General features: G+C 37.6%; 60 protein-coding genes, 2 tRNA genes and 1 pseudogene (1 of these 63 running past the window's edge). 48 read left to right on the top strand and 15 right to left on the bottom strand.

Annotated features, from left to right (window positions below; genetic code table 11):
- Positions 1 to 38, top strand: the 3' portion of a protein-coding gene (gene asnS / locus BM350_RS05660; RefSeq protein WP_090916453.1) for an asparagine--tRNA ligase. It extends 1354 nt beyond the left edge of the window; only the last 38 of its 1392 coding nucleotides appear in the window; its start codon lies off the left edge, out of view; it ends in the stop codon at positions 36 to 38.
- A 99-nt stretch (positions 39 to 137) separates the two neighbouring features.
- Positions 138 to 641, top strand: a complete 504-nt coding sequence (locus BM350_RS05655) for a hypothetical protein (RefSeq protein WP_090916455.1) — start codon at positions 138 to 140, stop codon at positions 639 to 641.
- A gap of 266 nt (positions 642 to 907) precedes the next feature.
- Here the strand turns inward: BM350_RS05655 and rnhC are convergent, their stop codons facing one another.
- The gene (rnhC, locus tag BM350_RS05650; RefSeq protein ID WP_139207682.1) at positions 908 to 1846 is read right to left on the bottom strand and encodes a ribonuclease HIII; all 939 of its coding nucleotides are present in this window, start codon (positions 1844 to 1846) and stop codon (positions 908 to 910) included.
- 124 nt (positions 1847 to 1970) lie between these two features.
- Here rnhC and zapA point away from each other — a divergent pair, with 124 nt between their 5' ends.
- The 6 genes from zapA to BM350_RS05615 all read left to right on the top strand — a co-directional run bounded on the left by zapA (position 1971) and on the right by BM350_RS05615 (position 9641).
- Positions 1971 to 2240, top strand: a complete 270-nt coding sequence (gene zapA / locus BM350_RS05645) for a cell division protein ZapA (RefSeq protein ID WP_139207680.1) — start codon at positions 1971 to 1973, stop codon at positions 2238 to 2240.
- A gap of 1 nt (position 2241) precedes the next feature.
- Positions 2242 to 2781: a CvpA family protein gene (locus BM350_RS05640; protein ID WP_090916461.1), complete on the top strand. Its 540-nt coding sequence runs from the start codon at positions 2242 to 2244 to the stop codon at positions 2779 to 2781.
- Positions 2782 to 2835: 54 nt separating this feature from the next.
- Complete coding sequence (gene polX, locus BM350_RS05635) at positions 2836 to 4554, top strand: DNA polymerase/3'-5' exonuclease PolX (RefSeq protein ID WP_090916463.1); 1719 nt, start codon at positions 2836 to 2838, stop codon at positions 4552 to 4554.
- Between the two features lie 20 nt (positions 4555 to 4574).
- On the top strand, positions 4575 to 6935 hold the full coding sequence (locus BM350_RS05630; protein ID WP_090916465.1) for an endonuclease MutS2: 2361 nt from the start codon (positions 4575 to 4577) through the stop codon (positions 6933 to 6935).
- A 231-nt stretch (positions 6936 to 7166) separates the two neighbouring features.
- Positions 7167 to 8243 (top strand): nitric oxide synthase oxygenase, encoded by a 1077-nt coding sequence (locus tag BM350_RS05620; protein ID WP_090916469.1) that lies wholly within the window; start codon positions 7167 to 7169, stop codon positions 8241 to 8243.
- A 201-nt stretch (positions 8244 to 8444) separates the two neighbouring features.
- Entirely contained in the window at positions 8445 to 9641 is a 1197-nt protein-coding gene (locus BM350_RS05615; RefSeq protein ID WP_090916470.1) for a class I SAM-dependent rRNA methyltransferase, read from the top strand.
- A gap of 182 nt (positions 9642 to 9823) precedes the next feature.
- Here the strand turns inward: BM350_RS05615 and BM350_RS05610 are convergent, their stop codons facing one another.
- Together BM350_RS05610 and BM350_RS26800 are read right to left on the bottom strand one after the other, a co-directional pair.
- On the bottom strand, positions 9824 to 10015 hold the full coding sequence (locus BM350_RS05610) for a YwbE family protein (RefSeq protein ID WP_020060052.1): 192 nt from the start codon (positions 10013 to 10015) through the stop codon (positions 9824 to 9826).
- A complete protein-coding gene (locus tag BM350_RS26800; RefSeq protein ID WP_090916472.1) occupies positions 10016 to 10189 on the bottom strand; it encodes a hypothetical protein in 174 nt (57 codons plus the stop codon).
- 297 nt (positions 10190 to 10486) lie between these two features.
- Between BM350_RS26800 and BM350_RS05600 the strand changes: the two genes are divergently transcribed.
- The 6 genes from BM350_RS05600 (at position 10487) to BM350_RS26795 (ending at position 14933) form a co-directional block, all read left to right on the top strand.
- On the top strand, positions 10487 to 11182 hold the full coding sequence (locus tag BM350_RS05600) for a response regulator transcription factor (protein ID WP_090916474.1): 696 nt from the start codon (positions 10487 to 10489) through the stop codon (positions 11180 to 11182).
- 1 nt (position 11183) lies between these two features.
- A complete protein-coding gene (locus BM350_RS05595) occupies positions 11184 to 12119 on the top strand; it encodes a HAMP domain-containing histidine kinase (protein WP_090916476.1) in 936 nt (311 codons plus the stop codon).
- A 124-nt stretch (positions 12120 to 12243) separates the two neighbouring features.
- Positions 12244 to 13167: an ABC transporter ATP-binding protein gene (locus BM350_RS05590; RefSeq protein ID WP_090916478.1), complete on the top strand. Its 924-nt coding sequence runs from the start codon at positions 12244 to 12246 to the stop codon at positions 13165 to 13167.
- Positions 13160 to 13840, top strand: a complete 681-nt coding sequence (locus BM350_RS05585; RefSeq protein WP_090916480.1) for an ABC transporter permease — start codon at positions 13160 to 13162, stop codon at positions 13838 to 13840. The genes BM350_RS05590 and BM350_RS05585 overlap by 8 nt, the downstream gene beginning before the upstream one ends.
- A gap of 26 nt (positions 13841 to 13866) precedes the next feature.
- Positions 13867 to 14559, top strand: a complete 693-nt coding sequence (locus BM350_RS05580) for an ABC transporter permease (protein ID WP_090916482.1) — start codon at positions 13867 to 13869, stop codon at positions 14557 to 14559.
- A 215-nt stretch (positions 14560 to 14774) separates the two neighbouring features.
- Positions 14775 to 14933: a hypothetical protein gene (locus BM350_RS26795; RefSeq protein ID WP_090916484.1), complete on the top strand. Its 159-nt coding sequence runs from the start codon at positions 14775 to 14777 to the stop codon at positions 14931 to 14933.
- A gap of 117 nt (positions 14934 to 15050) precedes the next feature.
- Here the strand turns inward: BM350_RS26795 and BM350_RS05570 are convergent, their stop codons facing one another.
- On the bottom strand, positions 15051 to 15509 hold the full coding sequence (locus BM350_RS05570; RefSeq protein ID WP_090916485.1) for an NUDIX hydrolase: 459 nt from the start codon (positions 15507 to 15509) through the stop codon (positions 15051 to 15053).
- 134 nt (positions 15510 to 15643) lie between these two features.
- Complete coding sequence (locus tag BM350_RS05565; RefSeq protein ID WP_090916487.1) at positions 15644 to 16147, bottom strand: DinB family protein; 504 nt, start codon at positions 16145 to 16147, stop codon at positions 15644 to 15646.
- Between the two features lie 364 nt (positions 16148 to 16511).
- Here BM350_RS05565 and BM350_RS27420 point away from each other — a divergent pair, with 364 nt between their 5' ends.
- The 16 genes from BM350_RS27420 (at position 16512) to uvrC (ending at position 33259) form a co-directional block, all read left to right on the top strand.
- Positions 16512 to 16754: a hypothetical protein gene (locus tag BM350_RS27420; RefSeq protein ID WP_244547936.1), complete on the top strand. Its 243-nt coding sequence runs from the start codon at positions 16512 to 16514 to the stop codon at positions 16752 to 16754.
- Between the two features lie 474 nt (positions 16755 to 17228).
- Positions 17229 to 18914, top strand: a complete 1686-nt coding sequence (locus BM350_RS05555; protein ID WP_090916489.1) for a long-chain-fatty-acid--CoA ligase — start codon at positions 17229 to 17231, stop codon at positions 18912 to 18914.
- Positions 18915 to 18977: 63 nt separating this feature from the next.
- Positions 18978 to 19610, top strand: coding sequence for a TetR/AcrR family transcriptional regulator (locus BM350_RS05550; protein ID WP_090916491.1), 633 nt, complete (start codon positions 18978 to 18980; stop codon positions 19608 to 19610).
- 16 nt (positions 19611 to 19626) lie between these two features.
- Positions 19627 to 20400: an enoyl-CoA hydratase gene (locus BM350_RS05545; RefSeq protein ID WP_090916493.1), complete on the top strand. Its 774-nt coding sequence runs from the start codon at positions 19627 to 19629 to the stop codon at positions 20398 to 20400.
- Between the two features lie 78 nt (positions 20401 to 20478).
- The gene (gene etfB / locus BM350_RS05540) at positions 20479 to 21252 is read left to right on the top strand and encodes an electron transfer flavoprotein subunit beta (RefSeq protein WP_090916495.1); all 774 of its coding nucleotides are present in this window, start codon (positions 20479 to 20481) and stop codon (positions 21250 to 21252) included.
- Between the two features lie 31 nt (positions 21253 to 21283).
- The gene (locus BM350_RS05535) at positions 21284 to 22261 is read left to right on the top strand and encodes an electron transfer flavoprotein subunit alpha/FixB family protein (RefSeq protein ID WP_090916497.1); all 978 of its coding nucleotides are present in this window, start codon (positions 21284 to 21286) and stop codon (positions 22259 to 22261) included.
- Between the two features lie 210 nt (positions 22262 to 22471).
- Positions 22472 to 22786: a thioredoxin gene (gene trxA / locus BM350_RS05530; protein WP_090916499.1), complete on the top strand. Its 315-nt coding sequence runs from the start codon at positions 22472 to 22474 to the stop codon at positions 22784 to 22786.
- 168 nt (positions 22787 to 22954) lie between these two features.
- Complete coding sequence (locus BM350_RS05525; RefSeq protein ID WP_090916501.1) at positions 22955 to 24127, top strand: hypothetical protein; 1173 nt, start codon at positions 22955 to 22957, stop codon at positions 24125 to 24127.
- An 86-nt stretch (positions 24128 to 24213) separates the two neighbouring features.
- Complete coding sequence (locus BM350_RS05520) at positions 24214 to 25161, top strand: SDR family NAD(P)-dependent oxidoreductase (protein WP_090916503.1); 948 nt, start codon at positions 24214 to 24216, stop codon at positions 25159 to 25161.
- Positions 25162 to 25177: 16 nt separating this feature from the next.
- Complete coding sequence (locus BM350_RS05515; protein ID WP_090916524.1) at positions 25178 to 26056, top strand: lysylphosphatidylglycerol synthase transmembrane domain-containing protein; 879 nt, start codon at positions 25178 to 25180, stop codon at positions 26054 to 26056.
- Positions 26044 to 27516 (top strand): alkaline phosphatase family protein, encoded by a 1473-nt coding sequence (locus BM350_RS05510; protein WP_139207681.1) that lies wholly within the window; start codon positions 26044 to 26046, stop codon positions 27514 to 27516. Before BM350_RS05515 ends, BM350_RS05510 begins: the two co-directional genes overlap by 13 nt.
- On the top strand, positions 27516 to 28262 hold the full coding sequence (locus BM350_RS05505; RefSeq protein ID WP_090916505.1) for a glycosyltransferase family 2 protein: 747 nt from the start codon (positions 27516 to 27518) through the stop codon (positions 28260 to 28262). The genes BM350_RS05510 and BM350_RS05505 overlap by 1 nt, the downstream gene beginning before the upstream one ends.
- 63 nt (positions 28263 to 28325) lie before the next feature.
- On the top strand, positions 28326 to 29081 hold the full coding sequence (locus BM350_RS05500) for a hypothetical protein (RefSeq protein WP_090916507.1): 756 nt from the start codon (positions 28326 to 28328) through the stop codon (positions 29079 to 29081).
- An 18-nt stretch (positions 29082 to 29099) separates the two neighbouring features.
- Positions 29100 to 30005 (top strand): FTR1 family iron permease, encoded by a 906-nt coding sequence (locus BM350_RS05495; RefSeq protein WP_090916510.1) that lies wholly within the window; start codon positions 29100 to 29102, stop codon positions 30003 to 30005.
- Positions 30006 to 30052: 47 nt separating this feature from the next.
- The gene (locus tag BM350_RS05490) at positions 30053 to 31462 is read left to right on the top strand and encodes a glycosyltransferase family 39 protein (protein WP_090916526.1); all 1410 of its coding nucleotides are present in this window, start codon (positions 30053 to 30055) and stop codon (positions 31460 to 31462) included.
- A 15-nt stretch (positions 31463 to 31477) separates the two neighbouring features.
- Positions 31478 to 33259, top strand: a complete 1782-nt coding sequence (gene uvrC / locus BM350_RS05485; protein WP_090916512.1) for an excinuclease ABC subunit UvrC — start codon at positions 31478 to 31480, stop codon at positions 33257 to 33259.
- Between the two features lie 471 nt (positions 33260 to 33730).
- Here the strand turns inward: uvrC and BM350_RS05480 are convergent, their stop codons facing one another.
- Positions 33731 to 34180 carry a YslB family protein gene (locus BM350_RS05480; protein WP_090919643.1) on the bottom strand — a complete coding sequence of 150 codons (450 nt, stop codon included), beginning with the start codon at positions 34178 to 34180 and terminating at the stop codon, positions 33731 to 33733.
- Between the two features lie 301 nt (positions 34181 to 34481).
- On the opposite strand from BM350_RS05480, the gene BM350_RS05475 reads away from it, so the two are divergent.
- The 4 genes from BM350_RS05475 (at position 34482) to BM350_RS05460 (ending at position 38552) form a co-directional block, all read left to right on the top strand.
- A complete protein-coding gene (locus tag BM350_RS05475) occupies positions 34482 to 35108 on the top strand; it encodes a succinate dehydrogenase cytochrome b558 subunit (protein WP_090919640.1) in 627 nt (208 codons plus the stop codon).
- Positions 35109 to 35121: 13 nt separating this feature from the next.
- Positions 35122 to 36915 (top strand): succinate dehydrogenase flavoprotein subunit, encoded by a 1794-nt coding sequence (gene sdhA / locus BM350_RS05470; protein WP_090919637.1) that lies wholly within the window; start codon positions 35122 to 35124, stop codon positions 36913 to 36915.
- Positions 36908 to 37669 carry a succinate dehydrogenase iron-sulfur subunit gene (gene sdhB / locus BM350_RS05465; protein WP_090919635.1) on the top strand — a complete coding sequence of 254 codons (762 nt, stop codon included), beginning with the start codon at positions 36908 to 36910 and terminating at the stop codon, positions 37667 to 37669. The genes sdhA and sdhB overlap by 8 nt, the downstream gene beginning before the upstream one ends.
- Before the next feature lie 436 nt (positions 37670 to 38105).
- Entirely contained in the window at positions 38106 to 38552 is a 447-nt protein-coding gene (locus tag BM350_RS05460; RefSeq protein ID WP_090919632.1) for an acyl-CoA thioesterase, read from the top strand.
- 25 nt (positions 38553 to 38577) lie between these two features.
- On the opposite strand, the gene BM350_RS05455 is transcribed toward BM350_RS05460, so the two are convergent.
- Entirely contained in the window at positions 38578 to 39351 is a 774-nt protein-coding gene (locus BM350_RS05455) for a M15 family metallopeptidase (RefSeq protein WP_090919644.1), read from the bottom strand.
- A gap of 289 nt (positions 39352 to 39640) precedes the next feature.
- Here BM350_RS05455 and BM350_RS05450 point away from each other — a divergent pair, with 289 nt between their 5' ends.
- Positions 39641 to 39826, top strand: a complete 186-nt coding sequence (locus tag BM350_RS05450; protein ID WP_139207766.1) for a hypothetical protein — start codon at positions 39641 to 39643, stop codon at positions 39824 to 39826.
- A gap of 34 nt (positions 39827 to 39860) precedes the next feature.
- Here BM350_RS05450 and BM350_RS05445 read toward each other — a convergent pair whose 3' ends face one another.
- Positions 39861 to 40697, bottom strand: a complete 837-nt coding sequence (locus BM350_RS05445) for a 5'-nucleotidase, lipoprotein e(P4) family (RefSeq protein ID WP_090919626.1) — start codon at positions 40695 to 40697, stop codon at positions 39861 to 39863.
- A 209-nt stretch (positions 40698 to 40906) separates the two neighbouring features.
- On the opposite strand from BM350_RS05445, the gene BM350_RS05440 reads away from it, so the two are divergent.
- From BM350_RS05440 to BM350_RS05430, 3 genes are all read left to right on the top strand, one after another.
- Complete coding sequence (locus tag BM350_RS05440; protein WP_090919623.1) at positions 40907 to 41791, top strand: ABC transporter ATP-binding protein; 885 nt, start codon at positions 40907 to 40909, stop codon at positions 41789 to 41791.
- 2 nt (positions 41792 to 41793) lie between these two features.
- Entirely contained in the window at positions 41794 to 43020 is a 1227-nt protein-coding gene (locus BM350_RS05435) for an ABC transporter permease (RefSeq protein ID WP_090919618.1), read from the top strand.
- A 307-nt stretch (positions 43021 to 43327) separates the two neighbouring features.
- Positions 43328 to 43759 carry an Rrf2 family transcriptional regulator gene (locus BM350_RS05430; protein WP_090919615.1) on the top strand — a complete coding sequence of 144 codons (432 nt, stop codon included), beginning with the start codon at positions 43328 to 43330 and terminating at the stop codon, positions 43757 to 43759.
- 42 nt (positions 43760 to 43801) lie between these two features.
- Here BM350_RS05430 and BM350_RS05425 read toward each other — a convergent pair whose 3' ends face one another.
- Together BM350_RS05425 and BM350_RS05420 are read right to left on the bottom strand one after the other, a co-directional pair.
- On the bottom strand, positions 43802 to 44437 hold the full coding sequence (locus BM350_RS05425) for an NAD(P)-dependent oxidoreductase (RefSeq protein WP_090919612.1): 636 nt from the start codon (positions 44435 to 44437) through the stop codon (positions 43802 to 43804).
- A 184-nt stretch (positions 44438 to 44621) separates the two neighbouring features.
- The gene (locus tag BM350_RS05420) at positions 44622 to 44813 is read right to left on the bottom strand and encodes a PspC domain-containing protein (protein WP_090919609.1); all 192 of its coding nucleotides are present in this window, start codon (positions 44811 to 44813) and stop codon (positions 44622 to 44624) included.
- 346 nt (positions 44814 to 45159) lie between these two features.
- Here BM350_RS05420 and gerE point away from each other — a divergent pair, with 346 nt between their 5' ends.
- A complete protein-coding gene (gene gerE / locus BM350_RS05415) occupies positions 45160 to 45384 on the top strand; it encodes a spore germination transcription factor GerE (protein ID WP_020060005.1) in 225 nt (74 codons plus the stop codon).
- Positions 45385 to 45509: 125 nt separating this feature from the next.
- Complete coding sequence (gene racE, locus BM350_RS05410) at positions 45510 to 46364, top strand: glutamate racemase (protein WP_090919606.1); 855 nt, start codon at positions 45510 to 45512, stop codon at positions 46362 to 46364.
- A 611-nt stretch (positions 46365 to 46975) separates the two neighbouring features.
- On the opposite strand, the gene BM350_RS05405 is transcribed toward racE, so the two are convergent.
- The 5 genes from BM350_RS05405 to nirB are packed head-to-tail and all read right to left on the bottom strand — an operon-like array spanning position 46976 to position 52344.
- Positions 46976 to 47425, bottom strand: a complete 450-nt coding sequence (locus BM350_RS05405; protein WP_090919603.1) for a precorrin-2 dehydrogenase — start codon at positions 47423 to 47425, stop codon at positions 46976 to 46978.
- Complete coding sequence (locus BM350_RS05400; protein ID WP_090919600.1) at positions 47418 to 48128, bottom strand: sirohydrochlorin chelatase; 711 nt, start codon at positions 48126 to 48128, stop codon at positions 47418 to 47420. The genes BM350_RS05405 and BM350_RS05400 overlap by 8 nt, the downstream gene beginning before the upstream one ends.
- Complete coding sequence (locus tag BM350_RS05395; protein ID WP_090919598.1) at positions 48125 to 49549, bottom strand: uroporphyrin-III C-methyltransferase; 1425 nt, start codon at positions 49547 to 49549, stop codon at positions 48125 to 48127. Before BM350_RS05395 ends, BM350_RS05400 begins: the two co-directional genes overlap by 4 nt.
- A gap of 59 nt (positions 49550 to 49608) precedes the next feature.
- Positions 49609 to 49926 (bottom strand): nitrite reductase small subunit NirD, encoded by a 318-nt coding sequence (gene nirD, locus BM350_RS05390; RefSeq protein WP_090919595.1) that lies wholly within the window; start codon positions 49924 to 49926, stop codon positions 49609 to 49611.
- Between the two features lie 12 nt (positions 49927 to 49938).
- Positions 49939 to 52344: a nitrite reductase large subunit NirB gene (gene nirB / locus BM350_RS05385; protein ID WP_090919592.1), complete on the bottom strand. Its 2406-nt coding sequence runs from the start codon at positions 52342 to 52344 to the stop codon at positions 49939 to 49941.
- Between the two features lie 606 nt (positions 52345 to 52950).
- On the opposite strand from nirB, the gene BM350_RS05380 reads away from it, so the two are divergent.
- From BM350_RS05380 to BM350_RS26785, 8 genes and pseudogenes are all read left to right on the top strand, one after another.
- Positions 52951 to 53991: a GerMN domain-containing protein gene (locus BM350_RS05380; protein ID WP_090919589.1), complete on the top strand. Its 1041-nt coding sequence runs from the start codon at positions 52951 to 52953 to the stop codon at positions 53989 to 53991.
- Positions 53992 to 54126: 135 nt separating this feature from the next.
- Positions 54127 to 54864 (top strand): ribonuclease PH, encoded by a 738-nt coding sequence (gene rph / locus BM350_RS05375; RefSeq protein ID WP_090919586.1) that lies wholly within the window; start codon positions 54127 to 54129, stop codon positions 54862 to 54864.
- A gap of 11 nt (positions 54865 to 54875) precedes the next feature.
- Positions 54876 to 55487 (top strand): XTP/dITP diphosphatase, encoded by a 612-nt coding sequence (locus BM350_RS05370; protein ID WP_139207764.1) that lies wholly within the window; start codon positions 54876 to 54878, stop codon positions 55485 to 55487.
- A gap of 166 nt (positions 55488 to 55653) precedes the next feature.
- On the top strand, positions 55654 to 56160 hold the full coding sequence (locus BM350_RS05365; protein ID WP_090919580.1) for a metallophosphoesterase: 507 nt from the start codon (positions 55654 to 55656) through the stop codon (positions 56158 to 56160).
- A 101-nt stretch (positions 56161 to 56261) separates the two neighbouring features.
- Positions 56262 to 56335 (top strand) — tRNA-Gly (locus BM350_RS05360).
- A gap of 1 nt (position 56336) precedes the next feature.
- Positions 56337 to 56410 (top strand) — tRNA-Arg (locus tag BM350_RS05355).
- A gap of 187 nt (positions 56411 to 56597) precedes the next feature.
- A complete protein-coding gene (locus BM350_RS26790; RefSeq protein ID WP_170857617.1) occupies positions 56598 to 56768 on the top strand; it encodes a hypothetical protein in 171 nt (56 codons plus the stop codon).
- A 378-nt stretch (positions 56769 to 57146) separates the two neighbouring features.
- Positions 57147 to 57671 (top strand): annotated as a pseudogene (locus BM350_RS26785) (hypothetical protein); the annotation flags it as partial.

Raw genomic sequence — 57671 nt, 5'->3', positions numbered from 1 at the left:
TTCCATTCCCAAGAACACCAGGCTCTGCGGAGTTTTAAGATTGGAAAAAAGGTATATCAACAGCAATTAAGCTGTTTGATATACCTTTTTATTTTTCTTTTGAGCAGGGAGAGATGCGGGATAAGGAGAAACATTATGTGGAAGAGAAAGGAGCTGAATTTGTGAAAAAAAGAATGGTATGTTTCTTAGCGATCATGCTAATCAGTTTAAGTGCATGTGGAAAGGAAAAAGAGAAACAAGAAAAAGTAGTTCCAACAACATCACAAGAGGCAGCGGTTGTTACGTTTCAAGGAAAAGAGATAAAAGAAATTCAGCTAACATCTACAAAAACAAAAGGTACGAAAGTATTGAAAAAAGCAAAAGATATGAAACAGCTTGTATCTGCGCTGGAGCAGGTTGGGTTGGCGGGAAATGGCGATGAGCCTAAAACATTATCACTAGATGAAGCAGCTAAATCCGCTATTCATTACAATATGTCTATTGATTATGGTGATGGATCAATTGGGAAATACTTTGTTTGGGTAGAAGATGACGGAGAAATTGTAATTGGGCATAAGGATACTCCAGAGAAAGAACGTGTTGAGTTTTATGATTTAAAAGAAGCCTCAAAAAAAGTTGCAGAGACGTTTAAAATAGAGTAGTAAAAACAAAGGAGCTGACACTAAAAAGTCCACTTTTTAGTCAGCTCCTTTCACTTTTTGGTATGCTCCAGTTCAGTGGCCCGAATACTCGTATGTTGAATATTGTCGGAATGTCTTTATATTCTGTCGAAGCGCCAATATATTGCAAATAACGGTTGATATATCGGTGGACACGGAAAAAAGGATTGACTTCAAAAGGCACATAGGTGCCTTTTGGGTCAGCTCCTTGTTTAGTCTATACGTATCCTGTCCATACTGAAAAATAACTATTTCTTCAACAATCGAAACGCTTTTTCCGTGTTTGCAAAATGTAATTTCACAAACTCAGGTAATCTTTCTTTCCCAAGCCTTTGAATCAATTTTGCCGCCGCAATATCGACTTGTTTCCCGGCACCTTTCGGAAGTGACATGCCCGCTTTTTTGCTTAGTTCATCAAATTGTTTTACGAATGAATAACGGGCTAGAATGGAAGCTGCTGCAACGGCGATATGTACGCTTTCGCCTTTTGTAGCGAAATAGACATTTTCACGCTCTACGTTTTTTTGTTTGGCTAAATATTTATAATATGTAGCCGGCTGTGTGAACTGATCAATTAAGATGCCTTCTGGTTTCGTTGGTGCTATCTTAGCCAATAAGTTTGTAATGGCTTTATTATGAAGCATTGCTTTTAGTTGTCCTTGATTGTAGCCTTTGTCAAACATTTCGTTATATTTTTCGTTATGCAGAACAAGAGAGCTGTAAGGGACAACCGCCAGTAGTTGTTTTGCAATTTCGCAAATTTGTGTATCGTTTAAGTTTTTTGAGTCCTTGACGCCTAGTTCTTTTAATAATGGAATTTGCGTCGCATCGACGTATACGGCAACAACTGTCATCGGTCCAAAATAGTCTCCTGTTCCAACTTCATCTGAACCGAGAATAGACATTGTACTGATGGAAGCTGGCGGTGCATAAGAATGGTCATTTACATTTTTCTTTTCAGAAGTTTTCGGGGGTGTGGCATTTGCTTGCCACTGACTCGCTTCTTCTGTCGCACGTCCACCTTGAAACATAACTTTTCCTGATTTATAGGCTGTAATTGTGCAAGATGGAACCTTTGCCATGAAGACACCGCCTTGAGGAACTTTTGGCTGCACTACTTGTGCGTAATGTGTTTTCATGTCCACTATAACTGCAGAACTTACTTGAATGACAATAGAATTTGACAAAATGGTTACTCCTTTTTCATTATTTATATTTTTATCATATCGAATAGTTGTTTCTGTTTCCATATGATGTTTTTTCATGGTATGATAATCTTTAGGATTCTGTACGGGATTGGAGGACAGTAAGTTGTCACAACAAAATGGAAATCGAAGTCGAATTAATGTAGAAATTTACGGTCAACAATATTCAGTTGTTGGCGATGAAAGTACAAGTCATATACGCATTGTCGCAGCGATTGTGGATGATAAAATGCGCGAACTGAATGCTAAGAATCCTTCGCTTGACACAAACCGATTGGCGGTGTTGACAGCAGTCAATGTCGTACATGATTATATAAAATTAAAAGAAGAAAATGAAAAATTGAAAGAAAGAATGAGACAAAAAGGACTGGAATAACATGGTTGATATTATAATTATTTTATTGCTTGTTATGGGGTGTCTTCTTGGTTTAAGAAGAGGACTGGTATTGCAGATTGTAAAGTTAGTAAGCTTTATTATTGCCTATCTTGTAGCATATTGGTATTGCAAAGATTTAGCACCTGCATTGCAAAAAATTATTCCATACCCATTTAAGCAAGAAGTAAATGTGCCGAATTGGCTCAATGCAAATAGTATGGAAACAGTTTTCTACCAAGCCATTGCGTTTATCGCATTATTTATTATTACAAAAATCGCACTAACATTACTTGGACATCTTTTAAACATGTTTACAGAAATCCCTGTTGTAAGACAGGTTAACGCATTAGGTGGAGCGATTTTAGGGTTTTTAGAAGTGTATATTATATTGTTTGTATTAATTGTGATCGGTACGGTACTTCCAGTTGAGCAAGTACAAACGTCGCTTAATACATCAACAATAAGCAAAGTAATTGTAAATGATACACCGATTCTTTCTGAAAAAGTTAAGGAATTATGGCAAACAGGCAGCAAGGTATAACTTCTCTTCTTTAGAAAGAGAAGTTTTTTTCTATGATGGGAAGGCGGGAGAAGAATGAAAGTAAATAAAAAACAAGTGATTAAGCTACTTGAGACGATTGCACTTTTCATGGAACTAAAAGGTGAAAATCCTTTTAAAATATCAGCATTTCGTAAAGCGGCAGCAGCGTTAGAAAATGATGATCGCAGCCTTTCAGAAATTGAAGATTTTATGAAAATACAAGGAATCGGAAAAGGAACTGCAGCCGTTATTGCAGAATATATTGAAGTTGGAACATCAGAAGTGCTTACAGAGCTTGAAAAAGAAGTACCGAGCAGCTTATTGCCGCTTTTAAAATTACCAGGTCTGGGTGGTAAAAAAGTCGCAAAGTTATATAAAGAACTTGGCGTTGTAGATATAGAAACATTAAAGAAGGCTTGCGAGGAAAATCAAGTTCAAGCACTTGCTGGATTCGGTAAGAAAACGGAAGAGAAAATATTAGAAGCAATCGCTCAAGTTGGTTCTCGTCCAGAACGACTTCCGGTAGCAATGGTGATTCCTATTGCCGGGGAAATAGAGCGGAAATTGTCGAATGTACCAGAAATTATTCGTTATTCTCGTGCGGGCAGTTTGCGCCGCGTTCGTGAAACAGTGAAAGATTTGGATTTTATTATTGCAACAACAGAACCAGAAAAGGTGCGTGAGCATTTACTACAGTTTGATAATATGATTGAAGTTATCGCAAGCGGAGATACAAAGGTTTCCGTGCGCCTTCAGTATGAGTATGATATTTCTATTGATTTCCGTCTTGTGAAGCCGGAAGAATTTATTACTACTTTGCATCACTTCACCGGCTCAAAAGATCATAATGTAAGAATGCGCCAAATTGCAAAAGATAAGGGCGAGAAAATTAGTGAATACGGCGTTGAAAACTTAGAAACGGGAGAAGTGCAGACTTTCGAAACAGAAGAAGCGTTTTTTGCACACTTTGGACTGCCATTCATCCCGCCAGAGGTGCGTGAAGATGGAAAAGAGATTGATCTAATTGAGCAGTATCCGAATTTAATTCAGTTCTCTCATATTCAAGGTGATTTACATATGCATACAACGTGGAGTGATGGTGCTTTTTCTATTGAAGAAATGGTACAAGCGTGTCGTGCTCGCGGTTATAAATATATGGCGATTACTGATCATTCTCAGTACTTAAAAGTAGCGAATGGGTTAACGAAAGAGCGCCTTCGTGAACAAGGAAAAGAAATTGAACGTATGAATGACAAGTATCCAGATATCACCATTTTACGTGGTATTGAAATGGACATTTTACCAGATGCGACGCTTGATTTTGATGATGACGTATTAGCAGAGCTTGATTATGTCATCGGTGCCATTCATTCTAGTTTCTCACAAGATCGCGAAACGATTATGAAACGTCTTCGCACCGCAATTGAGAATCATCATGTGACAATGATTGCGCATCCAACAGGCCGCTTAATTGGTCGCCGCGAAGGCTATGATGTCGATACAGATTTATTAATCGAGCTTGCGAAAGAAACAAATACTGTACTTGAGTTAAATGCAAATCCAAATCGTTTAGACTTAAGTGCGAAGCTGTTAAAGCAAGCGCAAGATGCGGGTGTGAAAATCGCCATTAATACAGATGCTCATACGCTTGAAATGTTAGAGGATATGGAAATTGGCACTGCAGCTGCGCGCAAAGGTTGGATTCAAAAAGATACAGTTATTAACACGTGGGATATTGAACGTTTATTAAATTATATTAAGCGTAATAAGTAACACAAGGGGGACGTGCAACTATGTTAGAACGAACGTTGCGTGTATTAGAATATGAAAAAGTAAAAGAACAATTACTTGAACACGTTGCTTCTTCACTTGGACGAGATAAAGTAAAAGGGCTTGTGCCAAGCACAGATTACGAAGAAGTGGTAGAAATGCAGGAAACAACAGATGAGGCTGCGAAAGTCATCCGTTTAAAAGGACATGTGCCGCTCGGTGGGATTTTTGATGTTCGTCCTAATGTAAAGCGTGCGAAAATTGGTAGCATGCTAAGCCCGCATGAACTTTTAGATATTGCAAGTACGATGTATGGCAGCCGCCAGATGAAACGATTTATTGAAGATATGATTGAAAATGGTGTGGAACTACTAATTCTAGATACGTATGTAGCTCGCATTGTATCTTTATATGATTTAGAAAAGAAAATTACAAATTGTATTAGCGACGGCGGAGAAGTAGTTGATAGCGCGAGTGAAAAACTACGTGGCATTCGCCAGCAAATTCGCACAGCGGAAAGTCGCATTCGTGAAAAGCTGGAAAATATGACGCGTTCTTCTAATGCACAGAAGATGTTGTCAGATGCAATTGTAACGATTCGTAACGACCGCTATGTAATTCCAGTTAAACAAGAATACCGCGGTGTATATGGTGGTATCGTTCATGATCAGTCTGCCTCTGGTCAAACGTTATTTATCGAGCCGCAAGTTATTGTAGAACTGAATAACGCACTTCAAGAAGCGCGCGTGAAAGAAAAACAAGAAGTAGAACGTATTTTAATGATGTTGACAGAAGAAGTAGCAGCTGAGGCTGATATCATTTTAGAGAACGTTGATGTTGTGGCAGAGCTTGATTTCATTTTCGCAAAAGCTTTCTATGCAAAACGATTAAAAGCAACAAAACCAATTTTGAATAATGAGCGTTATATGAACTTACGCTTGGCACGTCATCCGCTTATTGATCCGAAAGTTGTTGTGCCAAACGATATTGTGCTTGGAAAAGACTTTACAACAATCGTTATTACTGGGCCGAATACAGGCGGTAAAACCGTTACATTAAAAACGGTAGGGATTTGTATTTTAATGGCGCAATCTGGTCTGCACATTCCTGTTTTAGATGAGTCCGAAATTTGTGTGTTTAAAAATGTGTTTGCCGATATCGGTGATGAACAGTCCATTGAGCAAAGTTTAAGTACATTCTCATCTCACATGGTAAACATTGTTGATATTTTAGAACAAGCTGATTTTGAAAGCTTAGTATTGTTTGATGAATTAGGAGCAGGGACAGATCCGCAAGAAGGGGCTGCACTTGCCATTTCAATTTTAGATGAAGTGTATAATCGCGGCGCACGCGTTGTTGCAACGACGCATTATCCTGAGCTAAAAGCATACGGCTATAATCGTGACCAAGTCATTAATGCAAGTGTTGAGTTTGATGTAAACACATTAAGCCCAACGTATAAATTGTTAATCGGTGTACCAGGGCGAAGCAACGCTTTTGAAATTTCAAAACGTCTTGGGTTATCTGACCGTGTAATTGATCGTGCTCGTGGTCATATTAGTACGGAATCAAATAAAGTAGAAAATATGATAGCTAAGCTTGAAGAAAGCCGAAAGAACGCTGAGCGTGAATGGAATGAAGCAGAAGAGCTTCGTAAGCAATCTGAAAAACTTCATAAAGAACTGCAGCGTCAAATTATTGAATTTAACGAAGAGCGCGATGAAAGATTACTAAAAGCACAAAAAGAAGGCGAAGAAAAAGTCGAATCTGCGAAGAAAGAAGCGGAAGAAATTATTCGTGAACTTCGTCAATTGCGAAAAGCAAAGCTTGCTGATATTAAAGATCATGAGCTAATTGAAGCGAAAAGCCGTTTAGCAGGAGCAGCGCCGGAGCTTGTGAAAAAACAACAAACAAAAGTGAAAAACACAGCACCAAAACAAGTGTTAAGACCAGGCGATGAAGTAAAAGTATTAACGTTCGGTCAAAAAGGTCAGCTTCTGAAAAAAGTAAGTGACAACGAATGGAACGTTCAAATCGGAATTTTGAAGATGAAAGTGAAAGAGTCCGATATGGAATATATTAATACACCAAATCCTGTTGAGAAAAAAGCAGTGACAGCAGTAAAAGGAAGAGACTATCATGTTTCGTTAGAACTGGATCTTCGTGGCGAGCGTTTTGAAGATGCGCTAGCACGTGTGGAAAAATATTTAGATGATGCACAGCTTGCGAGCTATCCACGCGTTTCCATTATTCACGGAAAAGGAACTGGAGCATTGCGTCAAGGTGTACAAGACTACTTGAAAAAACACCGCGGTGTGAAAAGCTTCCGTTATGGTGATATGGGTGAAGGCGGCCTTGGTGTTACAGTTGTAGAACTGAAGTAGGAAACCAAGCAAAGGGGAAACGGCTATGTTTATGGACAAACTTGCAAAAGTATTGTTAGCTTGTTGTGGAACGTTCTTTATTATTGGGGTTATATATTTGATGTTTTTTGCGAAATAAGGGAAAGGACACCGTTTTTGGTGTTCTTTTTCATTGTTTGTTTTCTAGCCATGAGTAGAAGATGTTATGTATAATAGAGAGTGGAATGTTATACAGGAATAGAAGGGGACCGTATGATTACAACGAAAAAGCTGTTAGAGGAAGCAACTAATTTTATTACAGATTGCTACAACGAGCTAGAAAAATCTCATGAAATACAAGATAGATTATCACAAATTGAATCTGAAATACAAATGACAGGAACGTATGAACATACTTTTGAGGAGCTTGTTCACGGGGCGCGAATGGCGTGGAGAAATAGTAATCGCTGCATCGGTCGTCTTTTTTGGAATAAGCTTCATGTATTAGATGCGCGCGATGTAAATGATGCAGAGGGTATATATGAGGCATTGCTTCATCATATTCAATATGCTACAAACGACGGGAAAATCCTACCTACGATTACTATTTTTAAACAATACCGAAATGAGCAAAATCATATTCAAATTTATAATCACCAATTGATTCGTTACGCTGGATATGAAACCGAGAAAGGCATTATCGGGGATTCTCATTCCCTATCATTTTCATCATTTTGTGAAGAACTTGGCTGGAGTGGGAAAGGAACACATTTTGATGTGCTGCCGCTCGTATTTTCAATTGATGGAAATGAACCGGTTTACATGCCAATCCCAGAAGAATATGTAAAAGAAGTGCCTTTAGAACACCCAGAGTATTCATTCTCCTCTTTGGAAGTAAAATGGTATGGTGTTCCAATGATCTCTGATATGCGTTTAGAAATTGGCGGTATCTCCTATACAGCTGCTCCTTTTAACGGCTGGTATATGGGAACAGAGATTGGTGCACGCAATTTAGCTGATCATGATCGTTATAATCTTCTTCCAGCTGTTGCGGGGATGATGGGTTTAGATACATCAAGAAACAGTACACTTTGGAAAGACAAAGCATTAATAGAATTAAATGTAGCAGTTTTACACTCTTTCAAAAAACAAGGAGTAACAATTGTAGATCACCATACAGCAGCGCAGCAGTTTAGTCAATTTGAGAAACAAGAAGCAGCATGCGGCCGTCTCGTAACAGGGAACTGGGTATGGTTAATTCCACCTGTATCCCCTGCAGCAACGCATATTTATCATAAGCCTTATCCAAATCAAATTCATAAACCTAATTTTTTTCATAAAAAAGGGTAAGAGCTTGTTATGTGGATAAAAGAATAACGTGGTATAGTTAGAAGGGACCGTTTATAGGTGATACTAAATAAACGGCCCTATTTTTGTGCTTCTAACATAGAGTGGTTTCATACATAAAAAAAGTTGGGACAAAACTTCTGACTTCGTATAGGGCCTTTCTTAACAGCTAGAAAGCATTGGAATGGAAAGGTAGGATAGGTAATGAAAACAGAAGTTATTTTAAAGGTTAAGACGAAATACGTAAACGAATTAAAAAGTGGCTATCCACTTATTTCAAAAGAAGCAATTATAAATTTACATGATGTGAATGTAGAAGGTACAATCGTAAAACTTGTAGATGACAAAAATAAGTTTATTGGTACAGGATATTATGGAAAGCAAAATAAAGGATATGGCTGGATCCTGACAAGAAAAGAACAAGAACAAATCGACCAAGCTTTCTTTGAAAAGAAGATTAAATCCGCTTTAAGTAAACGTCAAAACTTTTATGAGGATTCAGATACAACAGCATTTCGCTTGTTCAACGGTGAAGGTGATGGAATCGGCGGCTTAATCATTGATTATTATGATGGGTATTACGTGATTAGTTGGTACAGCGAGGGGATTTATCGATTTAGTAAAGAGATTATCCAGTCCTTACAGAATGTGACTACATTTAAAGCAATTTATCAGAAAAAGCGCTTTGATACGAAAGGTCAATATATTGAAGAAGACGATTTCGTAACAGGGGAACGCGGAGAGTTTCCAATTATCGTTAAAGAGAATGGTGTCAACTTTGCGGTATATTTAAACGACGGAGCCATGGTCGGTGTATTTTTAGATCAACGTAATGTTAGAAAGCAAATTCGCGATAAATATGCAAATGGCAAGACAGTCCTGAATATGTTCTCTTACACAGGGGCGTTTTCTGTCTTTGCAGCACTTGGCGGGGCGGCAAAGACGACAAGTGTAGACCTTGCGAACCGCAGCTTAAGTAAAACAATTGAGCAATTTAGTGTAAACAGCGTTGATTACGAAGCGCAAGATATTATCGTAGAAGACGTATTTCACTATTTCAAATATGCAGTAAAAAAAGCGCTGAAGTTTGATATGGTCATTTTAGATCCACCAAGCTTTGCACGTTCAAAAAAATATACATTTAGCGCTGCGAAAGATTATAAAAACTTATTAAAAGAAGCAATTGCCATTACAGAAAATAACGGTATTATTGTAGCTTCAACAAATTGCAGTGCTTTCGGTATGAAAAAGTTTAAAGGCTTCATTGATACAGCGTTTAAAGAAATGAATGGTAAGTATAAAGTATTAGAAGAACATTCACTGCCAGAGGACTTCCGGACGATTTCGCAGTTTCCTGAAGGTGATTATTTAAAGGTAGTGTTCATTAAAAAAATAAAATAAGAAGTCCACGGATATATCGACTGCTACTTTCGATATATCGGCGCTTTTTGCAATATATCGACCGTTTTTCAGAATATATCGGCGATTCGACACAAGATAAAGACCCTTCGACAATATTCGATGCGAAGGGTACTCTAGAGGGAGCTGACAAAAGCCCATTTTCCTATCAGCTCCTTTTCTTATTACACAATGTGCTGTACTCTACCAACTTGTCCGTCTTGTAGACGTACTTTAATGCCATGTGGATGAGAAGGTGAGTTTGTCAAAATGTCTTTCACAATCCCTCTCGTTAATTTCCCCGTACGCTGATCTTGCTTTAGTACAATATCAACTTCGAGACCAGGTGATATATTTGCGCGCTTTTGTCCGTTCATTTATACACCTGTGCGTCTGCGTTGATTGTTCGGTTTCTTCGTTTGCTGATTTTGTAGCTTCTTCGTTGCTTGACTTTGATTTTTCGCATTGGCTCCATTTTCATTTCCTTGCTTTTTCTTCGCAAGTTGCTCACGCATTAAATCAGCTAGGCTTACTTTTTTATTTTCTGACATATGAAATCTCCTTTTATATACAGTGAATTGTAAACATTTATAGTGAACTCCATCATATCATTGTTGAGGGAAGAAATGAAGCTGCACTATAACAATATAAGAAGTTTTAAGAGGATTTTTATATACATCAATTTTAAAAAACGACGTCCCTCTTTTTTTAGATGCTCTCGTCCATCTAAAAAAGAATGATAGGAACATGGTTATATTTATATGTGATTCACTCCGTATATTTTATTTACCAAATTCAACCACCATATTACAATATAATTATAAATTTTCAAGAAAACGGGTGATGGTGTGCAACATAAAATTTTATTAGTAGAAGATGATTTATCTATTCAAGAAATGGTGAATGGGTATTTAACGAAAGAGGGGTTTGTTGTAGCAGTAGCTTCGGATGGAGAGGAAGGGCTTGCTAAATTTTCACAAGATCAGTTTGATTTAGTTATTCTTGATATTATGATGCCTAAAATGGATGGCTTAGAAGTGATGAATATGATTCGGAAAAAGAGTTCTGTTCCGATTTTAATTATGTCCGCAAAAGATACGGATTTGGATAAAGCATTAGGGCTTGGGCTTGGCGCAGATGATTATATTTGTAAGCCGTTTTCTATGATTGAGTTATCTGCACGGGTGAAGGCTGGAATTCGCCGGTCGACTACGTATTCCGCTCCGCAGCAAAAACAAGATGACATGATTGTAGTTGGGAATTTGAAGGTTGATACGGCTAATTTTACTGTCCAGAAAAACAACGAAGCTATTAAACTTACATCGAAAGAGTTTGAGCTTTTAAAGTTATTTGCGACCAATCAAAATCGTGTGTTTACGAAAGCGCAAATTTATAGCTTAATTTGGAATGAAGAATATTACGGTGATGAGAATGTCATTAATGTCCATATGAGAAGATTGCGAGAAAAAATTGAGGACGATCCATCTCAGCCACAGTACATTAAGACATTATGGGGCATCGGTTATAAGCTGGAAGTGCTATAGAATGGTTATATTTTTAACGGCAATTATTTTTCTATTACTTGGTGTGATTTATTTTCAATATCGCACAAGAAAAAATCGAAGTGCGAATTTACGTTATATATATGAAAAACTGCAGATGATTCTAGAAAAGCAAACGAGTGAAAATTTATTAGTTGTTACAGATGATAAAGAATTGAAGTCATTATTAGTGACGATTAATTATTTGTTAGATGAAAAGAAAACAACAATTGCTAAGCATTCAAAACTAGAAATCTCCATGAGAAAGATGCTTTCTAACATTTCACATGATTTAAAGACGCCGCTGACTGTTATTCTTGGCTATGTGGAAATTTTAAATGTAGATGAAACGATAAGTGAAGAAGAGCGGAAGGTATTACTAGAAAAAGTTCATACGAAAACGTTAGAAGTGCTAGATCTTATACATAAATTTTTCGATCTTGCCAAACTAGAATCCGGTGATAAAGATATTGCAATGACGCGGATTTATATGAATGAAATTTGTCAGGAACATATGCTGTCATTTTATGATTTGTTAACAACGCAAGGATTTGACGTTCATATCGATATACCGGAAACACCGATCTATGCGCACGGGAATACAGAAATTATCGGAAGAATTATGAATAACTTAATTTCAAACGCGATTGCCTACGGGGGAGACGGAAAAACATTAGGGATTACACTGCGAAGTGATGATCAATTTGTATACGTGGACATATGGGATAAAGGAAAAGGAATCTCTGAATCTCATATCGATAAAGTATTTGAACGTATGTACACATTAGAAGATTCACGAAATCGGTTGTATCAAGGTAGTGGACTTGGACTTACGATTACGAAGCGGCTTGTAGAAGCATTAGGGGGAGAAATTCATCTGTCTAGTACACCCTATGAGAAAACTGTGTTTACGGTTATGTTAAGAAGAATCAATTTTTAGCTTGTAGAAAGAAAAATTCTACAAGCTTTTTTAACTTAAGAAATTTGTAAGGAATAGGTAAGAAAAAAGAGAACTTCATTTCTTATTATATAAATATAGAGCGGGAGCGAAAGGGGAATGAAAAATGACGTACGTATTGAAAACGAATCAATTAACAAAAGTGTTTCACGGTAAAGAAGTTATTTCTAACGTAAATATGCATGTGAAACAAGGTGAAATATATGGATTTTTAGGACCAAATGGTGCTGGTAAAACAACGATTATGAAAATGATCACAAATTTAATCAAACCGACGAGCGGTGAGATTGAGATTTTCGGTGAGAAATTAACAGATACATCATATGAAGTGTTAAAGCGAATGGGGACAATTATTGAATATCCAATCTTTTATGAAAAACTAACAGCTAGAGAGAATTTGTATTTACACTGCGAATATATGGGGTTCTATGACAAGAAAGCAATTGACCGAGCGTTAGACCTTGTAAATTTACACAATGTTGATGATAAGCAAGTAAAAGATTTTTCACTTGGGATGAAACAGCGACTAGGGATTGCTAGAGCGATTACAACAAAACCAGAGTTGTTAATTTTAGATGAACCAATCAACGGTTTAGATCCAATCGGCATTAAAGAATTACGAGAATTATTTAAAATGCTTTGTAAAGAATATGGAATTACGCTGTTAGTGTCCAGCCACATTTTAGCTGAAATGGAACAAATGGCAGATACAATCGGTGTCATTCAAAATGGAAAGCTAATAAAAGAAGTTTCGATGAAAAGCATTAATGGACAACAAACGGAGTATATTGAAATCACTGTTCAAGATACGAAACGAGCAGCTTATCTGTTAGAAAATAAACTACGTCTGACAAATTATAAAATTATGGGTGAAAATATAATTCGCATTTATGACATGTCAGCAACGCAACAAACTATTTCGAAAACATTGATTATGAATGATATAGCAATTGAGAGTATCAATAAAAAGAATAGTTCATTGGAAGAGTACTTCTTAAATCTTATGAATGGAGAAGGGATCCATGCTTAATTTAATGAGACTCGAACTTATGAAATTTAAACTATGGCCAGTCATGAAAGGATCCTTCATTGCAATTCTTGTCATTTCAGGGGTTATTGCATTAGCCATGCTTGATGGAGAATTTAAAAGTTATGATGAGGTTTTTCGATATATTGATGTTTTTGTAAAAGCAACTTTTATGATATTTGGGGCAAGTTTAATTGCTAAATTTATTATTCAAGAATTTACAGAAAAGACAATGACAGTCATGTTTATGTATCCGATCAATCGGAAAAAAATGATGATTGCAAAATTGTTCATTATTATGATCTTTACATTTCTTTCGATTGTCATTTCTGACATTGTAATCTTTAGTCTCCTTTATGTAGTAAATGTATATTATTCAGTCATAACAGAGCCGTTAACGATGACAATTCTTTTACAAAATGCATCCAAATTATTGATGAACGCGATCGCAGCAACTGGAATTAGCTTAATTCCTTTATATTTTGGCATGAAAAAGTATTCAGTGCGGACAACGATTGTATCTGCGGTTATTATTATGTCCCTACTAACATCGAGCTTAGGGGGCCATTATTCCTTATACGATATTATTTTGATTCCAATTATATTAGCTTGTGTTGGACTAGTGGTTGCATATATGACGGTCAGAAAAATAGAGCAAGTGGATTTGTTTAAGTAAAATAGGTGAACTAGGGGGAGGCCATTATGCTACATCTCACGAAGCTAGAAATGAAAAAGTTTAGAATTGGCTGGTATGTAAAAGGAGCGTTTCTTGCTAACATCATCATTACGGCCGTATTCATTTCCATGAACTATATCCAGGAAGTGGAAAATGATGTAATTATGACGAATGCTGAGGAGGCTTTTTTATTGATAGGGGCAATGGTGCGGGCAACATTTATTGTGTTTGCAGCAGTATTACTTGCGCAATTAGTTATTGAAGAATATAAAAATAAGACAATCATACTTATGTTCTCTTATCCGGTCAAGCGGAAGAAACTCATTGCTAGTAAATTATGTATTGTAGCTATACTCACATGTATAACAATTTTGTTATCTAACATAGTTGTTACAGGTGCTGTCTTTTTTTTACATGGATATTTTTCGTTTATATCATACTCTATCACTTTTACTGACTGGATGAAGCAGACCATTAATATGATTCCATTTGCAATCGCTGCTGCAGGTACAAGTTTAATTCCACTATATTTCGGGATGCGTAAGTATTCTGTTCCTGTCACAATTGTATCATCATTGTTTGTCGTTTCATTTGCTTGTTCTTATAATCCAGGGTTCTCAATGGTCATGACTATTCCCATTCAGTTCGCCCTTGCAGCTGTTGGAATTCTAATTGCCTACTTGGCAATTAGAGACATTGAGAAAGAGGATGCGATTTAGCTTTACAAATAAAAGATATATATACAAGTTAAAAGAGTAATATAAACCCCCTTTGTTTAGAGGAAGATGAGAGCATCTGGCCGCGTGTAGAAGCGGTCAGGGCCCTTTTTTGCCACATGCGAGGTTTAAAACAAAGGAAGAAAGTAAGTTGTGGTCATGCTGTATTTTTCATAGCATCGACTTATATGTCGAAAATCTATTTAGGGGGGATGATTATGGATTTACTTGTACTTAATTTAGTAGGTGGGCTTATAGCGCTTTTAATAGGGGGAGTCTTATATTACAGAAATCCAGAGCAGAAGTTTTATTTACTGTTAATCGTGATAGGGGTACTAGACATAGTTATAGCTGGAATTAGAATGCTTTTAACATAGGTAATGATAACTGGCGGTCACAATTCTAAGAAAAGCGAAATCACCTGAGTTCGATTGAATATCGAACTCAGGTGATTTCGTAACCATATAGGTCTTTTGTCTACTTGATAGGAAAAATTAATTCTTTATTTTCATAAGTTCCAACAAATCATCAAAAACTTCTTGTTGATTTTGCCATAGTTCAGGCAAGTTATCTAAGGGGAAAAATTGTAGCTGTAAGCTTTCTTCGTTATCAGTATGTAATGTTCCTTGAAAATCTCTACAAATATAAACTAACTTCACTAAGGCAACTTGATCACCGTTAGATAGCGTTCTTTCGTATTTCTTTCCAGAATACACATTAAAGAATTCAAGCTTACCTAATTGTAAACCAGTTTCTTCAAACACTTCTCTCCTTGCTGTATCTTCAACTGTCTCGCCAAATTCCATAAATCCGCCAGGCTGTCCCCACTTGCCGTTATCAGACCGTAATTGCAGAAGCACTTCATTCTTTTCATTCAATACAAAACAACCTGCGACCACCATAATTACTTTTTCATGTCCAACCATATTTCGTAAATAACTTATATAATCCATGTGTTTCAGCTCCAATATTCATTTACATCCATTATAAATGATAGCAAAGAAATTTGTTTTGTTCTTGTAGAATGATAAATAAAAATGAGGTTCCTCAAAAAAGAGGAACCTCGTTTTTATTTCGTAAGCAAATATTACATCTTCGGAGCTTCCATTCCAGCTAGAGCCCACTCTTCTTTCGCCGGTCCGTAAATACCAGGAACTTTTAATCCCGCTTGGCGCATGAGGACTGTCATTTGCCCGCGGTGGTGGTTTTGATGATTAATGACAGTCATTAAAAAGATTGAATTTGGCATTGGTTTTCCGAAGAAATCATTTATTTTCGCTAAATCTTGATCTGTCCATTGTGTCTGTAATGCTTTAGTAAATGCTTCATTCATTTGACGATAGCTGTCCGCGATATATTGTGCTGAAGTTGGAACGGGGTAATCTTTCGTTTCTCCTTCGAATTTTAAACCTGTTCTTGATGTTATGACAGGAATAGCTGTCACAATATGCCACGCAATGCGTCCTAACGTCCAGTTATCCGGTGTAATTTCTTGTGTCAGTGATTCATCAGTTAGCATATCTAATACTCTTTGGGTTGAATCTGCTTCGTATTTCCACGCCTTTAAAAAACCTTCTACAGTTTGGAACATAGAAAGACCTCCTATGGTTAGATTCAAATGGTAAATTCGTGAAAGTTTTGTAGTTTCCTTCTAGTATTTAAATTTACGAGAGATTTTTATTAGAGTTACAGAAAGATATATGTATAGAAGGAGTTATATATAAATTAAAAAACGACATAAAAACCCCTTTCTTTTAAGGGGGACGAGAGCAACTGGCCGCATAGAAGCGGTCATGTTGTATTCTGCATAGCAGCGACTTATATGTCGAAAAATTAAAATGGCTTTATATAGTATTTGAAAAAAATTCTATAAAATGCAACCATTTGAATCTCTATATAGTCTAATAGGCGTACAAAAATATATACGTATATAAATCTTTTAAAGGAGCAGCTATATGGAGTTACTCTTAAAGCGAGCGCAAAAGGGTGATGAAGAAGCCTTTATTGAGGCAATTGATATCAAATATGTTCCTCAACAAAAACTGGAATCGTTAAAAATTTCTTCTGCTGAATTGTTGCCAACAGGGATGAATATCACGTTTGAATTTGATTCTGTAGAGGATGTTGAAAAGAGAAAACAAATATTCAAGACAATTGATAGTATTACGTTAGTTGATCATAAAGGAAAAGCACACTAATCAACACGGAAGGGATATTCAAAAGCTTTAAATAATGGGAAGCTCATTAAGGTAAAAACATTTGATATTACTTCTTTTGATGAAGTAGGAGATCTCAAAGTGATTTTGAAAGATGAGAATGGAAAAGATATTGAGATTAATTTGAAGAAAGAATAATTGATAAAGAGAGAAGACTTTTGTTAAGAAAGTCTTCTTTTTTGTTTGTCCTTGTCTTTATTAACAAAAATGAATTCATCACCAATAATTTTGAGTTACATTTTCGTTATTAACGGGAGTTATTACACTTGTATGTTGGAGAATATTTGTAGGGTGGTAATAGGTTTGTAATAGTCTGAATATTATAATTGTAACAAGGCGATCCCTATACTATAATGAAAATAAGCAACATGAATACACATTCATTTATGCTAGAACGGGCGTGCCGTTAAAACGGGGGAGATATGCTTTTAAAAAGTAGAGAAGGGGGAGTTAAAAGTGGAAAAACCATGGCTGCAAAGTTATCCAAAGGAAATTCCGCACACGATTTCCTTTGATATGAAGCCTCTTCATATGTATTTGCAGGAAGCTGCTTCACAATATCCAGAAAAGAAAGCGCTTCATTTTCTAGGGAAAGATATTACGTATGCAGAGTTAGATCGTAAAGTCAGGCAATTTGCTAATTATCTTCGTAAACTTGGGTTGGAAAAAGGGGACCGAGTTGCGATTATGCTGCCAAACTGCCCGCAAGGTGTTATCGGTTATTACGGAACACTATTAGCTGGCGGTGTTGTCGTGCAAACGAATCCGCTTTATACAGAAAGAGAGCTTGAATACCAACTTCATGATTCAGGCGCGAAAATTATTCTTTGCCTCGATATAGTGTTTCCGAAAGTCAGCAATGTTCAGTCCTCAACGAATATTGAGCATGTCATTGTTACACGCATCGCAGATTATTTACCATTTCCGAAAAATTTATTGTATCCATTTGTACAAAAGAAGCAAACGAACCTCGTTGTTCATGTAAAAGAAAGTGAGAATATTCACGTTTGGAAGTCTATTGAACGTGCAGAGGATGCAGCGGTAGATGTGCCGTGTGATCCAGAAGAAGATTTGGCTCTCCTGCAATATACAGGCGGGACGACAGGATTTCCAAAGGGCGTTATGCTTACTCATAAAAATCTCGTGTCCAATACAAGGATGGGAATGCATTGGCTTTATAATTGCAGGGCAGGTGAAGAGGTTCTTCTCGGTGTATTGCCGTTTTTTCATGTATACGGGATGACAGCTGTTATGAATTTATCGATTATGCAAGCATATAAAATGGTTCTTGTTCCGAAATTTGATATTAAAATGGTATTAGAGGCGATTAAAAAACATCGCGTTACATTATTTCCTGGAGCCCCGACTATTTATATTGCGCTATTAAACTATCCTGAGCTTCATAAATATGATGTTTCTTCTATTAGTGCATGTATTAGTGGATCAGCTGCTCTTCCAGTTGAAGTGCAAGAACAGTTTGAAAGTGTGACAGGTGGAAAGCTTGTAGAAGGATACGGTTTAACAGAATCGTCCCCAGTTACACATGGTAATTTTTTATGGACAAAGCGAGTGCCTGGAAGTATTGGTGTGCCGTGGCCAAGTACAGATGCGCGTATTCTGTCACTAGAAACAGGTGAACCGCTGCCGGTAGGTGAGGTTGGCGAAATTGTTGTGAAAGGCCCGCAAGTGATGAAAGGCTACTGGAATAAGCCGGAGGAAACAGCAGCGGTGCTGAAAGATGGATGGCTGTATACAGGTGATGTCGGATATATGGATGAAAACGGCTTCTTTTATGTGAAAGATCGGAAGAAAGATATGATAGTGGCAAGTGGATTTAACGTATATCCGCGTGAAGTAGAAGAAGTATTATATGAGCATGAAAAGGTGCAAGAAGTGATTGTTCTTGGTGTGCCTGATCCGTATCGCGGTGAAACGGTAAAAGCGTTCGTTGTTGTGAAAGATGGTGTAACATGTTCAGAAAAAGAGTTAAATGCGTTTGCTCGCAAATATTTAGCAGCGTATAAGGTGCCGAGAGTATATGAGTTTCGAAAAGAATTACCGAAAACAACTGTTGGTAAGATTTTGCGTCGTGTGCTTGTTGAGGAAGAATTGCAAAAGCAAGGTGATGAGCAAACGGGCTAATGCCCTTTCTTTTTTTGAGTGAATAGCATTGACAATATTTAAAATAGTCAGTATTATTGAAATGTGAATGAATCATCATTCAGTCATCTTCTTGAAGGGGATAGTACTGTGAAAAAGAATCGACCTAAATATAATCAAATTATTGATGCAGCGGTGATTGTCATCGCAGAAAATGGATACCACCAAGCCCAAGTTTCCAAAATAGCAAAACAAGCTGGTGTTGCCGATGGAACGATATATTTATATTTCAAAAATAAAGAAGATATATTAATATCCTTATTTCAGGAGAAGATGGGAGAATTTATCGAAACAATTCGGCAAAAAACAGCAGGAATCGAAAGCGCTGTAGAGAAGTTATTTATGTTGGTAGAAACACACTTCTCTTTACTTTCGCAAAATGATTCTCTTGCTATCGTTACGCAACTAGAACTTCGCCAATCCAACCAAGACTTACGCTTCAAAATTAATGAAGTGCTGAAAGGGTACTTGCAAGTCATTGATGAAATTTTAGAAACTGGCATCAGGCAAGGAGAATTTCGTACGGATTTAAATGTCCGCGTGGCAAGACAAATGATTTTCGGAACAGTAGATGAAGTTGTCACCAACTGGGTAATGAGCGATCATAAATATGATTTGGTCGCAATTTCGAAAACGGTGCATGAGCTATTAGTAGCAGCTTGTGGTTACCGCAATTAATGGGGAGGGAGTACATTTGAATTTCCTATCTGTAACGGTGGAGGATTATATAGCAATTGTAAAGATTAATCATCCGCCAGCAAATGCGATGTCTTCACAAGTTATTAGTGAAGTTGGTGAACTGCTTGATGCAGTGGAAGCGGATGAGAATGTGCGCGTTGTCCTTGTTCATGGGGAAGGCCGCTTTTTCTCAGCAGGAGCGGATATTAAAGAGTTCACTTCTGTTGAAGAAGCAAAAGAGGCAACAAAATTGTCGCAACATGGACAAGTGATATTTGAACGTGTTGAAAAATTTACAAAGCCAATTATTGCGGCGATTCACGGCGCAGCGCTTGGCGGTGGATTAGAATTTGCGATGTCTTGCCATATGCGCTTTGTAAGTGAAACTGCAAAAATCGGTTTGCCAGAGCTAACGCTAGGATTGATCCCAGGATTTGCGGGGACGCAGCGCTTACCGCGTTATGTTGGGAAAGCGAAAGCTTGTGAAATGATGTTAACAAGCGATCCGATTTCAGGTGTGGAAGCAGCTGAGATTGGGCTTGCAAACCGGGCATTCCCTGAAAAAGTATTGTTAGAAGAGGCGCTGAAGGTAGCGAAAAAGATTGCTGGAAAAAGCGCAGCATCTGTCCGTGCTGTATTAGAACTTCTCCAAACAACGAAGTCTTCTCATTATTATGAAGGAGTACAACGTGAGGCGCAGATATTTGGTGAAGTGTTCACAAGCGCAGATGGAAGAGAAGGTGTAGCAGCGTTTTTAGAAAAACGTAAACCTTCTTTTAGTGGCAGGTAGTTCTCTATTTTTTTAATATAAATTAACAGAATATTATAATTAACCAAATTTTCCTTAAAAAACAAGGGGGTAAATAGAATGAACATCTACGTACTCATGAAACGAACATTTGATACAGAAGAAAAAATCACAATTAAAAACGGTGCAATTTACGATGGCGAAGCAGAATTCATCATCAACCCTTACGATGAATATGCGATTGAAGAAGCAATTCAAGTAAGAGATGCACATGGCGGTGAAGTTACAGTCGTTACTGTTGGCGGTGAAGATAGTGAAAAAGAACTTCGTACGGCATTAGCGATGGGCTGTGATAAAGCGGTATTGATCAACATTGAAGATGATGTTGAAAATGGCGATCAATATACAACAGCAAAAGTGCTTGCTGAGTACTTAAAAGAGAAGGATGTTGACTTAATTTTAGCTGGTAACGTAGCGATTGATGGTGCATCTGGACAAGTTGGACCACGTGTAGCGGAAGCGCTGAATATCCCATATGTAACAACAATTACAAAACTTGAAATTGACGGTACAAACGTGAAAATCGAGCGTGATGTAGAAGGGGATACAGAAGTAATTGAAACATCGTTACCTCTTTTAGCAACAGCACAGCAAGGTTTAAATGAACCGCGTTATCCATCGCTTCCAGGTATTATGAAAGCGAAGAAAAAGCCGCTAGAAACTTTAGAACTAGATGACTTAGATTTAGATGAAGATGATGTAGAAGCGAAAACAAAAACGATTGAAATCTATTTACCTCCTAAGAAAGATGCTGGAAAAGTGTTACAAGGCGAACTGCAAGATCAAGTAAAAGAACTTGTATCGTTATTGCATACAGAAGCGAAAGTAGTTTAAAAAATACTAGGATATACAGGAGGGAAAACATATGGCTCGTAAAGTATTAGTAATGGGAGAAGTTCGTGACGGTTCTTTACGTAACGTTTCATTTGAGGCAGTAGCAGCCGCAAAAACAATTGCAGAAGGCGGAGAAGTGGTCGGTCTTTTATTAGGTGAAAGCGTCGCTTCATTTGCACAAGAACTCATTTCTTACGGTGCAGATCGCGTTGTGACAGTTGAAAGCGATAAATTAGCTTCGTATACGTCTGATGGATATGCGCAAGCATTTCTAGCGGTGTATGAAGAAGAAAAACCAGAAGGAATTGTTTTTGGACATACGGCATTAGGAAAGGATTTATCACCAAAACTTGCAGCGAAATTAGAGGCAGGCCTTGTTTCTGACGTGACAGCGTTAGAAGTGGCTGGTGGTAATGTTGTGTTCACACGTCCAATTTATTCTGGTAAAGCATTTGAGCAGAAGGTTGTAACAGATGGTGTCTTATTTGCGACAATTCGTCCAAATAACATTGCACCGCTTGAAAAAGATGAAGCGCGTACAGGCGATGTTTCCTCTATGACAGTCGATGTAAAAGATTTACGTACAGTGATTAAAGAAGTTGTCCGTAAAACAGCAGAAGGCGTAGACCTTTCCGAAGCAAAAGTAATTATTGCAGGCGGACGTGGTGTGAAAAGTGAAGATGGTTTCAAGCCGTTAAAAGAATTAGCAGATGTGCTTGGCGGAGCAGTCGGTGCGTCTCGCGGAGCTTGTGATGCAGAGTATTGCGATTATTCACTGCAAATTGGGCAAACAGGTAAAGTTGTAACGCCAGATTTATATATTGCATGTGGTATTTCTGGTGCGATTCAGCATTTAGCTGGTATGTCTAACTCAAAGATTATCGTAGCAATTAACAAAGATCCGGAAGCGAATATTTTTAAAGTAGCTGACTATGGCATCGTTGGTGACTTATTTGAAGTATTACCGCTTCTAACAGAAGAATTTAAAAAGTTAAAAGTACATTCTTAAGTTGCGGATAATGAGTTCCTAGTAAGTAATTACCCCTATATAAATAAGGAAAAGCGAGAGGTCCCCTGCTTCTCGCTTTTTCACTCAGAAGAAAATTCTCTAGTATAAAGGTCGATTTATTTGTTAAAATACTTAACGATACATATTATTCGCCACGTATATAAGATAATGATATACTTTGGTTAGAAAGTTTATAAAGGAGGAAATAATATGGCAATTGTAAACGTAACTGACCAAACTTTCGCAGCTGAAGCAAGCGAAGGTCTTGTATTAGTAGATTTTTGGGCACCTTGGTGCGGCCCTTGTAAAATGATTGCTCCTGTATTAGAAGAAATCGATGCAGAGTTAGGCGATAAAGTAAAGGTAGTAAAAGTAGATGTGGATGAAAACCAAGAAACAGCTCGTAAATTCGAAGTAATGAGCATCCCAGCTCTTTTCGTATTAAAAGACGGTAAAGTGGTTGATCAAGCATTAGGTTACAAGCCGAAAGAAGCGTTAGCTGAATTAGTATCTAAACACTTCTAATTCCCAAAGCCCAGCAGATGATGCTGGGCTTTTTATATTGGTTAAAATTACCTTGTGTAAATAAGACAACGGATACAAAAATGTTGTTGACACTTGTCACCCCTACTTTTATAATCAAGCTATCAATAATGAAAATCACTATCAATGAGTTTTAGGGGGACGTAAGCCATGACGTTAAAATTAAAAGTATTATCTGCAGCAGCGGTAACAACTTTACTTTTTGCAGGTTGTGCGAAAGAGGAAACGAAAAAGTCTGAAGCACAAGAGAAGAAGACAGAACAAACTGCGAAAAAAGAAGAAACAAAACAACAAGAAGCAGATTTTGTACAAGCTTACAAAGATGGAATAGCGGAGCTTGACAAAGCGAAAGACGGCAAAGAGGTTGACTTTGATAAGGTAACAAAGTTATATAAAGAAAAATTACAATCTCTTGTTCAAAAACGTGATGGTGAATTTAGTGAGCAAATTGATCCAACAATTACAGCAGCATTAGAAGCAGGGAAAAAGAAAGAAATGGAACCAATGGTTGTAAGACAACTATTTGATAAATTAATGCAAAAAGAATTCTTCCAATCTATGCGCCATGATTTCAAAGAAATTGATACAAAATGGGGCAGAAAAGATGATGTGAAAAAAGAAATGGAAGAAGCGCTTGCGTTTTATAAAGGTGTAGAAGGTACAGTTGGAAAGCGTGATACGGCATACGGTACACAAATGGCTTCTACGATTAAAGGCGGCTTTGATGAAATGAACGCAGCAATTGATAAAGGCGACAAACTTGCGTTTTCTCTAGGCAAGCAAGTTGTAGATAAAACGTTAATGAAAACATTCTACTTTGCAACGGGCGCTGAGCCGCACGGTTATGCTACAAAAATGGTAGAAGAAGCAAAGAAAGATGAGAAAAAAGCTAAAGTTGAGCAAGCTGAGGGATGGGCATTTTATCAAGCTGTCTATCCATATGTAAAAAAAGCAGCTCCTGAAGAAGCAGAATTTATCTTAAAGCAATTTGATTTAAAAACAGATGTAAAAACAGTTGATGCAAAAGCGGTAAATAAAGCGTTTGTACGTGGATTCGCAAAAGTTGCATTAGGTGAGTATAAAGAGAGCCAAGAAAACTTCGGAAAAGACAAAGGTCCTGTTACAGCATTAGAAGGTGCATTGTTCATTAACATGATTGAAAATGATTTAAAAACGGTGCTTGGCGAGCAGCAAACAGCAGAGTTAACAAAAACAGCACAATCTTATTTAGACGCAGTAAAAGCGAAAAAGAAAGAAGAAGCAGACAAGTTATTGCCGCAAATTGAATCCACGTTAAATAAAGTTGTGGAAACAGCGAAATAAAACCGAAACGTCTATATTCTTTTGAAGAAACCTTGCCTTGACAAGGTTTCTTCTTTTGCATAGGGTGATAGAAGGTGGTGAACGAAATGAAAGTATTAATTACTGGAGGAGCGGGTTTTATCGGAAGTCACCTTGCGTTGAAATTATTAGAGCAAGGTAAACAAGTTGTGCTTCTTGATAATTTTCACTCTTATTATGCGAAGTCTAGAAAACTTTTTCAATTAGAACAAGTCCAAAAAGTTGGGAACGTTCCATTTTATGAATGTGATATTTTACAAAAAGATGATGTGAAAGCTGTGATGCAGCAAGAGAAAATCGATGCGGTGATTCATTTAGCCGGCTTTCCAGGTGTAAGACCATCGCTTGAAATACCAGGTGCTTACATTGATATTAATATAAAAGGGACAAGCAACGTATTAACATGTGCCGGCGAAGAAAATGTGAAGCATGTTATTTTTGCATCGTCTTCTTCTGTATATGGAGAGCAGGCAGGGATGCCGTTGCGAGAGGAAATGGCAAACGGTCGTGTTCTTTCACCGTATGCTGCATCCAAATACGGAGCAGAATCTCTTTGTCATGCGTATCAATATATGTACGGATTTCAAATGAATATTTTACGGTTCTTTACTGTATATGGACCGTGGGGACGTCCGGATATGGCAATTGCAAGCTTCATTCGAAAATTATTAAACGAGGAAGAAATTGTTGTGTACGGAACAGGTACAGGTCGTGATTATACGTATATCGATGATATTACAGAAGGAATCGCTCTTACATTACAATCAAATCATAGTGATGTATATAATCTGGGGTCTAACGCGCCTATTTTAATGACAGAATTACTCGCGCAGTTAGAAACACATTTCCCGTTTATGCGTATAAGGAGAGAAGCGCATAGAAAAGGGGACGTAACATCAACGTGGGCAGATATTTCAAAAGCGCAAGAACAACTTGGATATAGGCCGCGTGTATCTTTTGCAGAAGGGTTGGAACGAACCGTTGCGTGGGCGAAACAATATTCGGATATTGTTTAATATTTGCGGTGTTTTTTTGCTATGTATCTTTTTTCTTTTGTCATGGCGATCGTTTGAAGTATCCTCATTATGGAAACATCTTCAAGATTTATGGAGACAGCCGTACACAATTATGCTTCTCGTTATGATGTACAGCATCGCTTTTTTATTTCGTGCATATGCATGGAAATTATATCTTCATCATCGCATTACGATGAAAGAGGCATTATATGGACTGTTGTATAGTTTATTTATTAATCATGTTTCTCCGCTAAAAGTAGGAGATGCTGTTCGCATTGCGACGATTACAAAAGAGAAGAAAGTAACATTAGGAGAAGCGGCGCAATCTGTCGTTGTACTTCGTATACTAGATCTGTTTATTCTCGGTCTGTTTGGGGCAGCGGGTATGTTACTATTATGGAGAAGTATTTTACTTAATGTTCCTGTTATTCTAACGTGTGTATGTATAGGAAGCGTGATGTTATTTCTCTTATATAAGAAAGTACCTCAATTTGCAGAAAAGCAGTGGAAGCAACTGAAAGAGTCACTATTTACTCTACAAGGCGGAATGATTCTCTTTCTTATTATGCTGAGCTGGATTTGCGAGGCATTTGTAATTTATGAAATCGCTAAGCCTTTATCATTTGTGCAAGCCGTTTGGGTAAATAGCGTGACCATTGCTGGACAAGTGTTTCAACTAACACCAGGCGGAATTGGTACGTATGAGACCGTTATGACATTAGCATTGCAAGCAGTAGGAACCATGCAATCTGATGCCTACCAATGGTCGTTAATGAGTCATGGTTTTAAATTTATATTTTCTTATGGTGTGGGCGTAATATTATTACTATTATATCCGATGGAATTACGCTCATTTTTCAGTCAGAAGGGAGAAAAAATTCGTTGGAAGAAGTAAAGAAAGCGTCAAAATTTGAAAAAGTAGCGGCACGCTGTTGGAACCTACTAAATGAAGGGAAACCATTTACACCGATTTTTGTATTCGGTACATTTTTGTTGTTTTCTATTTCACAGTTTGGACAACCGGGTTTTATTCCTGCCTTTTTTAGTAGTTTTTTATTCATTGTTCCGCTACTCGTTTTATATTATTTGTTTGATTTTCCATTGTTTTTACGAAATTACTTATGGCTACCGTTCGTTGTCTATTTAATCGTCTTTAAAACGGTACACATACCGTTACTATTATTTGCATTAGGATTATATTTTTTCTTTACAATCTTATTTTGGGGAACGTTATATTATCATTTGCGCATTGGAACGTCTTGGCTAAACTTTACACGTTTTTGGAAACTCGTGTTAAAGAACAGTGATTCTACAAGTGGAAATGCCCAGGAGCAAATGCCAAAGTTTTTACTATTGTTATCGCTTTGGTATTATTATTATCTTTTCTTCCAAGAAGGCGGTACGCTAGGTGCAGTAGATTGGAAAACAATTATTATGTTTTATGGTGCTCTTGCACTATATACAATTATCCTGCATCGTAATTTATTTGATTGGCAGCCAAAAGCAATTCCAACTTATACGGAAAATATGCCTGAAAATAAAGAAGCACTGAATGAAAAAGTAGTTGTCATTGTTATTGACGGCATGCGTAAAGATCGTTTTGAAGCAGCGCATACACCGTATTTAGATTCTCTTCGAAAAAAAGGGACGGAGTTTTTAAACATGGAAACGGTGTATCCAGCTCGTACTGTTGTATGTTTCTCCTCTATGTTTACAGGGACGTATTCGTTTGAGCATGGCATTAAATCGAACATGGTTTGGAAACACGGTGTGAACGTAGAAAGTATTTTTGATTCGCTTCGGAAAATAGACAAAACAGGAAAAATGCTAGCCGTTGCGCATTTAGTCGATGCGTTTGGTGAAGATGTAGAAACATTTACAGCTGTGATGAAAAATGATGTTGTGGATGGAAAGATTATGGAGAAGGCGAAACAAATTATGGATGAACAAGACCCAGATCTTTTTATTGTACAACTCATTTCAACAGATCAAACGGGACATAGCCGCGGTGTATTATATGATGAGTATTTACAAAAAATTTATGAAGCAGACCAGCATGTGAAACATTTTATCGAGCATTTAGAGAAAACAGGAAAAGCAGAGAATACGACGTTTATCATTTGTGCTGATCATGGACAGGCAGATGGAATTGGCGGTCATGGCCATTTAGATGAGGGAGAACGTTTTGTGCCATTTTTTATGTACGGTCCCCATATTAAACAAGGTGTGAAAATAGAAGAGAAGAAAAGCCTCGTTTCTATGGCACCGACACTTGCTTATTTATTAGGTGCACCGTATCCATCACATAGCCGTGGTCCTGTGTTAGTGGAAGCGTTAAAGGAGCAGGAAAAGTAATGAAAGTGATTGTATTTATACCAGCCCTAAATGAAGAAGAATCCATTGCGCATGTTATTCGAAAAGTACCGCGTCATTTTCATCCGAGTGTAACAGTAGAAGTTCTTATCATTGATGACGGTTCAACAGACAGAACGGTAGAAGTTGCAAAAGAAGCAGGAGCAGATCATATCGTTTCATTTGCAAAAAATGGCGGTTTAGGTGCAGCTGTTCGAGCAGGCCTCAAGGAGAGCTATCGACTGGGAGCTGATATTAGTGTGATGATTGATGCGGATGATGAATATCCAGCAGATGAAATTCCGAATATATTGCAGCCCATTTTGGAAGGAAAAGCAGATTATACAATGGGATCACGTTTTCGCGGTACCATTAGCGGTATGAAACTGCATAGACGGCTTGGAAACTATTGTTTTACGATGCTGCAATGTATATTGCTACGTAAATGGATTCGTGATGGTCAATCAGGGATGCGTGCTTTTTCACGGCAAGCGATGGAGCACGGGGAAATTGTGCATGATTACAATTATGCACAAGTGATTACACTAAATTTAGTGCGAAAAGGATTTCGAGTTCAGGAAGTACCGATTACGTATAAAGTGCGTGAAACAGGGGAGTCGTTTATTTCGTTTCGTAAGTATATGACGCGCGTTTTTCCCGCAATTTGGAAAGAGATGAGACGCCCGGTAGAGAAAGTTATAATTGATTATGAAGCGCATGTATTAGCAAGAGAAAAGAAATGCTCATAGTGAGTATTTCTTTTCTTGACATTGAAAGTGATAATTATTATCATCTCTTTAGGAGGAACGTTTATGAAAAAAATAATTACTTCATTATTTGTTGGTGTTTTTTTACTATTCTCGATACATACAAGTGCATTTGCTTATTCGTACGGAAATCCGAACGAGGAAAAGGTTGCAGAGGCATATAAGCAAATGGTCGCGAAGTTAGATGAAAATCCGCCAAACTTTACAGAAGCAAAGAAAGCATATGAAAATGTGCAGACAGAAATTGATCAGCACATGGGAAAAGAACCAACTAAAGCAATTATGAACGATTTTGATAAGAAAAATAAAGAAGATCTTATTGCTGATATGCAAAAAATTCTTGCTCTTAATATTAATCGTCGTTTAACAAATGTTGATGAACAATTTAAAGATTATGATACAAGTAAACGTTTATTAGCAAAAGCATTTGCAACATATGAAGCGTTATCACCAGTTGTTGCACAGCATAATAAAGAGTTAGATACAATTTTAAAAGATGAATTTAACAAAGCATTAGAATCACTTGGAAATCCAGGCTTATTTGGAGTAGGACAAAAGGAAGCAAATCAAGATGCTTTCAAAAAAAGTAAAGATGTTATTTTAACAAGTTTACAAAAAGAATTTAAAATTAAAGATTTCAGAGTTGGCCATTTTGATGCGAGCGGAAAAGAAGAAGCTTCAAAAAGCGCAGGCAAAACAGAATGGACAGATTTAAGCAAATTGAAAAACTGGGCTCCACTTGTTGTTATAGTACTTATACTTGTTGGAGTTATTGTATACGCAATGCGAAAACGTAAGTAAGAATGAGGAGGAAGAGCGATGCAATTACAGGCATTTCTTATTACATTTCGTGAAGTATTAGAAGCATTGCTCATTGTTGGGATTATTACTACGTATTTAAAGCGTACGGATAATAAGCAGTTTGTGAAATACGTTTGGTTAGGAGCAGGCCTTGCGGTTGTAGCAAGTTATATTGTTGCTCTTGTCTTCCAAGTTGTGTTTACTGGCTTTGCCGCAATGGGAAGTGAGATGTATTTAAAGATATCGATTATGTTCATTTCCGTTATTTTGCTTACACAAATGGTATTTTGGATGGCAGAACATAGCAAAAATATAAAAGGCACTATGGAAAGTAAAATGAGTCATTATATTACAACTGGAAACGTAATTGGAATGGTCGTACACTCCTTTCTTGTTGTGCTACGAGAAGGCGTTGAAACAGTGTTCTTCTTTGCTGCGATTACAGGCGGAAATATTGAAGCAGCAATGCAAGGGTGGGGAGCAATTACAGGAGTTCTTGTTGCAGTTCTTGTCAGCTACTTTTTCTTTAAAGGAACGATGCGTATTTCACTAAAAGTATTCTTTAGAGTAACGGGAGTATTTATTGTCTTCATTGCAGCGGGACTTCTTGTACAAGGTATTTCCATACTTCAAGATTTAAAAATACTTGGCAGTGTGATGCCGCACGTATACGATATTACGTGGCTGCTTCCAGAGCATCCGATTGACTATGATCATTATTTGCGTGATCACGGTATTGCGCCGCTTCTTTCCGGTGATATCGGTATTTTCTTAAAAGCATTTTTAGGATATTCTTCGATGCCATCACTTGAAGAAATCCTTGCATATATCGGTTATTTTGTTGTCCTTTATATGTTAATTGTTTTTAAAAAACCTGTTAAAAAAAAGAAAACTGAAGTCGAAGCAAATAAATCAGTAAGCTAAAAGTACAAGGAATATTCCTTGTGCTTTTTTTGCAGAAAGGAAATAAGATGAACCGAGTATTACGTATATGGGCAATTATTCTGTTTTCAAGTGCGATTGTTATTCGTTTTTTTTATGCAAGTCCGTTTGCTGCCTCGTGGGATGAAGTAGACTTTTCGCTTGCGCTAAAACAATATGATATATTAGCGATGCAACCTCATTTCCCGGGTTATCCGTTTTTTATTTTAGGGGGAATGATGACGCACCTTTTTATAGAAAGTCCTGTGCAATCGTTAGGGATTTTTAATGCGATTATGGCACTGACTGCGGCTTTTCCAATGTATTGGATGGCACGTCATTATGTAAGTAAACCGAGTGCTCTTATTGTTGTAGCTGCACTGCAAACGAGCGGTTATTTTTCCATTTTAGTAACACAGCCAATGTCAGAGGGAGCAGCATTAGCAGTGCTATGGTGGTATTTGTGGAGTGTAGAGCGTGCATTTCGCACGAATGAATTTCGAGCTCAATTTTGGCCAGTCATTTTCTTCGCGGTATTGATGGGAATACGTGTATCATATGCACCGTTTGGAATCGCGCTTATTGTACTAGTATGGCAGCAGTGGCATGAAGAAAAATGGCGATTTATTATCATATGCTGTACAGCTGTTCTTTCTCAGCTTGTATGGATTGGAGCACTTATTTGGAATATCGGCGGTGTAGAGGGACTATGGAAAATTTCGTTTGGATTTGTAGAAGGTCATTTTACAGAATGGGGCGGTGCTGTTACAGAAACGAGTGAGCCGCTTATATCACGTCTGTTTCGTTTGCTTTCCGAGAATATTGGATTTGCAGGGATAGGTGTCCATTCGTATGTTCTTACAAGTTTCTTTCTTTTCTTTTTGCTTCTATTTGTTTTACAATGGAAGAACATACGTTGCTATCCGAAATTATTAATCGCGCTTGGCATTGTATATTTTGTGTGGAATTTACTTGGACAAAATATTGATAAACCGCGTCACTCTTATCCAATTGTAGCAATAGTACTGTGCGTACTTGCTATTTCATGGTTAAAAAGACATAGCGGAATTTTATTGCTGTTATTTGCAACGTTTCAACTTGTTATTAGTATACCGCTTATGCAAGAACAAAAAGAAGCTGTACCTGCAACGTATCAGTTGGCGTCGTATTTACAAGAAAAACAGCAGCCGTTCATCGTATATACATGGGAAGAGACACGGATTATGGAATATTTGCATGTGCCATATGAACATAAACGCTTTTACACATATGACTATTTTTTACAAGATAAAAAATATCATAAGGATGATACAATATACGTTACGAATCATTTAATTGAAGGGTTTCAAAAACAAGGAATCGATATAAAAGGACAGGTAGAAGAAGTTGCCGTCTTTCGTTCTAACCCGTTATTTGATCCTGTTTATAATAAAATAATTTTATACGAGTGGAAGAAGTAAGAAAGGGGAAGTAGCGTGCACGATCATTTAAAAGAAAAATTAGCAATTTTACCAGATCAGCCTGGTTGTTATTTAATGAAAGACAAACAAGGGATAGTTATTTACGTTGGAAAAGCGAAAGTGTTAAAAAATCGTGTGCGCTCATATTTTACTGGTTCACACGATGGAAAGACACTCCGTCTTGTTGGGGAAATTGTTGATTTTGAATATATTGTCACCTCCTCGAACTTGGAGGCTCTCATTTTAGAGTTAAATTTAATTAAAAAATATGATCCAAAGTATAATATCCAATTAAAAGATGATAAAACATACCCATTTATTAAAATTACAGCTGAAAAAGAGCCGCGTTTGCTTATTACGAGAAATGTAAAAAAGGATAAAGGGAAATATTTTGGTCCATATCCAAATTCACAGTCAGCTCATGAAACGAAAAAGTTGTTAGATCGTATGTATCCGCTTCGGAAATGTACAAATATACCAGATAAAGTTTGTTTGTATTATCATATGGGACAATGTTTAGCGCCTTGTGTACAAGAGGTAACCGATAAACAAAATAAAGAAATTGTCGATGGAATTATAAAGTTTTTAAATGGTGGACATAAAGAAATTCGTTCGGAATTGGAAGCGAAAATGTATGAAGCATCAGAAAAATTAGAGTTTGAACGAGCGAAAGAATTGCGAGATCAAATTGCTCATATGGATGCAATAATGGAAAAGCAGAAGATGATTATGAGTGACTTAGTCGACCGCGATGTGTTTGGTTATGCGGTTGATAAAGGTTGGATGTGCGTGCAAGTATTTTTCGTTCGAAAAGGAAAGTTGATTGAACGGGATGTTTCGATGTTTCCGATTTATGATGATCCGGAAGAAGGATTCCTAACGTTTATCGGACAATTTTATGAACAAAATAATCACTTTAAACCGAAAGAAATTGTTGTACCAAGCAGCATTGATCATGAATTGATTGGAAAGTTTTTAGACGTAGAAGCAACGCAGCCAAAACGAGGCCAGAAAAAGGAACTTGTCGACTTAGCGAGTAAGAATGCTACAATTGCACTGCATGAAAAATTTTATTTAATTGAACGCGACGAAGAACGCTCCATTAAGGCGGTCGAAAAATTAGGAGAACAGCTAGGGATAGAAACGCCGCATAGAATTGAAGCATTTGATAATTCTAACATTCAAGGGACAAATCCGGTTTCCGCGATGATTGTCTTTAACGATGGAAAACCTGCCAAAAAAGAGTACCGTAAATATAAAATTAAAACGGTGCAAGGACCTGATGATTATGAATCGATGCGTGAAGTTGTGCGTCGCCGTTATACACGTGTTTTAAAAGAAAGCTTACCACTTCCAGATTTAATTGTAATTGATGGTGGGAAAGGCCATCTCGCTGCAGTATGTGATGTGTTAGAAAATGAACTCGGTCTTTCTATTCCAACAGCAGGGCTCGTGAAAGATGATAAACATCGCACGTCACATTTAATAATCGGTGAACCGCCGGAACCTGTTTTATTAGAGCGTAACAGCCAGGAGTTTTACTTATTACAGCGTATTCAAGACGAAGTGCACCGCTTTGCGATTACATTTCATCGTCAAATTCATGGGAAATCTGTCATTCAATCGGCATTGGATGATATACCAGGAGTCGGAGAAAAACGGAAGAAAACACTTTTAAAACATTTTGGCTCTCTTAAGAAAATGAAAGAAGCGTCTGTTACAGACATTATAGAAGCTGGAATGCCGCAAAAAATAGCGGAAACCATTCATACGTATTTAACAGGGAAGACATTGTAGGTAGCAATGTCTTCTATTTTTTTTGTTATAATCAAAAAATGTCACAAATAATATAAAGTGACTGTTTATGCATCGGAAAATTAAAACGGATTTATGTAGAGAAAGTAAAACTTTCATTAGCGGGGCGCATGTCCGCAAATAGCGGGATAAAGTGAAACTTCCATCAGTGGAGAGTTTTTTTCATCTCCCACTGATGGTTAGTTGAACTAATCGGGCTTTTACGGGCAGTTATCCCTCACCTATCTTCTTTAGAAAAGCGGAAGCGGCTCGTCCAGAATGTGAGGGGGATGGAGCTTCTGACGTAGAGGTGTATTTTACCTCGTAGGAAGAAGCGAAGCCACCGAACATTCTAGCCACTGGAACTGGACAATACTCTCTCTGAATCTTGAGGTGGGGGTCTTACTGCCCGTTAATGCGGGATAAAAAAAGTCAACTGGACATGGTCGTGTCTAGTTGACTTATGAATGTGCATTATACTTCGACAGGATCTTTTACATCCCATTGCACAAGGAATGTAACAGAGCTAGAGCGCTTTTTCTGTTCTTCGTAAGATTCAGCAATCACACTACGCTGCTTTTGAATTTGCTCGGCAATAAAACCAGCTTCTAATTGGTAAGAAGAATGTCTCTTTTGTTGCTGGCGTTCTTCAATAAGAGCACCTGTTAGTTTAAAGTGCATTTCACGACGTTTATGTTCAATAACCGTTAAGTCACCCCAACCAGCTTTTTCGAAAAATTGGCTTATTTCATCGATTGTTTCTAACGGATATTTTCGTGCTAAGTTTCTGCCAGCCCAATATAAAATGGCATCTAATTCTTTCCCTATTAAGTCAGGGAGTAATTCTTCCCGAAGCAATTCATAGGCAAATGCATGGATTGAAATATTTTGTAAAGATTCGCTCTCGATTTTTTTTGTACTCACAATATTCCCCACTTTCTATACTGCCAATATTATATACCATTTTATATAGATAAACACAGCTATTTCTTTGGAAAAAATCTGATGTAGAGAATGAAAAAAGAATATGAAAATTATATATAGATTATGTATACGTTTTCTTGACGCTTCGACAAAAATAGGAGTAAAATGAATTTGTTATCAAATTATGCTGAAATATTTCGAATAATTTTTTCAGTTTTTCTTATAACAATAGTGGAAAAATGCTATTGTTATAAAGTAATGTAACAAACAGCAGTCAAACATTCGAGGGGGTAATGGGGACATGAAAGGCCGCGAGTATACATTTCGCAAGTGGCACTCGTTAATGGGTGTCATTCCAATTGGCGTCTTTATGACGCAACACTTAGTAATAAACAACTTTGCAACAAGAGGAGCAGAGGCTTTTAATAGTGCTGCTCATGTTATGGAACAGCTTCCATTCCGGTACGCATTGGAGATTTTTGTGATTTTCTTACCATTGCTGTACCATGCTGTATACGGTTTATATATCGCATTTACAGCTAAGAACAATGCAACATCTTACAGCTATTTCCGTAACTGGATGTTCGTTCTGCAACGATTTACTGGTGTGTTTACACTTATATTCCTAGCTTGGCACGTTTGGGAAACTCGCATTCAGGCTGCGCTCGGACAAACAGTAAACTATGATATGATGGCAAATATTTTAGGAAATCCATTTATGTTTGGCTTCTATTTAGTTGGGATTTTATCAGCTATTTTCCACTTTGCAAATGGATTATGGACATTCCTTATTAGCTGGGGTATCACAGTATCACCACGTTCACAGCGTATTTCTACGTATGTAACATTAGCAGTTTTCTTAATATTATCGTACGTAGGAGTGAGCGCATTATTTGCGTTCATTAATCCGAATCTAGCAAACTTGTAAGGAGTGGGAGAGCATGAAAGGGAAACTTATCGTAGTTGGCGGTGGATTAGCCGGCTTAATGGCAACGATTAAAGCAGCGGAAGCAGGCGTGAATGTAGAACTATTCTCTTTAGTACCAGTGAAACGTTCTCACTCTGTATGCGCGCAAGGCGGCATTAACGGTGCTGTAAATACAAAAGGTGAAGGGGATTCTCCATGGATCCACTTTGACGATACAATTTATGGAGGAGATTTCTTAGCGAACCAACCTCCTGTAAAAGCGATGTGCGATGCAGCACCTGGTATTATTCACTTAATGGATCGCATGGGTGTTATGTTTAACCGTACGGAAGAAGGATTACTAGACTTCCGCCGCTTCGGTGGAACGCAGCATCACCGCACAGCATTCGCTGGTGCAACAACAGGACAGCAATTATTATATGCGTTAGATGAGCAAGTACGCCGTCATGAAGTAGCAGGTCTTGTTACGAAATATGAGGGCTGGGATTTCTTACGCGCTGTTGTCGATGACGAAGGTGTATGTCGCGGAATCGTAGCGCAAGATTTACAATCTATGGAGATTAAAAGTTTCCGAGCTGATGCTGTAATTATGGCAACAGGGGGCCCTGGTATCATCTTCGGAAAATCTACAAATTCTATTATTAATACAGGTACAGCAGCATCTGCTGTATATCAACAAGGTGCATATTATGCAAATGGTGAGTTCATTCAAATTCACCCGACTGCAATTCCTGGGGACGATAAGTTACGTCTTATGAGTGAATCTGCACGTGGTGAAGGTGGACGCGTTTGGACGTATAAAGACGGTAAACCATGGTACTTCTTAGAAGAGAAATATCCTGCATACGGAAACCTTGTACCTCGTGATATCGCAACACGTGAAATCTTTGATGTTTGCGTAGAGCAAAAGTTAGGTATTAACGGTGAAAATATGGTATATCTAGATCTTTCTCATAAAGATCCGAAAGAACTAGATATTAAACTTGGTGGAATTATTGAAATCTATGAAAAATTCACAGGTGATGATCCTCGTAAACTACCGATGAAAATCTTCCCGGCTGTTCATTACTCAATGGGCGGACTATGGGTTGACTATAAGCAAATGACAAGTATTCCAGGGTTATTTGCAGCTGGTGAGTGTGATTATTCAATGCATGGTGGTAACCGACTAGGTGCTAACTCATTACTTTCAGCGATTTACGGCGGAATGGTAGCGGGACCAAATGCAATTGAATACATGAAAGGACTTTCAAAATCATCTGATGCTGTTTCATCTGCTGTATATGAGCAAAATGAATTAATTGAAACAGAAAAATTCAATAATATTTTAACGTTAGATGGTAATGAAAATGCATATGTTCTTCATAAAGAGCTTGGAGAATGGATGACAGATAACGTAACAGTAGTTCGTGAAAATAAAAAATTATTAGAAACAGATGCGAAAATCGAAGAGTTAATGGAACGTTATAAACACATTAACATTAACGATACGGCGAAATGGAGTAACCAAGGTGCTTCGTTTACACGTCAACTGGCAAATATGCTTGAATTAGCTCGTGTTATTACAATTGGTGCATATAACCGTAATGAAAGCCGCGGTGCACATTATAAACCAGAATTCCCAGATCGTGATGATGAGAACTTCTTAAAAACAACAATGGCGAAGTTTGAAGGAGAAGGAAAGGCACCAGCATTCCATTACGAAGACGTTGATATTTCATTAATCAAACCACGTAAGCGTGATTATTCTTCAAAACATGAAGTAGCTGCTAAGGGAGAAGAGAAGGGGGATAAGCAACATGTCTGAGAAAACAATCCGCCTTATTATTACAAGACAAGACGGTCCGAACTCACAGGAGTATGATCAAGAATTTGAAATTCCCTATCGCCCAAATATGAATATTATTTCGGCATTAATGGAAATTCGCCGTAACCCTGTTGATGTAAAAGGGAACAAGACAACACCTATTGCTTGGGATATGAACTGTTTAGAAGAGGTGTGCGGAGCATGTTCGATGGTAATCAACGGAAAACCACGTCAATCATGTACAGCACTTATTGATCAACTAGAACAACCAATTCGCTTAAAACCAATGAAAACATTCCCGGTTATTCGTGATTTGCAAGTAGACCGTAGTCGTATGTTTAACGCGTTAAAGCGTGTAAAAGCATGGATTCCAATTGATGGAACGTATGACTTAGGTCCAGGACCGAGGATGCCAGAGAAGAAACGTCAGTGGGCATATGAATTATCAAAATGTATGACTTGTGGTGTATGTTTAGAGTCATGTCCAAACGTAAACAACAAATCTGACTTTATTGGTCCAGCACCACTTTCACAAGCACGTTTATTTAATGCACATCCAACGGGTGAAATGCATAAAGCGGATCGTTTACGTGCAATCATGGGTGATGGGGGACTTGCAAACTGCGGTAACTCACAAAACTGTGTACAATCTTGTCCAAAAGGAATTCCATTAACGACATCGATTGCTGCATTAAACCGTGACACAACGATTCAATCCTTTAAAGATTTTTTTGGTAGTGACAATAACTATTAATCTAGATTGCCTCTTCAGTTTGAAGAGGCAATTTTTATAGTTATATAAATACAAGTTGAGGCGCAACATAAAAAACCTCTTTCTTGTTGGGTGGACGAGAGGGTCTGGCCATGCATAGAAGCGGTCAGGGCCTATTTCTGCCACGAGCGTCGGTAAAACAAAGGGAGAAAGCGAGTGCGTGTCCCTTTGTGTTTTAAAAATGGATTCATAGCTAAGTATAAGTTGAGGCATATCATAAAAAACTTCTTTCTTTTTGGATGGGCGAGAGGATCTGGCTATGCATAGAAGCGGTCAGTTCCTTTTTCTGCCATGAGCGGCGGTAAAACAAAGGGAGGTGCAGGTTCCTTTTTGTTTAGCATAGCAGTGCATTTTGATTTTAAATTTCCGAAAAATCAAATAATATTAAAGGGAGTATATGAGAAGGAGATGGGTGTTTGTGAAGAAGATTCATTATATTGAACATTTTGAAGAGTGGGCAAGTGCATTTTCATTCTACATTCCTGTAAAGGTTCGTTTTTGTGAAACGGATATGTTTGGACATATGAATAACGGTGTTGCGTTTACTTATTTTGAAGAAGCTCGTATTGAATTTTTTAAAGAACTTGGTTTTATGCAAGAGTGGGTGCATGAATCGTCAGAAACGATGATTGTAGTAGCAGATTTACAATGTAATTTTTTAAAACAAGTGTTCTTTGATGAGAACCTAAAAGTGTATGTGAAAGCGGAAAATGTCGGAAATTCATCTTTAGATTTACACTATATGGTGAAGAATGAGGCAGGAGAGATTTGTTTGGTGGGGCGAGGAGCGATGGTACAGGCTTCTAAAAAAACAGGAAAAGGAGTACCTTGGTCGGTGGAATGGAAAGAAAGGTTAGTAGATTAAAAAAATAAGAGAGCGTATCGCTCTCTTATTTTTTGTCTTCCATTGCTTCTTCTAATGTTAGGTGATGCGTATATAAATATGTAGCATGAGGATTGCCGACAAAACGAAGGTGCCATGGCTCAAAAGCATATTCGGTAATGTTTGTTTTATCTTTCGGATAACGGATAATAAATCCAAATTCGTGAGCATGCTCTGCTACCCATTTTCCTTCAGGTGTTTCTCCAAATACAGGTTCCAATTGAAGATTTGCTGAATTAGAGCTAATATCTATAGCAAGTCCTGTTTGATGCTCACTTGTTCCAGGAACGGCACTTAACGAATCAGCAGCTTCTTTTCCTTGACGATCTACGTATGTATTGTGTAATGACTGTTGTCGTTTATAAGAGCGAAATCCAGATACAGCTGAAAGCTCAATTCCTTGTTTTTTTGCTGTTTCAAACATTGTTTCTAAGGCATCTGCTGCCGGCTTACGAAGTAATGTTTTTTCTTTATCTTTCGGAGATAAAAACGGAACATTTGGTTTTGTTAAATCACTTGGTGTATAAGAGTCTGGTAGCTTTCGGTGCTTGTTGACTAACACGAGTAATGAATCTGGATTATTGACAAGGCTATATTGATCATCTGTTTTTTTTGCTGTCGTACTTGCTTTTGGGAACGGTGGAATCTCCTCTTTTGGATGTTCAGCATGCTTTTTTGTTTCAACTGCTTCTGCTTGATTATGTATAAAGGATTTGGAAAGAAAATTTATTAAAGAAATAACAATGAGAATAATAATCGAAATTAAAAGGGTTCTTTTTATAATTCGTTTTTTAATCATTTTTAACCGATGTAGTCCTTTCTAAACTGCTCGTACTTGAATATCTTTTTACATTATAAATCTATCTTACATAAAAAGGAACAAAGGAGTCGTGATGTAATGAAAATGAAAAAAAATTGTAAAAAAAAGTCGATTATTATTGTTTTTTTTAAATTGATACAATGATAATCTTTCGTTAACTCTATTTTTATATAATATACATTTATAAAACGATTTAACGATTTTTATGTTATATAGCTGTTTTTTGTAGCGGATAAGTTGGGAGAAAATAATGATGGATTTGACATCAATCATTGGAATTGTCCTTGGGATAATTGCCGTTGTATTTGGGTTGCTTTTAAAAGAAGCTTTACTTAACGCTTTTTCAATGAACCAATTATCAATTATTCAAAATCATTTTTGGAAACAACAAAAAAGAAATATTGGAATTATTTGTATATTCGATGTAGGAAAGTAAGGACAAAAAATAAAGGATGGCACTGTGCCATCCTTTATTTTTTGTCTTCAAATGATTTTAAGTTGTCTTTACGAATTTTATCTTTTTCTGCATCTGTTTTTTTAAAGTCATAGTTATATAAAGAGCCTTCCCAGTCACCATACATAGGATTTGGGAAAACAATAAATTTCTCGCCAAATTGCGCTTTTAATTCTTCTACTTTCTTATTACGATCTTGCGTGGATAATCCATCGAAACCAATGAAGTCTGATAAATTATCACCAAATAATAAGACGATATCATGCGTTGTTGAAACGAGTTCACGACGTTTTTCTTTTCCTTTTTCTTTCGGGTCTTGTAGCAAGATGTGTTCTTTCGTTGCTTGCGGAGCACCGATACGTTCTAAATTTTTAATTGTCGCATCTAACTGATTCGTTTTACGATTTGAAATATAGTAAATATCTACGCCTTTTGATTCTGCATGTTTTAAGAAGTCAATTGAGCCAGGAAGAGCTGCCGCTTCTGCTTTATTAATCCAGTCATCCCATTTATAAGGATAGCCTTTTCCTGTTTTTACAGACATTGCTTGGTGTGGACTGTTATCAACAACAGTTTCGTCTAAGTCTAGTACAACAGCTGGTTTCTTGCTTGTTCCCTTAGCAAGAGCTGCATCTAGCTTTAGTGTACCAATGTTGTAACCTTGGTGGTATAATGCTTTCGCTTCACCAGATGTTTGATACCATAAGTCAGCCATTAATTGTTGATCTGTTAGCTGGACTTTTTCTTCTTTTGCTTTTGCTGATGTCTGTTCTGCTGTTGTGTTGCATGCTGTTAAAGTTGTAGATAACAATGCAACAGATAACAGTGTTGTTAGTTTTCTCTTCTTCATAATGTCCTCCCAAGGTATGTAATTCGTTTCTTCATTATATTATTTTTATATGATGAAATTATATCAAAATAATATAATGAAGGTATATGCAATTTTGCATATTGATATACGTATATAAATTAGTATGTGCAATGTTATAATAAAATATGGTAAAAATATACGTATTTTGCATATTATTAAATTTATAGGACTAATTTTAAGGAGAGAAAAGTATGACATTGCAGATTCAACAATTAACCAAGCAGTTTGGTGAAAACGTTGCAGTGAATCATTTAAATCTTACCTTGCCGAAGGGTGAAGTATTAGGACTGCTAGGACGAAACGGTGCAGGAAAAACAACAACCATTAAAATGCTGTTAAGTTTATTAACGCCAAATGAGGGCAGTATTACGTGGGATAAGAAAGAGATTTCGAAGAGTGGTGTAACAATTGGTTATCTTCCTGAAGAGAGAGGTTTGTATACGAAAAGTCGAGTAATTGATCAGCTTCGCTATTTTGGGAGATTAGAAGGAATGACAAGGAAAGAAGTAGATACAGCCATTGATTTTTGGTTAGGAAAATTAGCAATCCCTGAATATAAGTATAAGCTGGCAGGGGAACTTTCGAAAGGGAATCAACAAAAAATACAATTGATCGCAGCACTTTTACATGACCCAGAGTTACTCATTTTAGATGAACCGTTTAGTGGATTGGATCCCGTAAATGCTGAAATGCTAGCAAATATTATTGAAGAACAAATTCAAAGAGGGAAAACAATTATTTTATCGAGTCATCGCATGGAACAAGTTGAATCATTTTGTCAGCATGTGTGTATTTTAAAGCAAGGTGCGGCGGTTGTAGAAGGTCACTTAAGTAATATAAAAAAAGAATACGGATTTCGAAACTTGACAATCGAAGATAACGAAGAAAATGAAAAAGCATTGCAAACATTACAAATTGTGTATGAGAAGCGTCTTGGCTATCTTTATATTAAAATTCAGGAAGATACAGAAGCCCTATCAATCTTACAAAAATTACAGGAGCAAGGTGTGCATTTACGTCAGTTTAAAATGCTAGAACCGACCTTAAATGAAATCTTTGTAGAAAGGGCGAAATAAGAATGCGTAAATTTTTTCATGTGTTTTCATTTTATTTTAGAGAATCATTTCTTTCAAAAAAATCACTGATTACAAGTGGGATTTTGTTTTTAGTGGTATTTGGAATTTTTGCTTTTAATCACTTTACTTCTGATAAAGATAAAAATAAAGACAAAGATAAGTTGGCAATCGTAATGGATAGTGCGACATATATAGTGCAAGAAGAGGGGCTAAATAAAATTCTGCCATCAGCTCAAATACGAGTAGAAAAGAAAGAACAGTTAGAAAAACTTCATAAACAAGTTGAAGAAGGAAAGTTAGATGGTCTCTTTTATGTTAAAGAAAAAAATGGAGTTCCCGAAGTAACGTATATGTACAATGGTTTTCCGAGCCAGGAAACGTCTACTATTATAGCGAACTATTTGAAACAGCAATATACGCAAGTGATTCTTTCGAAACATAAGGTGCCGTCTGATGTGGCGCAGCAATTACAAACAGATATTTCGGTGAAAGAAGAAGCAATAAAAGATCGTGCTTCCTCCTTCGGTATTGCATATGTGTTTATATTTGTACTATATATGTTTATCATAGCGTTTGGAAACACAATTGCGATGAATATCGCATCAGAAAAATCCTCTCGTGTTATGGAAATTATGCTTTCGAAAGTGAAGCCGCTGTATATGATGTACGCTAAAATTCTTGCTGTTGTTACAACAGCGTTACTACAAATTGCTATCCTTGCATGTGGTGTTCTCGTTCCAGTTTTAATTGGATGGGTAGATTTAGATAATGCGTCTTTATTTGGTCTTCCGATTGATTTTGCGAAGTTAGATGTAAAAGTTATTAGTCTGTTTATTGTATTTTTCATTACTGGCTATTTATTATATGCGATGATGTATGCAGCGGCTGGAGCTGTTGTATCAAAAACAGAAGACTTACAATCAGTATCATTTCCAGTCGCAATTTTAATTATGGCAGCGTTTTTCATTAGTATTAAATCATTATCAGACCCAAATAGTACGATTGTTGTGATTAGTTCATATGTTCCTTTCTTTACGCCAATGGTCACATTCTCACGAGTTGTAGCTGGAGAAGCTGGCGCTTTAGAAATTAGCATTACCTTATCGTTATTACTTGCGACAATCTTCTTCTTAAACTTTATTGCAAGTCGTATTTACGTAAACGGTGTCATGAGCTATTCCGATAAAGTGAAATTTAAAGATCTTGCTAAATTTATAAAGCGTCATTAATACAGAAAAATCCTGATTCTTTTATAAGTAAATCAGGATTTTTTCTCTGGATTTACAATGTTATTTATTTTATCCCGCATTAACGGGCAGTAATACTCCCGCCTCAAAATTCAGCGAAAGCAAAGAAGTAAGGTGGGAGATAAACTGCCCGTAAAAGCCCGATTGGGAGGGCTAATAATCAGTGGGGGATGAAGAACCCCCCACTGATTAAAGTTTCACTTTATATAGCGAAAGAAAGTGGTATATAATAAAAGGTACGTTATTTTTTTATGAATGATAGATAATGGAATAAAGGAGGGGAATACAAGTGGGGATTAGTAGTCGTTTTACGGTGGCTGTTCATATGTTAACATTACTAGCAGTTGATAAAACTTCACGTTGTACATCTGAATGGATTGCTGGTAGTGTCAATACAAACCCAGTCGTTATTCGCCGAATTACAGGAATGCTAAAAAAAGCAGGACTAGTTGATGTACAAGCTGGAAAAGGTGGTACTTCTTTAGCTCGGGATTTAGACGAAGTGACATTACTTGATGTATACAAAGCAGTTGAAGTTGTGGAAGAAGGACATTTATTTTCTTTTCACGATAATCCAAATGTACAATGTCCAGTTGGGGCAAACATTCAAAATGTGTTAGAAATTATATTATTGCAAGCGCAAGAAGCAATGGAAAATGTTCTTGCAAATGTAAAGGTAAAACAGCTCGTTACGAATTTAGAAGAAAAAATAAAACAATAAAAGAACCTAGCCTTCTATCATGCAAGGCTAGGTTCTTTTTCGTTAAGCGTTACGCACTGTGAAGCGTTGACGTAGGAATTGAGGAGTTTCTACTTCGTCTAATAAAGCAACAGCGTAGTTTGGAATGGAAACGCGACTTTCACCATCTTCATCTATTAATAACTGATCTGTACCTGTTACATATTTGCCTGTACGTTCTCCTGGTTCGATCATTGCAGCAGGACTTAAATTCGTCCAGTTAAAATCGGATTGTTTATATACCTCTAATGCATCGCGATGAGCTAATGCGATTGACTTCCATTCTGCAGGAAAGTCTGGTGTATCAACAACTTGTAAGCCAGGTGTTACTTCTAAGCTACCTGCGCCTCCAACTGACACAAGACGAGAGGCGCCAGCTTGTTTTGCTGCTTGTAATAAAGAATGTGTTGCTTCTACAAGTTTCTCATCCTCACCATGTTTAGGACCAAATGCACTAATTAAAACGTCATGATTTGCTGCTTCTTTTGCAATGCTGCTTACATGAAAGATATCACCTGTTACAACATGTAAGTTTTCATGTGTTGTTTCTACGCGAGATGCGTCGCGTACAATCGCTGTTACTTCATGCCCGCGTGTTAAAGCTTCCTCGATGATTTGTTTTCCGATGTTACCAGTTGCGCCTACCACTGCAAGTTTCATATTTATTCTCCTTTTTCACTTTGTTTTATATAAAATGTATCCATCTGTATTTATGTTGTAACAGGTTTAGTTACAATTATATGTAACCATTATAGTTACAATTTTATTTCTTTGTCAACATAAAAAACAATTTGGAGAAAGGGGAATAAAATATAGAAAAGGCACCGCAGAGAAAGCAGTGCCTTTATTCATAAGAACTTGGCATGAGCAATATAAGAATGAAATAAGCTAAAAAACCTGTTCCGAAACATAAGATAGCGATTAGCCAAAGAATGCGAATCATACTTGTGCTTACACCGAAATATTCTCCTAAACCACCGCATACGCCGAGAAACACTTTATCTGTTGAAGATTTACACAATCTTTTTTCTGTCATGAACGCCTCTCCTTTTCGTGATTCACCATTTCTTTATGTAGTAGTGAATACATTATGTTTTCAGCAAATACAGAAACTACCGAATTATATTACCTGTTGGGGGAGAAGATTACAGTTTTATCGCGCTATTCGCGGGCAGTAAGCCCCCTATCTCAAGGTTCTGAGAAGTCAAAGAAGATAGCTGGGAGATAACTAGCAATAAAAGAAATTTTTTGTAAGTAAATACATTAGATTTCTGCCTATTTTTATTCACCACGACTTGCTTCTATTCATACAATATCTTGACTAAATAAACACCCAACTTACACACATACAGCTCTGGCTTAAGCAAGGAGGGTTATACCAATTGAAGGAAAAAGAATATCAATCTAAACCGTTGCTCACAAAAAGAGAAAGAGAAGTGTTTGAGTTACTCGTTCAAGATAAAACAACAAAAGAAATTGCAAGTGAACTTTTTATTAGTGAAAAAACCGTACGTAACCACATTTCAAATGCAATGCAAAAGCTAGGAGTTAAGGGACGCTCACAAGCAGTTGTCGAGCTCCTTCGTATGGGAGAACTTGAACTATAAAGAATGAAGCCGGCTTTCATGTAAAGAAAAGCCGGTTATTTTTGTATCTTGCAAATTACTAGGAAAAGGAGGAAAATAAAAAGGTCTATTCATGTACATAAGGTGAACCTTCTATTATTCTATGAATGAGTGCGCTGTTTGGAAATGTACAGTTAGATTATGAAAGAGAAAACGGGGCGATTGTTTTGAATAGAGCGATTGGTGTAATTGATTCAGGTGTTGGTGGTTTAACAGTAGCGAAAGAATTAATTCGGCAATTACCGAAAGAGCGAATTATATATTTAGGAGATACAGCACGTTGCCCGTATGGTCCGCGATCTCGTGAAGAAGTAAGACAATTTACATGGGAAATGACAGAGCATTTACTAGCGCAGGATATTAAGATGCTCGTAATTGCTTGTAATACTGCAGCGGCAGTTGTGCTTGAAGAAATGCAAAAGAAATTATCTATTCCGGTTGTGGGTGTCATTCACCCAGGTGCACGTACTGCACTGAAAGTGACAAAAACATACCATGTGGGTGTAATTGGAACGATTGGAACAGTGAAAAGCGGTGCGTATGAATACGCGTTAAAATCGATTAACAACCGCGTATTAGTAGAGAGTTTAGCTTGCCCGCCGTTTGTTGAGCTTGTAGAAAGCGGAATTTTTGAGAGTGAAATGGCATACGAAGTGGTAAGCGAAACATTGCAACCATTGAAGAAAACAGAAATTGATACATTAATTTTAGGGTGTACGCATTATCCGATTTTAGGACCAGTTATTGGGCGGGTTATGGGTGATTCTGTACAATTGATTAGTTCAGGTGATGAAACAGCTCGTGAAGTAAGCACGATTTTGTATCATAGTAAGATGCTGCATGATATAGAAGAGCAAAGTGATCATCTGTTCTTAACAACAGGAGAAATTGATGTGTTTAAAGAAATTGCTTCGAAGTGGTTCGGACAACCAATTGAGAATGTGAAGCATATCGTTTTATAAAGTAGCCATTAAGTGAAGAAGAATATATATCCAAATTGAAAAACTGTAACTACTTAGTCACTCTATGAAAAACCAATAGAAAAGCATTTTTTTAAGTGGTCGAGAGGGACTGGCTATGTATAGTAGCGGTCAGGGCCTTTTCCTGCTACGCACAAAGTTTTAAAACAAGGAAAGGCAGCGAGGCGTAGGTCCATTTTTATCTTCATGGCAGCAATTATAGGTAAGCGTATTTTCGCTGGAATTATACTCCTTACCAAACTCCTAAATGAACTGTATGGCTGAGTAGTTACGAAAAACTAACATAAAACCTCTTTTTTAGGGGAGGACAAGAGCGTCTGGCCGCGCGTAGGAGCGGTCAGGGTCTTTTTTCTGCCACATGCTAGGTTTTAAACAAAAGCAGCAAGCCAGTAGCGGGCATGTTGTATTCTGCATAGCAGCAATCTATGTGTTAAAAAATCAAAGTGGATTTATACATAGAAAGACCATCCTTATTCAATGGGTATTTGCATAAGGATGGTCTTTTTTGACTGAAAATCATAGTGTAAAGTGAATGAGTCCATGTAAGATAAACGCTTTACTGTTCATAAGAGCTGTAACTTCTGCTGGAAGTTTTACTTTATAAGTTGTGGAAGAACATCTGTTAGTTCTTGTTTGATTCGTTTTGCAAATGCTGGATGTTTACCTGAAGTAGATATACTTACAATATACTCATTATTTCGAATAACGGCAGGTGTGTGAAAAGATGATTGTGTGCCATCGCTTACGATATTAACCCACTGAAAGTCATGCGCTGCTTGTTTGACCATCATATTTACATCATGATGATTTGTTGCGGCATAAATGAGATGAGCATCTTTTATATCTTCATCTGTAAATGTTTTTTGTTTCCATATAATATAGGAGAGTTTCCTCATTTCCTCACAAATATCTGGACTCACTACAGTAACAATAGCTCCTGTATCTTGCAATCCACACGCTTTTCGGTAGGCAATTTTGCCGCCTCCGATAATGACAACATGCTTGCCTTGCAGATTACATACAAGGGGATATAAGTTACACATGTACATATTCCTCCATTCGTTCTAATAATGCGGACTTCATGTAGGGATCAAATTGAAGGCAGTTGCATGTTGTGACGTTCGTGTATGTGTGTGCATGGCGCTCAATTTTCCGAAGTAATAATCCGGTAAAGAGAAGGTATGGCATGACGTATACATGTTGAGCTGATGAGGCTAAACCGTCGAGTCTTTCAGTAAAATAAGGTGTTCCCTTTGTTAAAAAAGAGCAGGAAACGGGCATGCAAAGTTTTTGTTCAATTGCTGATCCGATTTGCTGTAATTCATATATAGGCTGAGGATCACTACTGCCTCGGCCTACGATTAGGATTTCACTACCTTGTATAGGTATGGCTTCACGTATTCTTTTGATTACAAGTTCAATCATGAGCGGGTGTGTACTAAAGGGTGGTACAATTGAAAATGTAATATGTGGATAGCGCTTTTTCGTTTGCTCAATTTCGAAAGGGACGTCACGTTTATAATGAGCTGCTGCAAATAATAAAACTGGGACAAGTAAAATCTCAGTTGCTCCGTCTAGAATTGCTTCTGTAATCGCATCTTGGACAGTTGGTATTGTAAGTTCAAGAAAGCCGATTTTTTGGATATTTTCACTCCGCTCCTTTATAACGGACTGAACAAAGTGGATGAATTGCTCATTGCCTGCTTGTAATCGACTGCCGTGCCCGATATAAACAATCCCTTTCATTGTGCTGCCACTTCTTTCTCATTAAAAATAGCTTGTAACTCATAATCGATGTTCTGGAATCCGATTTTATTTGCGTACTGTAAAGTTAGTTCATCTGTATACGAGAACGGTAAATTGAAAATATGCATGAAACCAAGGTGTTTAACCTCTGCTATAAATGTATCAATTGCGGCGCGCCCTTCAAATACAATGCTATCCCATGTGAATTCAGAGAGCATACGTGTATGAATTTCGTCAAAACGATGATCTATTTTATATTCATGTGTCATTATATAAGAGCCAGGGCCGATTTTTTCTTGAATGACAGCAATTCGGTTAATATTTCGTCCTAGATACACAGTTGGTTTTGTAGAAAACTTTGCTTGTTCACTGAAGAGTCCATATTGCATAAGTGCTTCCTTGGCAGCATGATTCATATGCTGGAGAATTCCTTGTAAGGAACGGATATCTTTCCGATGCTGTGCGCATGATTGTAACAAGATTGCTACGCTTTCGGCTGAACAGAAAACGAGACGCTTGGCATCAAATATTTCATGGAGTTGTGCCTGTGTTAAAGTGTAATCTCGTTTTTGGAAAGTTGGAATTTGATATGTTTCTGCTCCAGCTTCTTGTAATTTTTTCTCTGCTTTACTTGTTTTATTTGATGAAGAGGCAAGTAAAACTTTTTTTCCGTGTAATGGTTTACGTTCTTTCCAAGCGATTTGTTTTCGTAAGGATACGACATCCCCAACAATTGTCATGGAAGGATTTGAAATGTGTTCCTTGTTGACGATATCAACAATTGTGGACAGTGTACCTGTAACGACTCGCTGTCTTCCGGTTGTACCCCATTCGATGACTGCTACTGGTGTATCTTTTTTCTTTCCGGTTTGCAGTAAGTTTTCGCAAATGGTTGGTAAGTTTTTAATGCCCATGTAAAAGGCAACAGTATCACTATTTAAGAGTGAGTTGTAGTTGACATGATCCTGGATTGGTCCCTTTGTATGACCGGTTAGTAATGTCACGCTATTACTGTAGTCGCGATGGGTGAGAGGGATGCCGGCATACGCGCTAGCGGCGATGCTAGATGTAATACCTGGTACAATCTCATATGGAATGTTTTCTGCTGCTAAAGCAGCTGCTTCTTCGCCAACTCGGCCAAAGATAGAGGGATCTCCGCCTTTTAAGCGGACGACAGTCTTACCTTCTTTGGCAGATTGAAGTAAATGAGCGTTAATCATTTCTTGGCGCATAATATGATTTGTTGGCATTTTTCCGCAATAGACAAGTTCGCATGTTGACTTTGTATAGCGAAGTAAATTTTGATTCAATAAGCGGTCATATAAAACAATATCTGCTTTTTGTAAGCACTCTATTGCTTTTTTTGTAATAAGCCCTTCATCACCAGGTCCTGCACCAACTAAATATACGTATCCGTTCATCTCTACACCTCATCTGTTTTTACTGGAAAGGAAGCCGAGAAGAGGCTCCCTTATATAAGTTACATGTATATATAAATATCGCCATCAATAATTTGTACTTCATACGTTTGAATACAGCCGTCATCAGGTTTTTGTACTTCACCTGTTCGTAATGAAATTTTCCAATCGTGCAACGGACAAAAGACAAATTCGCCAGAAACAATCCCTTCCGCTAATGGGCCATTTTTATGAGGACACCGATTTTCTACAGCGCGGATGTCGCCGTTTGCAAGGCGAAATAAGGCAATAGACATATCCTTTATGTGTACTTCCTTGCCGATTTGTACAGGAAGATCTGCGGCAGGCATAATTTTTATTTTTTCTTTCGTTTGTAACATATGAATCGCTCCTTATTTTACAATCTCTACTTCATACATCGTTTTTAGTGATTGTGTTTCTAGTGCTTGTCCCCAAGCTTCTTCATAGGTATTCCGTGCTGTTTGGAAGCGTTCATTTAATTCAGCGATCATACTTTCATCATGCAGCACTTCTTTTATTTGATGTAAACCTATTCGTTCTACCCAAGGAGCTGTGCGTTCGCCGTAAATACCAGTTTCACGATAGTATTGTACGTACGCTGTGGCGATGCGAATTACATCTTCTTCCGAAGGGACAATCATTACAAAATCAGCTTCACGTACTTCTGTACCGCCGTTACCTCCGATATAAAGCTGGAAGCCATTTTCAACACAAACGACGCCAAAGTCTTTCGTTAATGCTTCTGCGCAGTTGCGCGGACAACCTGTTACACCCATTTTCATTTTATGTGGTGTATCTACCATTTCTAATGACTGCTCAAGCAACATGCCAAGTCCTAATGAATCTTTTGTACCGAAGCGGCAGAAGCGGGATCCGACGCATGATTTTACATTGCGAAGAGACTTCGAATAGGCGTAGCCAGAATTCATATCAAGATCAGCCCACACTTTTGGTAAATCTTCTTTTTTAACACCATATAAACCGATGCGACTTGCACCTGTTATTTTTACGAGCGGGACGTCGTATTTCTTCGCAACTTCTGCAATTTTCATTAAATCATCTGCTGTTGTAACGCCGCCGTACATACGTGGAATAACAGAAAATGTTCCATCATGTTGAATATTGCCATTCATTCTTTCGTTAACGAAGCGAGATGCTTTATCATCGGCGTATTCTTCTGGACAAATCATACGTAAATAGTAATTTAATGCAGGACGGCATTTTGAACAACCTTCTTCATGCGAGAAGTTAAGGACGTTTCGTACTTCTTTCGGTGACTTTAAGCCTTTTTCGTGAATTGCTGCTACAACTTCATCGCGAGATAATGTTGTGCACCCGCACATGCCTGTAATTTGGACAGAAGCATCAAAGTTATCTCCAAGTGTATGAGATAAAATTTGTTCAACAACTGGACGACATTTACCGCAGGATCCTGCCGCTTTTGTACACCCTTTTACTTCTTCAAATGTCGTTAAGTCTTGTTCTAAAATAGCGTGAACAATCGCTCCTTTTGTGACACCATTACATCCGCAAACAGTTTCATCAGCACTCATACTTGCAACGTCAAGTCCGTTATCTTCGCCAGCTTTATGAAGAAGAGAAGCAGGTGTGTATTCTTGTATATCTTCTTCCTTTTTTAACATGCTGAAGAGGCGTGTGCCATCAGTTGTATCACCATATAACACAACACCAACAACTTTATTGTCCCGGATGAGTACCTTTTTATAGGAACGCGTACATTCGTCGAAAATGGAGATTGCTTTTGTGGCATCATCTTCATAAATTTGACCAGCGGAGAATAAATCGCATCCTGCAACTTTCAGTTGTGTACCGACGATGCTGCCAGTATATCCATCTGTTTGTGTACTTGTAATATGTTTTGCTAATATAGCACCTTGTTCATAAAGTGGTGCAACAAGTCCATATGCAATCCCGTCATGTTCTGCGCATTCTCCAACTGCATATATTGCTTCATCATTTGTTTGCATATAGTCATTGACTACAACACCACGGTTTACAATTAAACCAGCATCTTTTGCTAATTGTGTATTCGGACGTATTCCAACAGCCATCACAATTAAATCGCATGTTACAATATCGCCATCTGCAAATTGAATGCCCTCAACGTGGTTTGTACCAAGAATTTTTACTGTTTTCTTTTCCATAAGGAACTTCATACCTTGTGATTCTAAATCTTCACGTAGTAGTGAAGATGCCTTAGCATCGAGTTGTTGTTCCATTAAGTGCGGCATTAAATGAACAACATGCACGTCCATTCCTAAGTCAATAAGCCCTCGTGCGGCTTCTAAACCAAGTAATCCGCCGCCAATAACAACAGCTTTTTTATATTGCTTAGCGGTATCCATCATAAATTGTGTATCTTCAATTGTGCGAAAACCTGTTACACCAGGAAGATTTGCACCCTCTACAGGTAAAATAAAAGCACTGGATCCTGTTGCGATAATGAGTTTGTCGTACATAACAAGACGATTCTTTTCTGTAACAATGACTTGTTCTTTCCGATCGATTTGCATTACTTTTTCATTTGTATACAACGTAATATTATTTTCTTCGTACCAACTGTATTCGTTCATAATGATATCTTGTATATTTGTTTTTCCTTGTAGAACGTGGGAGAGCATAATGCGATTGTAGTTTGGATGTGGTTCGTCTCCAAAAATGGTAATGTCGTATAAGGTATCGTTTTGTTTTAAAATTTCTTCGATGCAGCGTATTCCAGCCATACCATTCCCGATCATGACTAAACGTGTTTTCATATTCATTTCCTTTCTTTTATGTGAAATGTTTAACAAATTTTTATGCTTGTATTATAAAAGTTTTGGGAAATAAGGAGATGTGATATTTATCACAATTTTGGGGGATTCATAAATTGTTCAAATTTGTACAGTATTCGATCTTCATAGTCTTCTCTGCTTTAAGAGGATGCTTTGATTAATAGAAGCAGGATTTTGAAGAAATATAAATCCATTTTGATTTTTCAACATCTTTGTCTAGCTCTGCCTCCTAAGCCCTCATGTCTAAGAACCTTCCACACGAGAAGGTTCTTAGACATGAGGGCTTAAACAGTCGGCTCCGCTTTTCTTTATAAGTTGCGGTTATGTAAAACAAAAAGTGACCTGCACTCGTTTTCTCTCTTTGTTTTACCGTCGTACGTAGCAGGGAAAGGCCCTGGCCGCTTCTATGCATGACCAGATACTCTCTGCTCTAAAAAGAAAGGGGGGGTGTCCGTTTTTCAAATTGTATGTAACATACAATTTTGTATAGGTCTTTTTTTAAAAGATAAGTTGTCATTGCTTGTTCTAAAGTGAGAACCAGGCTCGTATACATATAGTACAAACTTAGATTTTTTAGGAGGAAAGCGTATGCCTAAATCGACTTTCAAATGGCTTGTTTGTGCTACATTAAGTACAGTTTTATTAGCGGGATGCGGCTTGTTTAGTAAGGAAAAAGGGACAGAGCAAATTGATCTGCCTAAGAAAGTAACATATACGGATGGTGAGAAGAAAGAAACTGCGAAACAAGGGCAAACGAAAAAATTAGATTTATATCTTGTAGATAAAAATGGTTATGTTGTGCCGCAAACGGTACAGTTACCTGCTCCGAAAGATAACGCGGTGATTAAGCAGTCATTACAATATTTAGTGAAAGACGGACCGGTAACAAATGTATTGCCAAATGGATTTCAAGCTGTGCTCCCAGCAGGCACAGAAATGACAGTTGATGTGAAAAAAGACGGGACTGCAGTTGTTGATTTTTCAAAAGAACTAAAAAGCTATAAAAAAGAAGAAGAACGCCGTATTGTAGAAGCAGTTACTTGGACATTAACGCAGTTTAAAGAAGTAAAGAATGTGAAGTTCAGCATGAATGGGCAAGATTTAGCGAAAATGCCTGTTGCTGGTACGCCGATTGGTAATGGGTTAAGCCGAGCAAACGGCATTAACTTTGATGATGAGCAAGTTGCTGATCTTGCAAATACAAAACCAATTACGCTCTATTTCTTGGCGCAAAGTAATAAGCAAACTTATTATGTGCCAGTAACGCGCCGCGTTGTAGAAGGGAAGGAAAACGAAGTAGCGACAATTGTAAAAGAACTTGTGAAAGGACCGTCGCATAAGTCGGCATTAACATATGATTTTAATCCAGGTGTGAAGTTAATCAATGAACCAAAACTTGAAAAAGGAACATTGACATTGAACTTTAATGAAAATATTTATGCGAATAAAGATAAAAGTAGGATTTCTAATTATGTACTACAGTCGCTTGTATTATCTTTAACAGAAAAACAAGGTGTGGAAAATGTGTCCATTCAAGTGGATGGAAAGGCGAATCTTGTTACAGAAAAAGGCGATAAATTAATAAAACCGGTTGCTCGTCCACAAAACGTGAATACAGGTGGTTTTTAAACAGAAATAATTTGATATACTTAATGTAGGAAGAGAAGGGGAATACATCTAATTCTCCTTCTTTTATTGTGATACATAACATAAATTTTTAATGGGCTATACTAACAAGTAGTAGTTACAAGGGGGTTATTTTTTATGCGAGTAGATGGTAGACAAGCATCAGAGTTGCGCCGTATACATATTCATACGAATTATTTAAAACATCCAGAAGGATCGGTACTAATTGAAGTTGGTGATACAAAGGTTATTTGTACAGCAACAATTGAAGATCGAGTTCCTCCGTTTATGAGAGGTGAAGGAAAAGGGTGGGTTACAGCAGAGTATTCCATGATTCCTCGTGCAACAGAACAGCGTACCATTCGTGAATCAAGTAAGGGGAAAGTAACAGGGCGTACAATGGAAATTCAACGTTTAATTGGACGAGCATTGCGTGCTGTTGTTGATTTAGAAGCACTTGGTGAAAAAACAATTTGGATTGACTGTGATGTAATTCAAGCTGACGGCGGAACGCGAACAGCTTCTATTACTGGTGCATATGTAGCGATGGTACTAGCGTTTGAGAAGCTTGTGGCAGCAGGGAAAGTATCGAAACTTCCAGTGAAAGATTTCTTGGCAGCGACGTCTGTTGGAGTCGTTGATGAGCATGGAATTGTATTAGATTTAAATTATGCAGAAGATTCTAAGGCGAATGTTGATATGAATGTCATTATGACAGGAAAAGGACACTTTGTTGAAGTGCAAGGTACAGGAGAAGAAGCGACATTTAGCCGCGGTGAATTGAACGAGTTGCTTGATGTAGCAGAACAAGGGATTTTACAACTTGTTGAAATACAAAAAGAAGCATTAGGTGATATTGTAACTTATATGGAATAGAGGTGGAAAGTATGAAGCAAGTTGTTGTAGCGACAAAGAATGCCGGGAAAGTACGTGAATTTGCCGAGCTATTTGAAAAGTTTGATTTAGAAGTAAAATCACTTTATGATTTTCCTCATATTGAAGAAGTAGAGGAAACGGGTGAAACGTTTGAAGAAAACGCGATTTTAAAAGCGGAACATCTGTGTAAACAGCTAGGTGAAATTGTCATTGCAGATGATTCTGGTTTAATTGTAGATGCTTTGCAGGGGAAACCAGGTGTTCACTCTGCTCGTTATGCAGGTGAGGAAAAGAATGATCAAGCTAACATTCAAAAAGTGTTAGATGGATTAAAGGATGTTCCAATGGAGAAGCGTACAGCGCGTTTTTATTGCGCATTAGCTGTTGCATTTCCGCAAGAAGATAAAAAACCATTGATTGTAAATGGAACGTGTGAAGGGAAGATTTTAGAACAGCAGCGCGGGGAAAATGGATTTGGGTATGATCCCATTTTCTATGTAGAAAAATACAAAAGCGCAATGGCAGAATTGTCGTCGGATGAGAAAAATAAAATTAGTCATCGCGGACGTGCGCTTCGTAAATTAGAAGAAAAAATTCCAGTTTGGTTTTTAGGAGAAGAATAAAGTGAAACTTCCATCAGTGGGGGGCTTCATCCCCCACTGATGGAAAGCCCGACCAATCGGGCTTTTACGGGCAGTTGTCCCCCACCTATCTTTTTCGATTCTCTCTGAATCTTGAGGTGGGGGTCTTATTGCTCACGAATAGCGGGATAATAAGGGAGCGAAACTGATGAAGGCGTTAATTGTGAGCGACAGTCACGGTTCTGTGAAAGAGCTAAAGCAATTAAAAGAGCAGTACGAGGGAAACGTAGATGTGATGATTCATTGCGGTGATTCGGAATTAACATCGCAGCACGTTGAACTAGAAGGGTTTCATGTGGTGAAAGGAAACTGTGATTTTGCCTTTGGCTTTCCAAATGACATCATCACAGAAGTACAACATACACGTTTTCTCGTCACACATGGACATTTATACAATATTAAAATGACACTGCAAACACTTTTATATCGCGCGAAAGAAGCTGAGGCAAATGTCGTTTGCTTCGGTCATTCGCATATATTAGGGGCAGAAATCATAGACGATATTTTGTTTATCAATCCAGGAAGTATTCTTTTGCCGCGTTCGCGAAGAGAAAAAACATTTGCTGTACTCGAAATACAAGAAGGTCAAATAGACATACGTTTCCTTACTTTAGAAGGTGTAACTGTAGCACAAAAAACGTTTCAAATAGGGTGAAAAGAATTTTTTCACTCTATTTGAAAAAAATGTTGACTTTAATTATCATCGATAATATAATGAATATTGTCGATGAGGCATTAGAAAAAAATTCATATCATGCGGGTGTAGTTTAGTGGTAAAACAAGAGCCTTCCAAGCTCTGGTCGAGAGTTCGATTCTCTTCACCCGCTCCATGTCCCAGTAGCTCAGCAGGATAGAGCAACGGCCTTCTAAGCCGTCGGTCGGGAGTTCGAATCTCTCCTGGGACGCTAAAAAAACCTTTGCGGTAACGTCAAATTCCGCAATATATAAGCTCTCTAATTCGTCAGTTGAATCGTACAATGTGCGGTCGCTAACGAGTTAGAGAGCTTATTTTTTTATGTTCAAAAGACGCGATTCTTTAACAATTAGTGAAGATTTATCGAACATCTTTAGCGATAGATTGAAAAGCGATCAGTGAAAGAAAGAGTCCCAGAAGGTCGTTATACGTTAAATTTAACAATCGATAAAGCGCTAGGACATAGCGATATATCCGTTACAACGCGTTATCTACATTTAGATAAGAACGAAGTAGCAGAAAGTCTAAAGTCGGAAGGGGTATACTCGGAAACCTCAGCCAACGACTGACGCTAGTATTTGCGCTTTACCTCTTATTCGCACTGATAGCTGTTATTTTTGCGAGTAGGGGTGAAGCCTGCGCCACGTTTCCTGGACCTTCCTCCATCTGCTAGTAAATGCGTCACCCAAAATCAAGTATAAATTCGAATATATTAGCCGTTGGTGAAAAGTTGCGGAACGATTGGCATGAAAGACGTTATTGGCGCTATATGCATGTTGAAATGAAATTTACATAATAACTGCGGTTGTATCGCGTATTTTAATCCTTATAGAACTGATTACTTTGATATATATGGAGTTTTTGTTATAATATTACATAGGTAACAAGGAAATATCAGGAAAAATTACAGTTATTACGTAAGTACAGCACAAACAGGGAGAATGAACATGAAAAAGTATCTAGTAGTAGGATTATCGGTATCAAGTTTATTAGTGGGGTGCGGTCAGGGCGATGCTTCTACGAAGAAAGACACGCCAAAGAGCGAACAGGTTGCAAAGACACCCGCGAAGGAGGACGCACCGACAGTCAATGAATTAAAGAAAGCCAAAGAGGAAGCGCCAACACCTAAAGGGCTGAAGTATGACGATAATGGCACGGTATTAATCGATGGAAAGCCCGCATTAACCGAACAGGAGAAAGCCAAGATTCTGCGCGAAGAAGATCGTTGGAATACATCTAGCGGTGGTATTGGTGATAAGTGGCAAGATGAAATGAAGAATCAGCAATCTAATGGTACGGTATTAATGGATGGAAAGCCCGCATTAACTGAACAGGAGAAGGCCAAGATTCTGCGCGAAGAAGATCGTTGGAATACATCTAGCGGTGGTATTGGTGATAAGTGGCAAGATGAAATGAAGAATCAGCAATCTAATGGCACGGTATTAATCGATGGAAAGCCCGCATTAACCGAG

Origin of the sequence: Bacillus sp. 103mf (assembly GCF_900116295.1) — a bacterium.
Taxonomy (GTDB): domain Bacteria; phylum Bacillota; class Bacilli; order Bacillales; family Bacillaceae_G; genus Bacillus_A; species Bacillus_A bruguierae.
Note: the sequence above shows the minus strand (reverse complement) of the source record. Positions and strands in the feature narration are given on the sequence as shown.

What these genes read in the sequence shown, in the direction of transcription:
- polX (WP_090916463.1), top strand. Translation starts at nt 2,836, where the DNA reads ATGAAAGTAAATAAAAAACAAGTGATTAAGCTACTTGAGACGATTGCA.
- BM350_RS05535 (WP_090916497.1), top strand. Translation starts at nt 21,284, where the DNA reads ATGGCTCGTAAAGTATTAGTAATGGGAGAAGTTCGTGACGGTTCTTTA.
- BM350_RS05610 (WP_020060052.1), bottom strand. Translation starts at nt 10,015, where the DNA reads ATGAACGGACAAAAGCGCGCAAATATATCACCTGGTCTCGAAGTTGAT.
- BM350_RS05490 (WP_090916526.1), top strand. Translation starts at nt 30,053, where the DNA reads ATGAACCGAGTATTACGTATATGGGCAATTATTCTGTTTTCAAGTGCG.
- BM350_RS05425 (WP_090919612.1), bottom strand. Translation starts at nt 44,437, where the DNA reads ATGAAACTTGCAGTGGTAGGCGCAACTGGTAACATCGGAAAACAAATC.
- BM350_RS05615 (WP_090916470.1), top strand. Translation starts at nt 8,445, where the DNA reads ATGAAAACAGAAGTTATTTTAAAGGTTAAGACGAAATACGTAAACGAA.
- BM350_RS05420 (WP_090919609.1), bottom strand. Translation starts at nt 44,813, where the DNA reads ATGACAGAAAAAAGATTGTGTAAATCTTCAACAGATAAAGTGTTTCTC.
- BM350_RS05475 (WP_090919640.1), top strand. Translation starts at nt 34,482, where the DNA reads ATGAAAGGCCGCGAGTATACATTTCGCAAGTGGCACTCGTTAATGGGT.
- nirD (WP_090919595.1), bottom strand. Translation starts at nt 49,926, where the DNA reads ATGTTACAAACGAAAGAAAAAATAAAAATTATGCCTGCCGCAGATCTT.
- sdhB (WP_090919635.1), top strand. Translation starts at nt 36,908, where the DNA reads ATGTCTGAGAAAACAATCCGCCTTATTATTACAAGACAAGACGGTCCG.
- BM350_RS05580 (WP_090916482.1), top strand. Translation starts at nt 13,867, where the DNA reads ATGCTACATCTCACGAAGCTAGAAATGAAAAAGTTTAGAATTGGCTGG.
- BM350_RS05505 (WP_090916505.1), top strand. Translation starts at nt 27,516, where the DNA reads ATGAAAGTGATTGTATTTATACCAGCCCTAAATGAAGAAGAATCCATT.
- nirB (WP_090919592.1), bottom strand. Translation starts at nt 52,344, where the DNA reads ATGAAAACACGTTTAGTCATGATCGGGAATGGTATGGCTGGAATACGC.
- trxA (WP_090916499.1), top strand. Translation starts at nt 22,472, where the DNA reads ATGGCAATTGTAAACGTAACTGACCAAACTTTCGCAGCTGAAGCAAGC.
- BM350_RS05525 (WP_090916501.1), top strand. Translation starts at nt 22,955, where the DNA reads ATGACGTTAAAATTAAAAGTATTATCTGCAGCAGCGGTAACAACTTTA.
- BM350_RS05450 (WP_139207766.1), top strand. Translation starts at nt 39,641, where the DNA reads ATGATGGATTTGACATCAATCATTGGAATTGTCCTTGGGATAATTGCC.
- BM350_RS05365 (WP_090919580.1), top strand. Translation starts at nt 55,654, where the DNA reads ATGAAGGCGTTAATTGTGAGCGACAGTCACGGTTCTGTGAAAGAGCTA.
- BM350_RS05585 (WP_090916480.1), top strand. Translation starts at nt 13,160, where the DNA reads ATGCTTAATTTAATGAGACTCGAACTTATGAAATTTAAACTATGGCCA.
- BM350_RS05370 (WP_139207764.1), top strand. Translation starts at nt 54,876, where the DNA reads ATGAAGCAAGTTGTTGTAGCGACAAAGAATGCCGGGAAAGTACGTGAA.
- BM350_RS05565 (WP_090916487.1), bottom strand. Translation starts at nt 16,147, where the DNA reads ATGTTCCAAACTGTAGAAGGTTTTTTAAAGGCGTGGAAATACGAAGCA.
- BM350_RS05435 (WP_090919618.1), top strand. Translation starts at nt 41,794, where the DNA reads ATGCGTAAATTTTTTCATGTGTTTTCATTTTATTTTAGAGAATCATTT.
- BM350_RS05570 (WP_090916485.1), bottom strand. Translation starts at nt 15,509, where the DNA reads ATGGATTATATAAGTTATTTACGAAATATGGTTGGACATGAAAAAGTA.
- BM350_RS05440 (WP_090919623.1), top strand. Translation starts at nt 40,907, where the DNA reads ATGACATTGCAGATTCAACAATTAACCAAGCAGTTTGGTGAAAACGTT.
- sdhA (WP_090919637.1), top strand. Translation starts at nt 35,122, where the DNA reads ATGAAAGGGAAACTTATCGTAGTTGGCGGTGGATTAGCCGGCTTAATG.
- BM350_RS05495 (WP_090916510.1), top strand. Translation starts at nt 29,100, where the DNA reads ATGCAATTACAGGCATTTCTTATTACATTTCGTGAAGTATTAGAAGCA.
- BM350_RS05590 (WP_090916478.1), top strand. Translation starts at nt 12,244, where the DNA reads ATGACGTACGTATTGAAAACGAATCAATTAACAAAAGTGTTTCACGGT.
- BM350_RS05380 (WP_090919589.1), top strand. Translation starts at nt 52,951, where the DNA reads ATGCCTAAATCGACTTTCAAATGGCTTGTTTGTGCTACATTAAGTACA.
- BM350_RS05500 (WP_090916507.1), top strand. Translation starts at nt 28,326, where the DNA reads ATGAAAAAAATAATTACTTCATTATTTGTTGGTGTTTTTTTACTATTC.
- BM350_RS26795 (WP_090916484.1), top strand. Translation starts at nt 14,775, where the DNA reads ATGGATTTACTTGTACTTAATTTAGTAGGTGGGCTTATAGCGCTTTTA.
- BM350_RS05520 (WP_090916503.1), top strand. Translation starts at nt 24,214, where the DNA reads ATGAAAGTATTAATTACTGGAGGAGCGGGTTTTATCGGAAGTCACCTT.
- racE (WP_090919606.1), top strand. Translation starts at nt 45,510, where the DNA reads ATGAGTGCGCTGTTTGGAAATGTACAGTTAGATTATGAAAGAGAAAAC.
- BM350_RS05640 (WP_090916461.1), top strand. Translation starts at nt 2,242, where the DNA reads ATGGTTGATATTATAATTATTTTATTGCTTGTTATGGGGTGTCTTCTT.
- BM350_RS27420 (WP_244547936.1), top strand. Translation starts at nt 16,512, where the DNA reads ATGGAGTTACTCTTAAAGCGAGCGCAAAAGGGTGATGAAGAAGCCTTT.
- BM350_RS05620 (WP_090916469.1), top strand. Translation starts at nt 7,167, where the DNA reads ATGATTACAACGAAAAAGCTGTTAGAGGAAGCAACTAATTTTATTACA.
- BM350_RS05395 (WP_090919598.1), bottom strand. Translation starts at nt 49,549, where the DNA reads ATGAACGGATACGTATATTTAGTTGGTGCAGGACCTGGTGATGAAGGG.
- BM350_RS05595 (WP_090916476.1), top strand. Translation starts at nt 11,184, where the DNA reads ATGGTTATATTTTTAACGGCAATTATTTTTCTATTACTTGGTGTGATT.
- BM350_RS05405 (WP_090919603.1), bottom strand. Translation starts at nt 47,425, where the DNA reads ATGTGTAACTTATATCCCCTTGTATGTAATCTGCAAGGCAAGCATGTT.
- BM350_RS05400 (WP_090919600.1), bottom strand. Translation starts at nt 48,128, where the DNA reads ATGAAAGGGATTGTTTATATCGGGCACGGCAGTCGATTACAAGCAGGC.
- BM350_RS26800 (WP_090916472.1), bottom strand. Translation starts at nt 10,189, where the DNA reads ATGTCAGAAAATAAAAAAGTAAGCCTAGCTGATTTAATGCGTGAGCAA.
- BM350_RS05630 (WP_090916465.1), top strand. Translation starts at nt 4,575, where the DNA reads ATGTTAGAACGAACGTTGCGTGTATTAGAATATGAAAAAGTAAAAGAA.
- rph (WP_090919586.1), top strand. Translation starts at nt 54,127, where the DNA reads ATGCGAGTAGATGGTAGACAAGCATCAGAGTTGCGCCGTATACATATT.
- etfB (WP_090916495.1), top strand. Translation starts at nt 20,479, where the DNA reads ATGAACATCTACGTACTCATGAAACGAACATTTGATACAGAAGAAAAA.